Source organism: Arthrobacter sp. AFG20 (assembly GCF_002892795.1).
Taxonomy (GTDB): Bacteria; Actinomycetota; Actinomycetes; order Actinomycetales; family Micrococcaceae; genus Arthrobacter.
The window spans coordinates 225,536-283,206 of the sequence record NZ_PJMC01000003.1; the positions used below are offsets into that span (position 1 = coordinate 225,536).

Genomic DNA, 57,671 nt, shown 5'->3' on the forward strand with positions numbered 1-57,671 from the left:
AAAGCAGTGGACGGCCTAGCGCCGCGCATCTCGGCCCTGACGGAGGAGCTGCTGGACGGGATTGCTTCCCAGGGTTCAGCGGACCTCATCGCCGAACTGGCCTACCCGCTGCCAGTGATCGTGATCGCGGAGCTCATGGGCATCCCCGCCGAGGACCGCGACCGCTTCAAGCACTGGTCCGATGTGATCGTCAGCCAGACGCAGACCGGAGCGCAGACTGCCGACCACAGCTCCACCAACCGGGAAATGACCGAGTACTTCCTGGCCCTCATCGAACACCGCAGACGCCAGCCCGGAACTGATCTGATCAGCAACCTGCTCGTGGCCGAGATCGACGGGCAAAAGCTGAGCGTGGCCGAACTGCTGGGCTTCTGCAGCCTCCTGCTCGTGGCCGGCAACGAAACCACCACCAACCTGATCGGCAACGCGGTCCTCAGTTTCACCGAACAGCCCGGAACGATGGAACGGCTCCGCGCCGAGCCCTCCCTGCTTCCCCACGCCATAGAAGAAGTGCTGCGCTACCGCTCCCCCGTCCAGTCGATGTACCGGGTGACAGCCACGGACACCACCCTCGGCGACGTCCACGTCCCGGCCGGCGCCCCGCTGGTTGCCTGGATCGGTTCAGCCAATCGCGATGAGCGCCAATTCCGTGAACCCGAACAGTTCGACATCGACCGGACGCCAAACCGGCATCTCGCCTTCGGCCACGGCATCCACTTCTGCCTCGGTGCCCCGCTGGCCAGGCTCGAAGCCAGGATCGCGCTGCAGGGCATTCTGGACCGGCTCCCCGGACTGGCCCTCCCCCCGGGAGCCCGTCTCGTACGGATGGACAGCACCATCATTTACGGAGTCAAGGAGCTGCCCGTCAGCTGGACCACCTCTTGACCCGGCCGGGATTGGAACGGATGCTGGTTCCTTCGTTTACCGCCCCGAGGAAGGCCGATGATGTCCGCTACTCGATCAGTTCTGTCCAGGTTCCGATGGCTTCCGGCGCTGGCCGTCACTGTCATGCTGATGCTTCAGGCCGTCCCGGCCGAGGCAGCCGCCGCGGGAGTCGGCAATGACGTTTCGTGGCCCCAGTGCGGCAAGGCGCTGCCGAAGGGACCGGCTTTCGGGATCGTGGGGGTCAACAACGGCCTCGCGAACACCACGAACCCGTGCCTGGCCACCCAACTGACCTGGGCCGGGTCCTCGTCGGGCACCACGGGGCAGCCCAAAGTGCAGCTGTACGTCAACACCGCCAACCCCGGTCTGGCGGGCAGCTGGTGGCCCACCAGCAACACGTATGCCGGCACCAAGGTCTTCAACCCCTACGGCGACTGCAAAGCGAACGACGTCGGTCCGGCCTGCTCCTACATGTACGGCTGGGCCAAGGCCTACGACGATGCGTACATCCGCGGCATCAGTAACCCTTCCGCCTACACCTGGTGGCTGGATGTGGAAACCGGGAACTCCTGGTCCGGCGACAAGGTTGCCAACCGGGCAGACCTGGAGGGCATGGTCGCCTTCTTCAGCAGCATCAACGCGAAAACCGGGATCTACTCCACCGCCACGCAGTGGTCCCAGATTGCCGGCACCGTTCCCGCAGCCAGCCCGCTGTTCACGCTTCCCAGCTGGCTGGCCGGGGCAAGGACCCTGACCGCGGCCACCCGCAACTGCTCCAACGCCGCTCTGACCGCCGGCGGCAGTGTCTCACTCACCCAGTATGTCTCCGGCGGCTACGACTACGACTACTCCTGCATTTGACGTAGCTCCAGCCGGCAACCCAACACAACAACGCGGGGTCACTTTCCGCCCAATCCGGACCTCCGAATGGGCGCTGAGTGACCCCGCGTTGCAGTTTGGAGTTACAGTTCGACGGTGCCGCTTTCGCCGACACTCATTCGGCTGTGGGTGACCCTCGACTTGACCCACTGCAGGACCGTCGCCGCAGTCCCGCCGGGGCTGGTCCAGTACTCCGCGGAGTCGGAGTCCACGCGCAGCAGGACTACCTCGGGGGTGTCCGGCCCGTCCGGGAACCAGGCCTCGACGGACTGGTTCCACAGTTCGCGGATCTTGGTCCGGTCGCGTACCACTTCGGCAGTCCCGGCAACCGAGACCCACTCGGTCCGCTTGCCGAAGGACACGTTGACCCTGGCATCGGCAGTCACGTGCGCCACCTGAGAGGTTGCCTCCCCGGTGAAGAACCACATGTCGCCGTCGTCCTTCACGTCCTGGACGGCCAGCGGCCGGCTGACCAGGGCGCCTTCTTCATTGATGGTGGTGAACATTCCGATGTGGGAATCGTTGATGATGTCCGTGACCTTGCTGATGCTTTCCGTGCCCGTCATGCTGTCACCTCGTTCTGCTCGAGTACGTTCTCAGTACGTTCAGTTGGACCGGGTCAATGCCCCAGCAGCCACTCTATTAGTAAGTGTGCTTAGTTTCCAGTCAGAGCCCCCGTGCCAGCACCTTGCCCTTGAAGAACTCGGGCCGGATCCGGGCCAGCACCAGCATCGTGACCACGCCAAGCAGAATGACGCCCATGCCCAGGATGAACACCATGCCCACGCCTCCCACCGACGAACCGGAACCGTACTCCGGGTCCATGGAGTCGTACGCCGTCTTGACGAACATCACCAACAGGATCACCCCGCCCAGCAGCGGAGCCAGGAACTTGAAGAGGAAAGCCCGTGCGCTGCTGAACGCCACTGCCCGGAAGAACCAGACACACGCGAGCGCCGTGATCCCGTAGTAGAAGCAGATCATCATGCCCAGCGCGGTGATGGTGTCCCACAGCGCATTCTCGGACGTGGTCCGGGTGATGACATAGAACGCCGCCGCGGCAACAGCCGCCGCAACCGTGGCGTAGCTCGGTGACTTGAAGGTGGGGCTGACCCTGCCGAACTTCCCGGGCAGGGCTTTGTAGTGGCCCATAGCCAGCAGCGTCCGGGCCGGGGAGACGAACGTGGACTGCAGCGACGCCGCGGAACTGCTGAGGATGGCCAGCGACATCAGGATGGCGAACGGCCCCATGACCGGCCCGGACAGGACCGCGAAGATGCTGGACTGGTTGTCCGGATTGCCGGTGCCCAGGCCGGCCTCCCCCACACCCGCGAAGGACAGGGTGGCCAGCGCGGCCGTCATGTAGATGGCCACGATGACGACGACGGTCACCGTCGCCGCCCGCCCGGGGGTCTTCTCAGGGTTCCGCGTCTCCTCATTCATGGTCAGGGTCACGTCCCAGCCCCAGTAGATGAAGATCGACAGTGACACCCCGGCCGCAAAGGCGGAGAAGGAGTCCACGGCGAAGGGGTTGAACCAGTCCGGCGAGATGGCCGTGGCGTCGAAGGCGGTCCCGTTGGCCACGTGCACGAACGCGGAGACGGCGAACCACCCCAGCACCAGCAGCTGGAACCCTACCAGGACGTACTGGACGCCCTTGGTGGTTTCCATGCCGCGGTAGGAGATCCAGCACGCCGCCGCGATGAACACCAGGGTGGTGGCGATGTTCAGCGGCAGATTCTTTGACAGCTCAGCGATCCCGGGATCGCCGAGCAGCTGGGCGAGCATCAGGTAGAAAAAGTCGACGGCGACCGCCGCCAGGTTGGACAGCACGATGATGGTGGCGGCGATCAGCCCCCACCCTCCCATCCAGCCGATCCACGGGCCAAAAGCACGCGTTGCCCACGTGAAGGAGGTTCCGGCGTCGGGCATTGCGTTGTTCAGCTCCCGGTAGCCGAGCGCCACCAGCAGCATGGGGATGAATCCCACCAGGAAGACCGCCGGTAGGTGCACGCCGACCTCGGACACGGTGGGGCCCAGGGCCGCGGTGAGCGTGTACGCCGGCGCGATGCAGGACACCCCGATCACCACGGCCCCGATCAGCCCGACAGACCCGGCCTTGAGGCCCTTTTCACTCAGGGTTTTGTGCGCGTCCGGGGTGACGGCAGCTTTTGTACTCATGGAATTGCCTCTTGTCATTCATCCTTGAATGGGGGGATGCGCGGCTGCGCTATTAGCCGACGGCGGCCGTTGCGTTCGCCAGTTCAGGCTCACCCTGCGTTTCGGCGGACGCGGCAGCTGCGGCGATGCGGGCTGCGGTGGACTGGCCCATGCGGACCGCCCCGTCCACATGCTGGTAGCCTTCGGCAGCGAGATCGGAGGAGCACCAGTAGATGGGCCCGACGGCTGCGTGCTGGTCCTTGCCGTAGCGGTGCAGCCCGCCGAGGTCGTAGCTGGCGGCGTAGGCGCCGCGCGTCCACTCTTCCGAGCCCCAGTCGGACTCGTAGTACACCTCAGGCTCCAGGGCCTTGTCCCCCAGGAAGCCGGCGATCGATTCCAGGACGGCGCGCTTGCGGTCTTCGGCACCCAGCTCGAAGACGGCGTCGGCCTTTTCATCAGAGATGAAGCCCACGAGCGTTCCGCGGGTGTCGCCGTGGTTGGTGTTGTCGTAGACCTCCTGGACCAGCGAGCCAGCGCCGAACCCGGTGCCGGAGAGCCCGTCCTCGCGCCAGAAGGGCGTGCTGTAAACGGCGTGCACCTTGATGACCAGGCCGAGGGACTGGTGTTGGTGCATCTGGTGCTGGCGGCGCGGCAGCGGCGGGTTGAAGGAAACCCGAGAGTACAGGTTGGGCGGCACGGCCATGATCACGAAGCGCGCGTTCACCGCGGCCCGGTCAGAGACGGCGGTGACGCGGTGGCCGCTGCCGCCGTCGGCCTCCCAATGGATGGTGCGCACCGGGCTGTTAAGGACTACGTCGGTCCCAAGTTCCGCTGCCTGCAGCAGGGAAACCTGCTGCATCCCGCCGATAACCCGCTTGTCCAGGATGAAGTCCTCATCCGTGAGGTGGGAGAAGGAACCCGCGGAGGCGGCCATCAGGACGGCCTGCAGGGCGGAGAACGCGTGGGCCGGCTTGGTGAGCATGCCGCCGGCGATGAAGAGCCCGATGTTGTTGCAGGCTTCCTCGTCCGGGGAGTTCTGGCGCAGCCAGTGGTGGAAGGAGATGGTGTCCAGCTCCCGGGCCTTGGGGTGCGCCCACGGTTCGGCGGGGCCGACCTCGGCCGCCAGTTCATCCAGCAGTGCGATGAGCTTGTCCATCTCGGCAGCCGTGGTGGCGCTGACAGGGAACATGTCGCCGGTGTAGCGGACCGGCGAGCCATCCGCCCCGACGTAGACGGACTCGCCTTCGCGGTAGCGGGAGTACGTTTTCAGGCCGAGCTCGTCCAGCAGGGCCAGCAGGGCGGTCTGGTCCGGCGATACCCACTGGCCGCCGATCTCGAGCATGGCACCGTCCACGGTGTCGGTCCACGTCCGGCCGCCCACGCGGTCACGGGCTTCCAGCACGGCGACGGTCAGGCCGGCCTTTTTCAGTTGCCGGGCGGCGGTCAGGCCGGAGGGGCCGGCGCCGACGATCACTACGTCGCGGTCAAGATTCAGCATGATGTCCTTTCTCTGTGGCCGCTTAAGTAATGCGAACCACTAAATGAATGCCATTCATTTATAAGAACTATAGAGCCTTTGGCCAAGGAGCGGAAGAGGCTGATGGAATAATGCGAAGGACGTTCACCCGGAGAAAGGTCAGCCATGCCGGCATCACCCGCCGTAGCAACAGCCGGTTCAGCAACAGCTGGCTCAGCAACAGATGGCCAAGGCAGCCGGCGCCGCGCCGGACGCCCCGTGGGAGGCGTGCTGGACAAGGCCGGCATCACGGAAGCCGCCCTGCGGCTGATCGAGAAGAAGGGCTACGACGGCCTCACCATGGCCGCACTGGCCCGCTCACTGAACGTCGCGCCGTCGGCCCTTTACAACCACGTGAAATCCAAGCGGGACGTGCTCCTGCTGGTCGAGGACCATCTCGCCTCCCTCGTGGATGTCTCGGCGTTCGGTGCCGGCCCATGGGAGGATGCCGTCCGGACGTGGGCCTGGAGCTACCGCGACGTGTTCTCCCAGCACACCCCGCTGATTCCGGTCATTGCCGTACTGCCCGTCACCGACGCGCCGCAGACCCTGGCCATGTATGAAACGGTCAGCGCCGGCTTCCGCGACGCCGGTTTTCCCGAGGAGCGGATCGTCTCCTCCATCGTCGCGCTGGAATCCTTCATCTTCGGCTCGGCCTACGACGTCACGGCACCGGCGGACATCTTCGATCCCGGAACCATGGCGGAGGCGACACCCAGCTTCACGGGTGCCGTCCGGAGCCTGGCCGAGCAGGGGCATGAACGGCCGGCCGACGTCGCCTTCAGCCTCGGCCTTGAGGCGCTGATCAGCGGGCTGGGCGGCCTGCGCGGCTGATCCCATTTCCCACACCGCTCGAGGCGACTAAAATTCCTTAATACGCAACGTTGCGAGCTCAAGGACGGCGCCATGACCGTGTTCGACCCGGAATCGCTGTTCTTTGAGTACAAGCTCCGGTACCGCGGCACGCCGGGCCTGAATCATGACCCCTCGGACTATCCCCTGCGCTGGGAAGTCGCGGTGAGCTGCCCAAGTCCCACTCCCGGCGGCGACCAGGAGCGGCAACTGGGGAGCGCCGTCGTCCAGGTTGTTCCCAAAGCCGGCATGATCAACCTTTTCCTCACCACCGGCAAGGCCGACCGGGAGATGGCCAAGGCCGTTGAGATGCTCACCATGGACCGTCCGGACCTGATCAGGGAGTACCTGCAGGACGGCGGGGACCTGATGATCGTCTCCTCGCTCGAGATCTCCCCGGAGTACCGCGGCGGCAGGACGGGCTACTCGGTGCTCAACGCCATCGTCGAAACGGTTGGCCGGTCCGTGAACCTGGTGGTGGTCCACGCTGCGCCAACGGACGGCGAAGGGTCCCCGCCGGAGGACTCGCCGGCGTATGACGAGGCCAAATCGGCGCTGCGGGCGTACTGGAAGGACTTCGGGTTCGAGGACGCCGCGGGCGACTACCTCGTGTTCTTCCACAAGAAAATCCTGGCCTGACAAGCGCGCGGGCTACAGCGCAGACACGGTGAACCAGTGGTCCAGCTCGGCGGCAGGAACGGGGCGGAGGATATGGAATCCCTGCGCCTGGTCGCAGCCGTAGCTGGCCAGCTTGTCCAATGCACCTGCGTCCTCCACCCCTTCGGCAACCACCGTCAGGCCAAGGCTGTGCGCGAGGTTGATCGTGGAGGCCACCAGGGCGGCAGCCCGCGGGTCCTCTGTCATCGAAACGATGAAGGAGCGGTCAAGCTTCAGCTCATTGATGGGCAGATCCCGGAGGTAGGCCAGCGAACTGTAGCCCGTGCCGAAGTCGTCAATGGCCACCCGTATGCCGCGGGACTGCAGCCCGGACAGGATATCCCTGGCGCGGACACGGTCCGGCATCATGAAATCCTCGGTGATCTCGACCATGAGCGCCGACTCCTCGAGGCCCCGCTCCTTGATCATGGCGGCAATCCGGTCCGGCAGCTCTGCGTCGATGAGTGAGCTGGCCGAGAGGTTTGCAGCCACGGTCATTGGCCTGCCCTGCAAATGCCAGGCGGCTGCCTGATCCAGGGCCAGGGTAAGCACGCGGTCATTCAGGGCGTTCATGAGCCCGCCCTCCTCCGCCAGCAGAAGAAACGAACCGGGGGCCAGCAGTCCGTGCCGGGGATGGTTCCAGCGGACCAGCGCTTCCACGCCCTTCGCTTCCCCCGTGAGCGCGTCCACCTTGGGCTGGTAATGCAGCACGAGCTGATCCTCGATGAGCGCGGCGCGGAGCTCCTGGAGCATCCTCAGCCGCTCTTCCCCGGGACTGTGGTCCTCACTGGCGTACACGTGCCTCCCACTGCGCGAGGATTTAGCCCGGTACATGGCCGTGTCCGCCTTGCGCAGCAGTGTCTTCAGGTCCTCCCCCTGCTCCGGGGACAGGGCGATGCCGACGCTCACACCAACCTGAAGGGCAATGCCCCTCAGCGTGAGGGGCTCACTCAGGGCTGCCCGGAGCCGGTCGGCGAGCTGCAGGGCCTCGTGCTCGCCGGCATCAAGGAGGAGAATGGCAAATTCGTCCCCGCCCAGCCGGGCTATCAGGTCATCGGGGCCCAGGCATCGGCGAAGCCGTTCGCTGACCTGGATCAGCAACCGGTCCCCCACGTCGTGGCCCAGGCTGTCGTTGATTTCCTTGAATCTGTCTGCGTCCAGCAGGAGGAAGGCGCACGGTGCACCCTGCCGCGCCTCGAGCACGGCGGGACCGTCGGTGTACAGCGCCCGCCGGTTTGGCAGCCCCGTCAGTTCGTCCGTCCTGGACTGCCGGCGCACCTCGGCGAGGGTGACCAGCTGGCGGAAGGCCAACTGGGTCCGGATGCCCGCGGACACCAGGGTGGCCGCGGCGAGCCCGACGGCGAGTTCCGGCACCGGGATCCCGGTTCCCACGATCAGGACCCCGAGCCCGGCGGCGGTGGCAACCATCGGAACCGACGGCGTCCACGAGCCTTCACCGGCACCTTGGGCTTTTTCCTCCTGCCGGGCGAACCCGTCCGCCCAGGTTGCGATGAGGCACAAACCCGCCGTCCAGCCGGCATCCAGCGGCGTGCCGAGGACGTAGGCATCCGTGGCCAGCCTGGAGGCGTAGGCAACGTCAGCGGCGGCGAACACCGTGAGCCCCAGCATCAGAGTTGCCCCGCTACGGGCCGTGGCAAGGCCCGGTACGGCCGCCATTCCGGCGGTCACCGCCAGAACGATGAGATCCAGGAGAGGGTACGCCACAGCTACGGCTGTAGCCAGTGAGGAAAACCCGCCCGCGGCCGAGAGCAGCGGGCTGAGCAGAACCACCAGGACGGAGGCGGCACCGAGTGAGCCGACGACGGCGTCCAGCAGCACGGAACGCGCCAGCCGCTGGCGCAGCGGGAGCAAATAGACGAACAACCCGCCAAGTGCGAGCGGGTAAAACAGCAAGTAGCCAATATCCGCAGGCGACGGGAAGGGCAGCGAGCTTGCCCCCGCGAGGGCGGCCACGTAGTAGGTGCTCCCCGCCGCAAACGCAGACAACGCCATCGCCACCAGGGCGAGTGCCCAGTGGTCCTTGGCGCGATAGGCCGCCAGCCAGGCCACGGCCGCGGGCGCCCACGCCGCTGGCACGCCGATCCAGACGTTCACAAGCGGACTGAACCCATCGCGGTCCAGCAGCAAGCCAGCCAGGTACAGGCCCAGCAACACCCACATGAGCCACAACAGGCTGCGCCGCGGACCCTTCCCGCGGCCCAGTGGATGGCCGTTTGGAATCTCGCCTGTTTTCATCCGCCCCCCAGCATCAGATGCGCCCAGCAGCACCCGACGGGTACAAGGCAACCACATGTGACTCGTATCGTACGGCACGGGCAGGTTTCATCCGATAGCCGTCTCGTGATTGTGACCGCCTCTTGACTTCTGGTTACCGGCCGGTAGCTTTAGGGAAGCACTCCGGGACCCCAGACACCCGGAGGATTCGCCAAAGAAGCCCCGCATCGCCCCTTCACGGACGGTGCGGGGCTTCCGCTTCGCTAGCTTAGGAAAACCGGCCGTCAGGAAAACCGGGCCGGACGGAACGTGGACAGCATGGGGTGCCTGTCGCCGGTCAGGATCTCGCCGGCGAGGAGTTCGCCGACAACGAGCCCCAGCGTGGCACCGGAGTGGGTGAACGCCACGAAGCAGCCGGGCACCTGGCCAAGCTCGCCCAGCACCGGCTCGCCGTCACCCGGAATAGGCTTGTAGCCGATCTTCCAGCTCGCGGGCTTCAGTTCAGGGTTGCCGGCAATGAGCTTGGAGGCCTCGTCGGCTAGTTCCTGGACCACGTCGTCCGGGATGCTGAACGAACCGTCCGCATGCTCCGTGATGTGTTCCTCGTACCAGTCGTGGTCCAGGGCAAAGGTGCTTCCCGGGTTGGGGCGCACGGCGGCACGCGGCGTGTTCATCACGGCTTTGACGTCGTGCTCCACCGGCTTGGTCAGCACCAGCATCGACACCGGGGACCCGTTGGGGATTTCCACGCCCAGGGGGGCGACGACGGAGGGTGTCGCCGCACCGCACGCCACCAGTACCGCGTCGGCGTCGTACGTCCCTCCCGCCGCCGTCTCGACGCCCACCGCCCGCCCGCCGTCGACCACCACGGACGACTTGCCGGCATTCAGCACCAGCCGGCCGCCGCGCTCGTGGAACTCCTCCATCAGGAGGTCCACCAGGGCAGGCAGGCTGACCCAGCCCTCGCCGGGGTTGAAGATGGCGTTTTCCGGAACGGCCCCCGCGTCGATGCCGGGCGTGAACCCGGCAATCTGTTCCGGTTCCAGCAGCTTGGAGTCGTAGCCGATGGACTTCTCGTAGGCGTGGCGGGCCTCAGTGGCCTCCCGCTGCCCGGCGGCGTTCCACATCAGGCCGCCGCCGAACTGCAGCCACTCCCGGCCGGGGTCGGCTGCGAAGAGCGTGCGGTACCGGTCGACGCCGGCGAGGCGGAGCAGGTGGTAGGGCGTGGACCGTTCACCGGCGGAGTTAAGCCAGGAGAGCGAACGTCCGGTGGCTTCGCTGGCCAGGCCGCGTTCGGTCAGCAGCGTCACGGATGCGCCTTCGCGGAGCAGGTGGACAGCGGTGGAGACGCCCAGGATGCCGCCGCCGATGATGGCGACGTGCTTGGTGGCGGTGGAGGACATGAGTTCTCCCTTTCTCTGGATTTTGGACACGGTTGATAAGGACGCGAAGCCGCGTCCCTAATGGGTGGGACGGCGAGTCGCCGCAGGAGTGATGGCTGGCGCTAAGGCTCAGGCCAGCGCGTGGATGCCTTCGATGACCTTGAGGACTTCGAGCGGCCCGGCAGGGTCGACGGGCAGCGGCCCTTCCCCGCGCAGGGCAGCGGCGAGCTGGACGTAGAACTCGGGGTACGCGCCGCGCTCTGCGGGAACCGGATCGGCGGCGCCGTCCACGCCCAGAAGCCCCCAGGATTCCCGGGGATCGGCGCCGTAGGCCGGATCCGACGGCGTCATGCCGGCCGCGAGGGCGGGCTCCTGGCCGTCCAGGCCCCACTTCGTGTAGCCGGCTTCGGAGCCGAGGACGTGGAAGCGCGGGCCCACCTGGGCTGCCATGCCGTTCATCCACAGCCTGGTCCGGACGCCGGACCCGTGAAGCAGGGACACGAACGCCTCCGTGTCTGCGGCCTCGGGATCGGATCCGCGGTTGGCCGTCTCGCCGTAGCTCTTTTCCACCGGGCCGAACAGCTGGACGGCCTGGTCGATCAGGTGCGCGCCGAGGTCGTGAAGGATTCCGCCGCCCTGGGCAAGCGAGACGCTGTCCCGCCAGTTTCCAAAGCCTTCGGGCCGCCACCATTCGAACCGTGATTCGAAGGTGCGCACCTCGCCCAACGCGGACTCCCGCAGCAGCTTCTGCAGGGTCAGGAAGTCGGCGTCCCACCGGCGGTTCTGGAACACCGTGAGCTGCACCCCGCCGTCGGACGCCAGGGCGATCAGTTCCGCCCCCTGGGCGGAGGTGGGCACGAACGGCTTGTCCACCACCACGTTGAGGCCGTGCGCGATGGCCGCGGCCGCGAGGTCGAAGTGGGTGTGCGGCGGGGTACCCAGGATGACGAGGTCCAGGCCGTCAGCCTGCGCGAACATCTCCTCCGGCGTCGGAACGATGCGTGCCTGCGGGTAGAGCCGGGCCGCATCGGCGGCCCGTGCCGGGTCCGCCGTCACGATCACGTCCAGTGAGTACTGCGGATCCGCCGCGATCAGCGGCGTGTGGAAGACCTTGCCGGAGATCCCAAAGCCGACGACGGCGGTCCGGATGGGTGCCGCTGTAACGTTTCCCATCACAGCACCTCCGAGAGGAAGCGTTGCAGGCGTTCGCTGCGCGGGTTATCGAAGAGCTCGGCGGGGGTGCCGACCTCCACGACTTCGCCTTCGTCCATGAAGACCACCTGGTCCGCTACCTTGCGGGCGAAGCCCATCTCGTGGGTGACCACGAGCATGGTCATGCCGCGTTTCCCGAGCCCTGCCATGAGGTTCAGGACACCCTTGACCAGTTCCGGGTCCAGGGCGCTGGTGGCTTCGTCGAAAAGCATTACTTCCGGTTCCATGGCCAGCGCACGGGCGATGGCCACGCGCTGCTGCTGCCCGCCGGACAGGTCGCGGGGCCGGTGGTCTGCGCGTTCGGCCAGCCCTACTTCGGCGAGGCCGCGGCGGGCGCGTTCGCTGGCTTCTGCCTTGGACATTCCCTTGACGCTCCAGAGCGCCAGGGCGACGTTCTCGAGCGCGGTGTGGTCCGGGAAGAGGTTGAAGTGCTGGAACACCATGCCGATGCGGGCGCGCAGGATGTCCGGCTTGACCTGCAGGGCGCTTTCGCCGGCCAGCTGCACGTCCCCGCTCTTGGGTTCGTGCAGGCGGTTGACGCCGCGCAGCAGGGTGGACTTGCCCGAGCCCGAGGGGCCGATGATGCAGGTGGTGGTGCCGGGGGCCACGTTCAGGCTGACGTTCCGGAGGACCTCGATGTCCCCGTAGGCCATGGTCAGGTTTCGCAGCTCCAGGCTGGAGCCGTGGAAGGTGTGGACACTGGCGGGCGTGGTGTTGCTTGCGAGGCTCATGTGTTGCTCCCGGTGATCAGCGGCGAGGCCGCGTCGAGTTCGGTGACTTCCTTCAGTCCGGACGTGGGCGGGGTCGGCCGGCGGCGTCCGGTGCGGAAGCGGCTGTCGAAGTAGTTGACCAGGTGGGTCAGGGGCACCGTGATGACGAGGTAGAAGATGCCGGCCATGACCAGGGGCGAAAGGTTTCCGGAGAGGACGGCGGCGTCCTGGCCCACGCGGAAGAGTTCGCGTTCGCTGACCAGCAGGCCCAGGAAGTACACCAGGGAGGAGTCCTTGACGATGGCAATGAACTGGTTCACCAGGGCCGGCAGGACCCGGCGGACGCCCTGCGGCACCACCACCAGGGCCATGGACTTGGCGTAGCTCATGCCCAGTGCCCGGCAGGCCTCGCCCTGGCCCTTGTCGACGCTTTGGATGCCGGCGCGGAAGATTTCGCCGATGTAGGCGCTGGCGATCAGGCTCAGCGCGATGATTCCCAGCGGGTACGGCGAGGGCCCGAAAATCGACTGGCTGAAGCGGGCGAAGCCCTGGCCGATCAGCAGGATGGTGAGGATGGCCGGCAGGCCGCGGAAGAGGTCCGTGTAGATCCGGGCCGGGACCCGCAGCCATTTGGACGGTGAGATGCCCATGACCGCGACGACCATGCCGAGTGCGACGCCGATAATGGTGGCGGCGACGGAGATGATCAGTGTGTTCAGAAGGCCAACCCCGAGGAGTTGGGGCAGCACCTCGAGCATTGCTTCAAAGTCGAAGAAGGTGCGGCCGATGATGTTGAGCCAGTCCATTGAGTGCTCTCAGACGTTAGTTGTTTGGTTCGGGTGCCGGGCGGGCTGTGGAAGCAGCCCGCCCGGCGGAGGCCGGTGTTGAACCGGCCCGGCTGCCGCTTACTTGCTTGCGGTCGGCGCCGGAGTGGCGGTCTGCTCGGCCTTGGGCAGGTACTGCTCCGGCATCGGGGAGCCCGGGAACCACTTCTGGTAGAGCTTCTTCCAGGTGCCGTCTTCCATCGCTGCCGCGAGACCCTTGTTGAGGGCCTCTTTGAAGGCTGGCTTGTCCTTGGCGATGGCGAAACCTGCAGGGGCGTCGAAGGACGGAATGTCCGCCGCACTGACCAAGCCGTACTGCTCCTGGTAGGCCTTGGCGGCCTCGTAGTCCAGGAAGTGGGCGTCCACAGAGCCGCTGTTGACGGCGGAGATGGCGGTGTTGTTGTCCGGGAAGCGCACCAGGTTGGCGGACGTGAAGTTCTTCACGGCGTAGGCCTCCTGGAGGGTTCCCTGGACCACGCCCAGGCGCTTGCCGTTCAGGCCGTCGACGTCCTTGATGCCCGAGGTCTTGGTGGTAATGACCGTCAGGTAGCCGGCAAGGTAGCCCTCGGAGAAGTCAACGGTTTCCTTGCGCTTGTCCGTGATCCCGATCGCGGCCACGCCGACGTCGAACTGGCCGTTGGCCACGGCGGAGAGCAGCCCGGAGAAGTCCTGGCCGGTGAAGACCACTTTGTCCACGCCGGCGCGGTGGGCCACGTCCTTGAAGAGTTCCACGTCGAAGCCGGTGAAGTTACCCTGCGCGTCGGTGAAGGTGTACGGCTTCGAGTCGCCCAGGCTTGCCACGCGGATGGTGCCCGGCTCAATCAGGCCGTACGGGTTCTCGGCGGGGGCCGAACTGGCCGGCGAGGAGCCGCCGCAGCCGGAGAGGGCGAGGATTGCCGCCAGGGCCGCCGCAGCCACCGCTGCCGGGCGGAAGTTCAGTTTGATCACAGCGTTGTCCAATCGTGGGAGGGAAAGCGGTGCTGTCAGGGGCCGCTCAAGGATTTGGTCGATGGGGTCTTGCTGAGTCCGGTCTCAGTCCCTACGATTGAGACCGGACTCACATCGGTTGCTAGAAATGTAGCGGAACTCACAGTCCGCGTCAACAGCCCCTCTGAAAGGTGAACATGAGCAGTGACGGAGCAAGACGCCGGGACGTAACAGTCGCGGACGTCGCAAAAGCTGCCCAGGTGTCAAAGGCCCAGGCGGCACGCGCTTTGGGTAACTACGGGGCCGTCAGCGACGACGTCCGTGAGCGGGTACTCGCGGCCGCGGAGGAGCTGGCCTACCGGCCCAACGAGCTGGCACGCAGCATGAACACGGGCAAATCGCACACCATCGGCGTGGTGGTGGGCGACATCGAGAACCCGCATTTCGGCCTGGCCACCAGAGGGATCACGGACACCGCCAAGAAGAGCGGGTTCAACGTCATCCTGATCAACACGGACGAGAACACCGCGGCCGAAGTGGAAGCTGTCAGCGTGCTGCTCGACAAGAGGGTCGACGGCCTGATCGTCGCGCCGGCGTCGTCCGTGGAGACGCAGCACCTGCGGCGGGTCCACGAGTCAGGCCGGCCGCTGGTGCTGTTGGACCGCTCGGCTGACGGCCTCACAGTGGAGACTGTCGCCGTCGACATGGCCGCCATCTCGTATGAATCCACCCAGTACCTCCTCGACGCCGGGCACCGCCGGGTGGCCTTCATCTCGACACTGCGCACCGGCGCCGGGTATTCCGCGGGAACCCGGCTGGATTCATCGCAGATCTCGGACCGCCTGGAAGGGATGCGGCAGGCCTTTGCGGACGGGGGATGCCAGTTCCCGGAGGACCTCGTGCGGCTCAACGCCGGCGATGCGGGCTCTGTCCGGAACCTCACACGCGAGGTGCTGCTGGGCGCTGACCCGGCTACCGCCGTCGTGGCTTCCGACGGACTGATTGCCCTCAGCGTGGTGGAAGCCATCCAGGAGATGGGACTTCGAATCCCGGATGACGTGTCGTTCCTGATGTACGACGACTTCGCCTGGACCCGGCTGACCACGCCGCCCCTGACGGTGGTGGCGCAGCCTGTCTACGACATGGGGGCCGCGGCGGCGAGCGCCCTGATCAGGCAGATCGAGGGCCGCCCGCCTCTGGCCCCGGCGCCGGAGTTCAACGCCACGCTGGTCCGCCGGGGCTCGGTGGGTGCGGTGGCGGTGCCGGCACGTTAGGTGCCGGACCCGCTCACTCGGCGTCGGCGTCGTCGTCCTTCTCGTCTTCCTTGAGGACCAGCGCTGTGCCCTGATAGGCGCCCAGCTCCAGGAAGAAGCTGTGCAGGTCGTCGACCTGCCCAACGGCCTCGCCGCTGAAGAGGTCGTGGACGCTGCTGCCGGGAACCAGGTGGGTCGACTGGATGCTGCCCGCGATGTCCTGGCCGGAGAAGTTGAGCACCGTAGCCTGAAGGTTCCCGTCCCCCAGCCGGTTGACCATCACAAGCAGCCCACGGTGGGAAACTTCCGGCACGTCCAGCAGGGTGCTGGTGGCAATGCCGCTCTGTTCGCGGACGGCAAGGATTTTCTGCAGCCGCCGGGCGAAGGACGCCGGGTCCTTGAGCTGGTCGGGCAGCGGGCCGTAGAGGCTGCGGGCACGCGGCATGCCGGCGGAGGAGGCCGTCGCTTCAGGGCTGGTGCCCATGATGTCGTGTGCGCCGCGGTTGATCCAGCGGGTGTCTCCCTGCGCGGTGAGCTCCCCTACCTTCTGGCGGTCAAGGGTGACTATGCCGGTGAGGTCCCAGCCAGACAGGGCAAAGACGCCGGGCTGCAGGGCGTTGTACATGGACAGCAGGATGTGGACGTCCAGGATCTGGGCCCGCTGTTCGTCGGTGAGGTTCTCCGGGTCCTGGATGCCAAGGGCGGCCATGATGACGCTCGCCGTCGTGCAGGCGATGCCGTTGGTGGTGAACAACGCGTTGTACGGAGCATTCGGGCCCGTCAGCCGGTCCCGCAGGGTCTGCTGGACATGCTCGGCCAGTTCGGCGCCGGTGAGCTCCTGGCCGTTGAGTTCGAACACGTCGTCCCTGTGGCCGGCGGCGAAATGGACCAGTTCATAGGTCAGTTCATCGTGGTTCTGCAAGGCGTGGACCAGTGATGCCTGGTCCACGCCAATTTCCATGGCGAGCCGCAGGGTCAGGCGGAGGAATTCCGTATCGGCAGTCACCAGCGCGTAGTGGTAGGCCGGCCTGGTGACGAAGTCGTAGGAAAGGTCGGGACCCGCCTCCGAGGTGGCCTTGATGTCGTCGATGGTCAGGTTGAGTTCCTGGAAGGAGAACCCGCCGACCTTGCGGATCATGGACCCGATCAACTGGTTTGCCGCTTCGGACAGCGGGTGCCCCTCGGACCAGCCCGGCTGCTCCTCGGCGCTCTTCTCCACGCCCAGGAACCCGTTCGCGTCCAGCCGCAGCGCACCCGTGCCCAGGTCGAGCAGCGAGTGCAGCGCGTCACCGACCACCAGGCGCATGCCGGCAAAGGTGGGGTCCAGCCAGTTGATGGACGGCTGGCCGGCCTTGAAGTAGTGAAGGTAGACCCAGCGCCGGGTTTTCCCGGCCGTGTCCACGATTGCCCGGGTAGCGCTCCAGTTGGTCTCCTTCACGCCCGGCTCATAGAAGATCACGCGCTGCAGCCGGCCGATGATGTACCCGGCCTTTTGCAGTGCCTGTTCCGCGTCGGGGCTGATGTTGACCGAGTCTTCGCCTTCGGGAACGTCCGGCAGCAGGTGCCAGTCCTCTTCCGGGATGTCGATCATGTGGTAGATGCCGGGGTAGTCCCGGAAGTTCATCTCGGCCAGGCGGAAGTCGGCCCCCTTGCCCGTGTGGCCGGGAACGATGTCATCGATCACGGTGCCTTCATGGCTGGCGGCGACCTCGCACATCTGGCGGAATTCTTCCTCGGTGCCGAATACCGGATCGATTGCCATGCTGATGCGGTCGAAGTGCCCGTCCACGCTCGGCGTCTGGGACCATCCGCTGATGCCGCCGGCGAGCTTGACCGGGCCGGTGTGCAGGCCCCTGATGCCGATCTCGCGGAAGGCGTCCCACAGCTCAGGATCACCCAGGGCAGAGAGGAAGGACTGGCCCGGGCGCGTGATGAAGGACAGCGGGTAGGCCGTAAACCAGACGGGGGCGCGTTCCACGGCTGCCCGCGGGTTGGGATGGGCATACGAGTTCTGCCACATGCTGGCCTGGCCGGAGAGCTGCCGGGCCATGACGTTCGCGTCCCCCAGCATCGCCTGGTTCCGGAGCCACTCGACATAGGCCGCGTTGCGCCCGTCGAATTCCAACGATGGGCGGTCGGCAAAGAACTGGCGACGGCGGGCGATCGGCCTCAGCGCCTTGGGACGCGCCGGATAGAACTGCTCGTCATAGGTGATGTCAGCGGCTTCCGTTGCTTCCGGCGTTTCAGCCGCTTCCGGCGCTGAATCAGCCGAGGGCACTTCGGATGCGGAGGCTGGGCCGGTCGCTTCCGCGGCCGCCGGATCAGCCGAGGCCGCATCGAGCCCGTCAGGCTCGCCGGCCAAATCGTCGGCTACTGAAACGCTCTTGTTGAAGCTTGCTTCCCGCACAGATTGCTCCTTTATCGGTGGTTCCCGCGTGGCACCTCCCGGGGTGTTCTTCAGTCTTCCCGTACCCCGGCGCCTTGAGAGTATTCACATTTGTCGACTTAGCCCACCGTATGTCGACGGCCGCCTGAATATCGACTATTGCCATCAGCGGTTCTCATAGCCGGCCGAGGAACCTGTAAGGAAACCCCACACTCAGACTGCGGCAGGCCAGCGCCAACCCTCCAGCAATCCAAGGTCCCCTGCCACGGGGAGAGCAGGGCCGCCCTACTTACGTGCTGAGGTTCCAGTGCGCCTGGATCGCCTCTGCGATTGGGCCGGCGGTGACGTCCACCCGGAAAGCAACGGGGGCGGTCCCTGTCTCTTCGACTATCGAGTCACGGTACACGCGGCCGCATGAGGGACAGAGGGTGTAGAGATCCTCATCCGCAGGCCACTCCGCCAACTCCGCGGGAACGGAGGTGCTTCCTCCGACGTAAACGGGGACGCCTTGTGAGTTGGCCTGTATGAGTCCGGCCTGGCTGACGGTGTTGCCGCACACACAGGTGATGGTGGTGACGTCATGACCGATAACATCGGCGGTTTCAGTGTCCACGATGAACTCTCCGGTGCTGGAAGCGACCTTCTGGTATTAGCTTATGCCTGCCGAAACGTATGGTCGCCTGCAAGGAAAAAGCCCCGGACCCAAAAGGTCCGGGGCCGCAGGATTCTGTTACCGCTCGATGCTGACGGTGAGATCCAGGTGGATGTCCGTGTCGGCGGCCAGGCGGTCCTGGAGATAGCGGGCGAGACCCGCATCGGTGGCCGTGTGAACGCTCTGCATGATCGCTCCGCGGAGGAAAGCCTTGGTGTTGGTGGACTTGACCACGTCCAACGGCGCCCAAGCACGGTGGGTGGAAGTGAGGCGTTCCAGGTCGGTGCGGAAGGAGCGCCGGTGGTCGTCGCGGACCCTTGCGCACATGGTGAACGGGATGAAGGCGGTAGGCAAAAATGTCCTTTCACGAGGCAGCCGGTGGTCGGCGCCCGTGTAGAAGAAGGTCTCAGCGGTGCCTGTTATTCCTTTAAAGCAGGTTAAGAGTCCGACGTCACCGCAGGCTGATCCTCATGAGTTAGTCGCCCTGATCATTGATGGCTTCCAGCACACGGTGCAGTGCCGGGTTGCGCGAGTTGCGCATCCAGATCGCGTGGAGCTCGACAGGGTCCACCTCGAAGCCGCCCAGTTCGACGTATTCCACTCCTTCAACACCCAGAACGGTGGCCGACTGGGGCACAAGCGCAACACCACGGCCAGCCGCGACGAGGAAGATCATGGTCAGAATCTGGCTGACGGTATGCACGAACGTCCGGTGCGAGGAGACCAGGCTGATCACAAGGTCGTAAAAATACCTGGCCTGCGTGGGCGAGTGCATGATGAGAGACTCCCCGTGCAGGTCTTCTGCTGTCAGCTTCCGGTTCAGTAGCGTCAAGGGGTGCCCTGACGGAACTGCCACCATGATCGGTTCGCGGAAGAGCAGGCGGGAATCGAACAGCTCGTCATCGAACGGGGGACGAGCCAGGCCGAGGTCGATGTCGCCATTGATGAGTGCCGATGTCTGGTCCTTGGTGACCATCTCCCTAAGGTCAATGTCCACATCGGGCAGCGCTGCGGATATTTCGTTCAGCAGTGCTCCGAGGAGACCGAAAGTGGAAGCGGCGGTGAAGCCGATGCGGACGGCGCCTGCGGAGCCCGCGGATATCCGGCGCGCCAGGCTCGGAGCGGCATCGGCAAGCTCAAGCAGCTTGAGAGCGTCGGCCAGGAAGGCCGTCCCGGCAGCGGTCAGCGCAACTCCACGGTTGTCGCGGTCAAACAGCAGCACCCCAATGGCCTTTTCCAGTTTCTGGATCTGCCGGCTCAACGGCGGCTGGGTCATGTTCAGGCGGGCAGCCGCACGTCCGAAATGCAGTTCTTCCGCGACGGCCACAAAGCCGCGTAGCTGGTCCAAGGAATACATAATGCCCACAGGGTATCACCTCATGCACAAATGAACTTGGACAGGCATCACAAAGCCACTTTAGTCTTCTTGAGCAGCCTACGGAGTGATGGAGCTCACGGGCGCAGTACTTCCCCTCCCCCAGGGGCGAATATTCAAAGGAGAATTCATTGATCAAGACGACATTTACACGTCGGTCCATCCTGGCTACGGGGTCTGGCCTTGCCCTCGCGCTGGCATTGACCGCGTGCGGCGGCAATGTCGCGGGTACCAGCCCGGCGGCGGACGCCAGCAAGTTTCCTGCGGGCCCGGTTACCCTCACCATCGGTGCCGATCCCGGCGGAAGCACGGACCTGATCGGCCGTGCACTGGCGGAGAACGCCAGCGGCCCCCTCGGAGCCCCGATCCCCGTCGTCAACAAGCCGGGCGCAAACGGCGCCTTGGCCACCAAGGAAGTCGGCGCAGCAAAGGCTGATGGCCAGACACTCGTCATCCTGAACGCATCGCTGTTCGCCATCACCCCGCTGGCAGTCTCCGCCGGCGAGACGGTAAAGATCGAGGACTACGAGGTCATCACGGGAATTTCGCAGGACGACTACGTCCTGGTCTCCAATGCAAGCTCAGGCATGAAGACCATGGATGACCTGACCAAGGCAGGCAAGAAGTTCAACTTCGCCACAACCGGCGTCGGAACCGGAAGCCAGTTGGCACAGGCACTGTTGTTCAAGCAGGCCAAGATCGACGGCACCGACGTTCCTTTCGACGGCGGTTCCCCCGCCATGACGGCGCTGCTGGGAAACCAGGTTGACCTGGCCACGATCCAGCTCGCCGAAGCCATGCCGCAGATCAAGGCCGGCAAGCTCAACCCGATCGTGGTCTTCTCGAAGGAACGCAACCAGTACCTGCCCGACACCCCCACCGCGGTCGAGGCCGGCTACGACGTCCCGGTATCCCAGTTCCGCGCTGTGGCCGCACCCAAGGGCACCCCGGAAGCTGTTGTGACGAAGCTGCGTGAGTCCTTCAAGAAGGCGTTCGAATCCGAGCCCTACAAGGCCTTCAACAAGCAGAACCTCTTCACTCCGGCAGAGATCGACGGCGACCAGGTCGCCAAGGACTGGTCTGCCAACGCGGCCAAGTACAAGGAACTGACCACCAAGTACGGCGTCGATCTTGGCAGCGGCAAGTGACTTCAGCATCAAATGAAGCAGTCCCCGGCGGCAGCGTGAAGCACGCTGCCGCCGGGAACGGCGCCTCTCCCGCCATCGCCGAAGAGCTCGTGGAACCGCTGACACCTGAACAGCTGGCCGCGGAGTGGGACGAGGAGCGTCCCCCGCACGCCGGTCCGCTCGCCAACGTGGCGGCAGCCGTCGCTGCCGCAGCCTTGGGCATTGCCGGCCTGGCCATGTCGGTGGGAATGGGGCTCGGCAGCCCAGAAAAACCCGAACCGGGACTGTGGCCGTTCATTATCAGCCTCGTCATGATCGCAATGTCCGTGGCCCTCCTCGTTTTCGGGCGCAAGAAGCTGGACGCCGAGGCATTCTCATCCTCAAGCTGGCAGGTCGCAGCCGGCGTAGCGACCCTGGTGGGGTTCGTCCTGGTGGTCGGAGTGGCGGGCTTTGAAATCCCCACCCTGCTGCTGACGTTCGTCTGGTTGAGATTCCTGGGCAAGGAAACCTGGCGGATGTCCGTCGTGCTCAGCTTCGCCGTGACAGCGGCCTTCTACCTGATCTTCGTCGTGGCGCTCAGCGTGCCCATCCCACATCTGTTCTAGGGAATCTCATGGACTTTCTTGCACCGGTCATCAATGGTTTCGGCGTCGTGCTCGAACCGATGAACCTCCTCTACTGCCTCATCGGCGTCGTCATTGGAATGCTCATTGGCGTCCTGCCCGGCCTGGGCCCGGCAGCCACTATCGCCATACTTCTTCCGCTGACTTACGGCGTCGAGCCCGTGACGGCCATCATCATGCTCTCGGGCATCTTCTACGGGGCCCAGTACGGCGGGACCATCACATCGGTTCTGCTTCGGCTGCCCGGCGAAGCATCCTCCGTGGTGACGGTCTTTGACGGCTTCGCCCTTGCCCGCCAGGGGCGTGCCGGCACGGCCCTCGGCATCGCGGCCATCGGTTCGTTCTTCGGCGGCACGGTGGCGATTATTGGACTGACCCTTCTGGCACCTATCGTCGCCGGGTTCGCCCTCGACTTCGGTCCCCCGGAGTACACCGCCCTGGCCATGCTGGGCATCCTGCTCGTGGCCACAGTGAGCAACGGCAGCAAGCTGAAATCCATCATCGCGGCATCCCTCGGGCTGCTGCTGGCAACAGTCGGCCGCGACACGTTCACCGGTGAGGCACGCTTCACGTTCGACAACCTGTCCCTCGCCGACGGCCTCGACTTCGTGCCGATCGCCATGGGCATCTTCGGACTGGGTGAAATCCTGTACAACCTGGAGGAGCGCCACAACAAGGTCCAGGCGCCGGCCAAAGTGGCGAACGTCTGGCCGTCCCGCAAGGACCTGAAGGAATCGTCCGGGGCAATCGGCAGGGGCTCCCTGCTGGGCTTCTTCCTCGGGATCCTCCCCGGCGGCGGTGCCACCATCGCCTCACTCGCGGCCTACGCCATGGAAAAGAAGCGGGCCAAGAACCCCGAACGCTTCGGCCGCGGCGCCGTCGAAGGCGTCGCTGCACCGGAAAGCGCTAACAACGCCGCCGCGACGTCCTCCTTCATTCCGCTGCTGACCCTTGGCATTCCCGCCAATGCCACCATGGCCATCATCTTCGGCGCGCTGCTGATCCAGGGCGTCACCCCCGGACCACAGCTCGTCCAGAACGACCCGGAACTTTTCTGGGGCGTAGTCAACTCCATGTACATCGGCAACATCCTGTTGCTGATCATGAGCATCCCCCTGGTCGGCGTCTTCGTGAAGATCCTGCGGGTCCGGGCGGCCATCCTCGCCCCGATCACGGTGCTCATCACGCTGATCGGCGTCTACACCATCAACAACAGCATCTTTGATATCTGGCTGGTCATCGTCTTCGGCCTGCTCGGCTACCTGATGAAGAAGTTCGGCTTCGAGCCCGGCCCGCTGGTACTAGCCTTCGTCCTTGGCTCCCTCCTCGAGGAAAACCTGAGGCGCTCCCTCCTCGTCTTCGGAGGCGACGCCGCCGGATTCGTTACCCGGCCCATCTCCGGAATCCTGCTGCTCGTCTTCGTTGTGGTGATGCTCCTGCCGCTGCTCCAGAAGGCCTTCAGGAAGGTCCGGACCACCGCACCAGCCGTCGAAGCCCGGCACCATGAAAAGGAAAAAGTATGACCATTCTGATCGGCTACCTGCCCACGCCCGAAGGCGAGGCGGCCCTCGAGGCAGGCATCGCCGAAGGCCAGCTGCGAAGCGAAAGCATTGTCATCCTCAACTCTCCGCGCAAGGGAGCGCCCGTGGACGCTGCCCTCGCCTCGGTGGAACAAGTGGCTGAGCTGCTGCGGCGTGCCGAAGTGGCCGGAGTCGAAGCCACAGTCCGGCAGCCGGGCCACACCGACGACCTGACCGACGAGTTTATTGACATCGCCGACGAAATCGACGCCTCCCTGATTGTCATCGGCCTTCGCAGGAGGTCCCAGGTGGGGAAGTTCATCCTCGGGAGCCACTCCCAGCGGATTTTGCTGCAGGCCGACCGCCCCGTGCTGGCGGTCAAAGTCCGGGAAAAGTCCTAAGCCAACCCAATTCAACCCACGCCCGGCAGCGCACCTCACCCGCCGGACCATGAAGCCAGGAGTAACCCAAGCCGTGAACCACCCCCTCAGCCCAACCGGGCCCCACCGCATTAGGGACATCGCCATCACCCCGGTGGCATTCAAGGATCCGCCCCTGCTTAACGCGGTGGGCGTGCACGAGCCGTTTGCGCTGCGGGCCATCGTGGAGATCACCACCGACACCGGTTTCCTGGGCCTGGGCGAGACCTACGGGGACGCCCCGCACCTGAGCCGGCTGCAACTCGCCGCCGAGGCCCTGGCCGGAACCGATGTCTTCAACATCAACGAGATGCGCCAGCGGGTCATCAAGGCCCTCAACGCCGACACCACCGTCGGCGGGCATGGGATGTCCGGGATGGTGACCGGCTCCAGCACCCCTGACCGGGTGCTGTCTCCCTTCGACGTTGCTTCGCTGGACATCCAGGGAAAGGTCCTGGGACGCCCTGTCAGCGACCTGCTCGGAGGCGCGGTCCGGGACGAGATTCCCTTCAGCGGATACCTCTTCTACAAGTGGGCGGGCCACCCGGGCCACGAGGAGGACTCCTGGGGAGCGGCGCTGGATCCGGAAGGAATCGTCCGGCAGGCCCGGCGCATGGTGGATGAGTACGGCTTCACCGCGCTGAAACTTAAGGCGGGCGTGTTCCCTCCCGAACAGGAAGTGGAGGCCATCAGGGCGCTCCGGGCCGAATTCCCGGATCTGCCGCTGCGCATCGATCCCAACGCGGCATGGACGGTGGACACCTCCATCCGGGTGGGCAAGGATCTCGACGGCGTCCTGGAGTATCTTGAGGATCCGACGCCGGGCCTTGCCGGCATGGCCGAAGTGCGCCGCAACGTGTCCATGCCCCTCGCGACCAACATGTGCGTGGTCAGCTTCGGCGACGTGCCTCCGTCCGTTGAGGCCGGTTCCGTGGACGTCATCCTCTCGGACCACCATTTCTGGGGCGGCCTGCGCCGGTCGCAGGCCCTGGCCGGCATATCGGAGACCTTCGGCCTTGGGCTGTCCATGCACTCCAACTCGCACCTGGGCATCAGCCTGGCCGCGATGGTTCATCTGGCTGCTGCCACGCCGAACCTGGACTACGCCTGCGATACGCACTGGCCGTGGAAGGACGCCGGGGAAGATGTCATCGTTCCCGGCCCCCTGGTTTTCCGCAACGGCGCCGTCGGTGTTCCCACCGCGCCCGGACTCGGCGTGGAACTGGACCGCGATGCCCTCGCCCGTCTGCACGAGCAGTACCTGAAGTCCGGCATGCTCAACCGCGACGACACCGGCTACATGCAGAGCCTTCACCCCGACTACGAACTGGAATCCCCGCGGTGGTGAATCACCGGCGGCTCAATACTCTACGGGCATCACTCAATACATAAATAGGCTTAGACAGACATCAATCGGCTGCCTAGTCTGAATAAGAACCACACAACTCCCGCCGCTCCCGGCACCGACTCCAAGGACATCCCGTGGCAAAGTACTCACCCCAGGAACTCGCAAACATCCTCAAGGAAGGGCTGCTCTCCTTCCCCGTGACCTCCTTCGATGCAGAGCTGCAGTTCGACGAGGAGAACTACCGCAAGCACCTGGCATGGCAGGCCAGCTACCCCGTCGCCGGGCTCTTCGCCGCCGGCGGCACGGGTGAGGGCTTCTCCCTCACCCCGGCCGAGTCCGCCCGCGTGGTCCGCGCCGCCGTCGAGGAAGTCGGCAGCACCGTCCCCGTTCTGGCCTCCGCCGGCGGTTCCACCGCCCAGGCCATCGAAAACGCGAGGGCCGCCGAAGCCGCCGGCGCCGAGGGCATCCTGCTCCTGCCGCCGTACCTGACCGAAGCCGACCAGGGCGGCCTGATCGACCACGTCAGCGCCATCTGCAGCGCCACGTCGCTGGGTGTCATCATCTACAACCGCGCCAACGCCATCTACAAGGACACCACCGTGGCCACCCTGGCCGACCGGCACGAGAACCTGATCGGCTTCAAGGACGGCGTGGGCGACCTCGAGCACGACGCCCGCGTCTACGCCAAGCTAGGCGACCGCCTGTTCTACTTGGGCGGCCTCCCCACGGCCGAGACCTTCGCGCTGCCGCTCCTGCAGCTGGGCATGAGCACCTACTCCAGCGCCATGTACAACTTCGTGCCGCAGTTCGCGCTCGACTTCTACCAGGACGTCCGCAACAACGACCGCGTGGCCGTCAACCAGAAGCTCAACGACTTCGTCATCCCCTACCTGGACATCCGCGACCGCGTGAAGGGCTACTCCGTCTCCATCGTCAAGGGCGGCCTCGACGCGATCGGCCGCTCCGCCGGCGGCGTCCGTCCCCCGCTGCAGAACCTGGCACCGCAGGACCTTGCCGACCTCAAGGCGCTCATCGCCAAGGTCTCCTAGCCGCCGGCCGCTTAGCCAAACCCACTTTTACCCAGGAGGAACCACCGTGACCCTCATCGGACACTCCCTGATCGCCGGACAGACCGTCGCCGGCGAAGGCAAAACCGCCTTCGCCTTCAACCCGGCCACCAACGAACAGCTCGAACCTGCCTACACCCTGCTCACCGAGGAGCAGCTCAAGGCCGCCACGTCCGCGGCCGCCGAGGCCTTCGAGTCATTCAGCGCCCTTGACCCCGAAACCCACGCTGCGTTCCTGGACTCGATCGCGGACAACATCGAAGCCATCGGCGACGAACTGATCGTCCGCGCCGGCCAAGAGACCGGACTGCCGGCCGCACGGCTGCAGGGCGAGCGCGCCCGCACCACCGGACAGCTGCGGCTCTTCGCCAACGTCGTGCGCCAGGGCGACTTCCGCGGCGTGCGCATCGACCCGGCCCTGCCGGACCGCACCCCCCTCCCCCGCGCCGACATCCGCCAGCGCCAGATCCCGCTGGGTCCCGTCGCCGTCTTCGGCGCCAGCAACTTCCCGCTGGCCTTCTCGACGGCGGGCGGCGACACCGCCTCGGCCCTCGCCGCCGGCTGCCCCGTGGTCTTCAAGGCGCACAACGCCCACCCCGGCACCAGCGAACTCGTGGGCCAGGCCATCGCCAAGGCCGTTGCTGACCTCGGCCTCCACCCGGGCGTTTTCTCCCTGATCTACGGCCCGGGCAGCAGCATCGGCCAGGCCCTGGTCGCGGACCCGGCCATCAAGGCCGTGGGCTTCACGGGTTCCCAGAGCGCCGGCATCGCCCTGATGCGCACCGCCGCCGCACGCCCCGAGCCCATCCCGGTGTACGCCGAGATGTCTTCGCTCAACCCCGTGTTCGTCTTCCCGGGCGCGCTGAAGGGCTCCGCCGAACAAATCGACGCCCTGGCGCAGCAGTACGTCACCGCCGTCACCGGCAGCTCCGGCCAGCTCTGCACCTCCCCAGGCCTGCTGTTCGCCCCGGCCGGCGAGGCAGGCGACAAACTGGCTGCCGCCGTCGGACGCGCTGTTTCCGCCTGCGCCGGACAGACCATGCTGACCGCCGGCATCGCCGGCTCCTGGAACACCGGCACCGAGGCGCTCGGCGCCGCCGAGAACGTGACCGTCGTCGGGACCGGAACCCCCGGCCCCACCGAGAACGCCCCGGCACCTGCCATCTTCGGCACGGACATCCGCGACTTCATCAGCAACGAGGTGCTGCACGCGGAAATCTTCGGCGCAGCGTCCCTGGTGATCCGCTACTCCTCCGCCGAGGAGCTGGTGGAGGCCACCAACCGGATCGAGGGGCAGCTCACCGCTTCCCTGCAGCTCACCGAGGAGGACTACCCGACGGCGGCACGCCTGATCCCCGCACTGGAACAGAAGGTGGGGCGCATCATCGTCAACGGCTGGCCCACCGGCGTCGAGGTCGGGCACGCCATGGTCCACGGCGGACCCTTCCCCGCCACCTCTGACACACGCACCACCTCCGTGGGTACGCTGGCCATCAACAGGTTCCTCCGGCCGGTCGCCTACCAGAACCTGCCCCAGGAACTGCTGCCCGCACCGCTCCACGACACCAACCCGTGGCAGCTGAACCGCCGGATCGACGGCGACGTTGTTTCCGCCGACGCCGCTCAGGCAGAGAAAGAGGAGGTCAGCGCATGACCGCCCAGCCGACAGTCGCCCGCGTGGAGGTAGTCCCGGTTGCGGGCTACGACAGCATGCTGATGAACCTCAGCGGCGCCCACGGGCCGTTCTTCACCCGGAACGTGGTCATCGTGACCGACTCCGACGGCCGGACCGGCCTCGGCGAGGTCCCGGGCGGCGAGAAGATCCGCACCACCATCGAAGAAGCCGGCGCACTGATCACCGGCAGGCCGGTGGCCCGCTACCGTTCGCTGCTGCGCGAGATCGCCGCGGAGTTCGCGGACCGCGACGCCGGCGGCCGGGGCCTGCAGACCTTCGACCTGCGCACCACCGTCCACGCCGTCACCGCCGTCGAGTCCGCGCTGCTGGACCTCCACGGCCAGTTCCTTGGCGTCCCGGTGGCCGAACTGCTGGGCGACGGCCAGCAGCGCACGTCCGTGCCCATGCTCGGATACCTGTTCTTCGTCGGTGACCACAAGCGGACGGATCTGCCGTACCTCGTGGAGGACGCGCCGTCGGACCGCTGGGAGGAACTGCGCCGCCAGGAGGCCATGACGCCGGAGGCCGTTGTGGCGCTGGCCGAAGCCGCGCAGGAGCGCTACGGCTTCAGCGATTTCAAGCTCAAGGGCGGCGTGCTGTCCGGCGACGACGAGGTGGACGTGGTCACTGCCCTGGCCAAACGCTTCCCGGACGCCCGCGTCACGCTGGACCCGAACGGCGGCTGGCTGCTCGAGGAGGCCATCCGGCTGGGCAAGCGGATGCAGGGCGTCGTGGCCTACGCCGAGGACCCCTGCGGCGCGGAAGGCCGCTTCTCCGGACGCGAGGTCATGGCCGAGTTCCGCCGGGCCACCGGGCTGAAGACGGCCACCAACATGATCGCCACGGACTGGCGCGAAATGGCCCACGCCATCCGCAGCAACGCCGTCGACATCCCGCTGGCCGACCCGCACTTCTGGACCATGCACGGTTCGGTCCGGGTGGCGCAGCTGTGCAACGAGTTCGGCCTCACGTGGGGCTCGCACTCGAACAACCACTTCGACATCTCGCTGGCCATGTTCACCCACACCGGCGCGGCAGCACCCGGCGAGATCACCGCACTGGACACGCACTGGATCTGGCAGGACGGGCAGGGCCTTACAAAGAACCCGCTGCAGATCAAGGGCGGCGCCATCGAGGTTCCGGCCGCGCCGGGACTCGGCATCGAACTGGACCGCGAGGCGCTGGACAAGGCGCACCAGCTTTACCTGAAGCACGGCCTGGATGCCCGCGACGACAGCATCGGCATGCAGTACTACGTCGACGGCTGGTCCTTCGATCCGAAGCGGCCCTGCCTGGTGAGGTAGGTTTTTTGACCGTCTGCACATACACGTAAATAGAAGGGTCAAGAGTGGGCGGCGTTGTCTCCGGAATACTCATCGTTTCGGCAGTCATCGCCGTCGGTTACCTCGCAGCAAGGTTACGCATTCTGGGTCCCGAGGTCCAGGGTGCGCTGACCCGCACTGCCTTCTACATCACCAACCCTGCCCTGCTTTACACCGTGGTGGCCGGCTCCGATATCCGGGCCGCACTCGGAACGGACGCCCCGCTGGCGCTGCTATCGGCAGCGGCGGTGGGGCTTCTTTACTGGCTGTTGAGCTTCCTGTTCTTCCGCCGCCCGGCCGCGGAGACCGCCGTCGGCGCGATGGCCAGCAGCTACGCCAACGCCAACAACATCGGCATTCCGGTCTCGCTGTACGCCGTCGGCACCGCCCAGCATGTGGCGCCGGTGCTGCTGGTGCAGCTTCTGGTTTTGGCCCCGTTCTACCTCACGCTGCTGGGAGTCTTCTCCGGTGCCCGGATTTCGTGGAAGAAAATGCTGCTCCAGCCGCTGTCCAACCCGATGATCATCGCCTCGGCGCTCGGCGTGGTGGTGGCACTGACAGGCTGGCAGGAGCCCGACCTGCTGCAGAAGCCCATCGACATGCTGGCCGGCGGTGCCGTCCCCATGGTGCTTCTCGCCTTTGGCCTGTCGCTCGCCGGACGGGCGCCGCTGCAGAAGGACGACGGCCGGACCGAGACCCTCGTGGCAACGTTCCTGAAGATCGCCGGCATGCCCGCGATCGTGTGGCTACTGGGACGCTTTGTGTTTGGCCTGGAGGGGCAGCATCTGCTGGCCAGCGTGATCATGGCGGCGCTGCCCACGGCGCAGAACGTCTTCCTCTTCGCCTCCCCCTACGGCCGGGGCATGACCGTGGCCCGCGACGTGATCCTCTGCACCACCATCCTGTGTGTGGGGGCGCTGCTGGTTGTTGCCTGGGCCGCCGGGTAGATGCTGGCGGGTTCTTATTTGCCCCCATCTGACGTCACACAACGCGACGGCATCCGAATCCGGACAAGCAACGCCCTACCCTTGACTGGTGACTTTGACTAAGATCCGCACCGCCGCCGCGAGCTCCCTCGCCGCCGCAGGTCTCCTCTTTACTCTCGCCGCCTGCTCCACGCCGGCCGCCACCCAGCCCTCCACCTCGGCACCGGCCGCCCCGGCAACCGCTTCATCCAGCGCCGCCGCCGGGCCCTGCACCGGTGTGAAGGTCATCGTCGATTCGGGCTCCCTGAAGCAGGCCGCCGCTGATTCGTCCGTTTGCGTCCCCGTGGATGCGCCCACTCTCGCTTCCAAGGTGCTCGACGAGGCAAAGGTGAAAACCGAGGGCACTGACGCCTATCCCAAGGAACTGGTGTGCCGTGTGAACGGCGTCCCCGCCGCAGACTTCGACATCGTGCACAAGGGCGGCACGTACCGGGAAGAATGCAAGAAGATGCCCGCGGCCTTTGCCTACTGGTCGCTCTGGGTTAAGCCGGCCTCCGGCGCCTGGGCATACGCGCAGGAAGGCCTCGCCACCCTGAAGGTGAGCCCGGGACAGAGCCTGGAACTGCTCTACACGGTCGACGGCGCACCGGCCGCACCCGCGGCGTGACCTTTCGACCCGCGCCGTTACGCGCAGCGGCGGCTCTCGCCGTCGTCTTCATCGCGGCGCGGGTCATCTACCGCATCCTTTTCAACGGGGCGGGCACCGATGGCGCGGTTCTGCTCAGCATACCGCCGGTGCCGCTGCCTGCCCCGTACGCCCATGTGGTCCTCCTCGGTCCGGTAACAGCACCTGGCCTCTGGGAGGCGGTCCTGTCCGCCCTGCCGATTGCCGGAATGATCCTCGGTTTCGGCATGCTCAACGCCTGGGTGGATGTGGCCCGTGGCTTCGTGCACCTTGCCCGCGGCGGCCCCATGCAGGGCATCGCCCGGATGCTTGTGGTGGCTTGGGCGGCGCTCCCGGCGCTCTCCGACGCCGTGAAATCCGTGCGCCTGGCATTTCGATTGCGGGGAGAACGCTTCGGGCCCCGCGCTCTTGTTCCCGTGCTCGAGCGAACCCTCGAGCACGCCGGCCGGGTTGCCGCGGCCCTGGAGCTGCGGGGCTTCGGGAGCCGGGCAGCGCACCAGCCCGGCCGCGGTATCAAAGCACCGGTTCTCGTCCGGGACGCACAATTCCGCATTGGTGACACGCAGGTGGACGTCGCCGGGTTCGCGCCGCCGAGCGGGTCAATAACAGTCATTACCGGGCCGACAGGCTCCGGCAAGTCCACGGTCCTGCGAGGAATCGCGGGGCTCCTCTCCCACGTTGACGGCGGAAAAATCTCCGGCACGCTGCTCGTCGCCGGAACGGACCGGGCCACCACGCCGCCCCGCGATACCGCCCGGCTCATCGGCGTCGTACTGCAGAATCCCCGCGCCGCATTCGCCACTACCGGGGTCCGGGACGAAATCGCCCTCGCACTTGAGCTGCGCGGCGTGGCATCCGGTACCGCCAAGGCCTGGGTGTTGGAGGTCGCGGAGCGTATCGGGGTTTCCGCGCTCCTGGACCGGAATCTCAGCACCCTCTCCGCGGGTGAAGCCACGCTCGTAGCCATCGCCGCTGCAGTGGTGGAGTATCCGCCCCTGCTCCTGGTGGACGAGCCCCTGGCCGACCTCGACACCGCAGCACGCGGACGCGTCGTCGCCGTGCTCAACGCCCTCGCCCTCGAAGCGGGTGTCTGCGTCATCGTGGCGGAGCACCGGGCGGAACCGCTCGCCCCCGTTGCCGACTCGTGGTGGACCATCGACGACGGCGCCCTCGTGCCGGGGGTAGCGCCCGCCCCTTCGCACACGGTCGTGGCCGAACCGACACCGCCACTGACGCCGGAACAGCGGGCGGAGCCCGCGCCCGTGCTGAGCGCGACGAAGCTCGCGGTGCACGGCGACGCCAAGCCGCTCGTGCGCAGCGCATCCCTGACCCTGCACCGCGGTGAAGTGGTCGCCCTGGTGGGGCCGAACGGTGCCGGGAAGTCCTCCCTCCTTGTGGCACTCGCCCTCGGTGAAGGCACACTCAGTGAAAGTACGGTCGACGGCGGCCGCGTCGCCCTTGTGCCGGACGCCTCGGACGACCTCTTCACCAGGGATACCGTCGCAGCAGAGCTCCGTGCGGCAGAGCGACGCCAGGCGCGCGCTTGGCGTCACGCAGAACAGAAAGACGCAGGGCGGCATCTCCCGGGCAGCGACCAGCTTCCCCCAAAGCCTGCGGAGTCACACCTTGCCCGGCTGCGGGGAGACGTTCGGATCCCCATCGGACACGAGCATCCCCGGGACCTCTCAGCAGGCGAACGCAGGATCCTTGCCATAGCGCTGCAGACCATGGACAGCCCACAGGTACTCCTGATCGATGAGCCCACCCGGGGACTCGATCCTGCGGCGCGCACAGCAGTCTCGGCGGCGCTGCGGGCGGCAGCGGACGCTGGTGCGGCGGTCCTGATCGCCACACACGACCTCGATTTTGCGCACGGCCTCGGCGCCCGGATCCTCCCGATGCGTGACGGCGTCGCCCCCTCATTCCAGAAAGAAGCAACGTCTGCAGAAGCCGCCCCGGCCGGTGCCACCCCGGCCACACCACAGCGCATCGCAGCACCAGGCACCGCAGCACCACGGTTCACCGACCGACCAACAGATACTCCAGCAGCCGAGAGAACCCGCCGCGTCCGGATGCCACGAGCTGCGGAGGTCATCGTCCTCGCGGCGGCAAACCTTCTGGCTCTCGGTGCATTCTGCTGGCCGCTGCTCGCTGCGGCCCTCCCGGAGGATGCCGCCGCGGCCGTCCCCTACGCGGCGCTGGCTATTGCACCCCTTGCCGTCGTTGCCATCGTGGTGTCCCTCGACGGCTCGGTCCGCTCCGCACACACGGTGGCGTTGCTCGGCGTCCTGGCAGCCGTCGGCTCGGCCGTGCGGGTGGCCAGCACCGGCGTCGGGGGTGTGGAGGCCGTCTTTATCCTGCTGATCCTGGCCGGCCGGGCCTTTGGTGCGCGTTTCGGCATGCTCCTCGGCGCCGCCACCATCGCCGTCTCAAGCGCCTTGTGGAGTGGCATTGGCCCGTGGTCACCGTTCCAAATTTTCGCCTGTGCGTGGGTGGGCGCCGGGGCAGGCCTGCTCCCCAAACGCGTGCGGGGAAAGGCCGAGCTCTGGATGCTTTGCGGTTATGGCGTCCTGGCGTCCTACGTGTTCGGCCTGCTGACCAATCTGTGGTTCTGGCCCTTCGCAGTGGGCGCCGGCACCGGCATCTCCTATGTGCCCGGCGCGCCGCTGGCCACCAACCTGAGCAGCTTCCTGCTCTACTCGCTTTTGACCTCGACGGCGGGCTGGGACACCCTTCGTGCCGTCACCACGATCATCGGAATCGCCGTGGTGGGGCGGGCTATCCTCGCCGCACTGCGGCGGGTGAAGCCGGTCTCCAGCCCGGGCGGAAGCGCCGGCGGCCAAGCCGCGCGGGCACAATCCTCCCGGGCCAGGGACCGGCGTCAACTCACACCTTGAAGTACTTCGCCTCCGGGTGGTGGAACACGAACGCGTCGGTGGACTGTTCGGGGTGCAGCATCAGCTCATCACTCAGGATCACGCCCATCCGCTCGGGATGCAGCAGCTCCACCACCTTGCGGCGGTCCTCCATGTCAGGGCACGCGGGGTATCCGAGCGAGAAGCGCGCACCGCGGTAGTCGAGCTTGAACAGCCCGGCCTTGTCCTTCGGCTCCTCGGCCGCGAAGCCCAACTCCGAGCGGATGCGCGCATGCCAGAACTCGGCAAACGCCTCGGTGAGCTGCATGACCAAACCATTGAGCTCGTAGTAATCACGGTAGTGATTGCCCTTGAACAGCTCCCCGGTCACCTCATCGACATTCCCGCCGGCGGTGACCAGCTGCACCGGCAGGACGTCCACCTGCCCCGATTCGCGCGAACGCACAAAGTCGGCAAGGCACAGGTGCCGGTCGCGGCGCTGGCGCGGGAAGTCGAAACGCAGCCGCTCGGTGCCGACCGGGCCGCCTGAACCGCCGTCGGGCGCGAGAAGTCCCGCGGTGCCGAGTACGCCGTCGGGATCCGTACCGTGATGCAACACCACCACCTGCTCGCCCTCGGATACCACCGGGAAATAGCCGTAGGCGACCGATGCATCGAGCATTCCCTCGGCGAGGATACGGTCCAGCCAGTACCGCAGGCGCGGCCGGCCCTCACGTTCCACCAGTTCCTCATACGAGGCGCCGTCCTCGCCGCGGCCGGGCTTGAGCCCCCACTGCCCCATGAACGTGGCGCGCTCATCGAGGAATGCTGCAAAGTCGTGGAGGGCGACACCGCGCACGATGCGCGTGCCCCAGAACGGCGGCGAGGGCACAGGGTTATCGGCGGCCACGTCGGACCGGCCAGGCATTGCCTCCGGCTCGGTCACCGTGAACTTCGGGCCGCCTTTATGGATCCGCTTCTTCAGCGGAGGAAGGCCGACGGCGTCCGGGTCGGCGCCGCGGGCCACCTGCACCAGCGGTTCCATGAGGGCGAGGCCTTCAAAGGCGTCCTTGGCGTACCTGACGGTTCCTTCGAACTGCTCCGCCAGGTCCTGCTCCACGTAGGCACGGGTCAGGGCGGCGCCGCCGAGGATGATGGGCCACTTCTTCGCGAGGCCCCGGGACTGGAGTTCGGCGAGGTTTTCCTTCATCACCACGGTGGATTTCACGAGCAGCCCGGACATGCCGATCACGTCGGCGTCGTGTTCCTCGGCGGCGGCGATGATGTCCGCGATCGGCTGCTTGATGCCGATGTTGATCACTTTGTAGCCGTTGTTGGTGAGGATGATGTCCACCAGGTTCTTGCCGATGTCGTGCACATCGCCGCGGACGGTGGCGATCACCATGGTGCCCTTGCCGGACGCGTCCGACTTCTCCATGTGCGGCTCGAGCAGCGCGACCGCATTCTTCATGACCTCGGCGGACTGCAGCACGAAGGGCAGCTGCATCTCGCCGGCGCCGAAGCGCTCACCCACAACCTTCATGCCTTCGAGCAGCTGGTCGTTGATGATGGCCAGCGGGGTCATGCCTTCGCTGCGTGCGAGGTCGAGGTCCTCTTCGAGGCCCTTGCCTTCGCCGTCGATGATGCGCCGCTGTAGGCGTTCGCCGGTGGGCAGCGCGGCGAGTTCCGCGGCGCGCTGGTCCTTGAGCGCTGCGGTGTCGACGCCGGCGAACATGTCCAGCATGCTGTTCAGGGGGTCGTACGTGATGTTGCCGTCGGCGTCGTATTCGCGGCGGTCCCAGACGAGGTCCAGCGCCACCTTGCGCTGCTCCTCCGGCAGGGACGCGAGCGGCACGATCTTGGCGGCGTCGATGATGCCGCTGGAGAGGCCCGCCTGCACGGCTTCGTGCAGGAACACCGAGTTCAGGACGATGCGCGCTGCAGGGTTCAGGCCGAAGGAGACGTTCGAGACGCCGAGGGTCGTGTGGATGCCGGGGTACTTCGTGGTGATCTGGCGGATGGCCTCGATCGTTTCGATGCCGTCCCGGCGGGTCTCCTCCTGGCCGGTGGCGATGGGGAAGGTCAGGGCGTCGACGATGATGTCCTCCACCCGCATGCCCCATTCGCCCACCAGGGAGTCAATGAGGCGGGAGGCGATGGCCACCTTGCCGTCGGTGGTGCGTGCCTGGCCGTGCTCGTCGATGGTCAGGGCGATCACGGCGGTGCCGTGTTCCTTCACGAGGGGCATGATGCGCGCGAAGCGGCTCTCCGGGCCGTCGCCGTCCTCGTAGTTGACGGAGTTAATTACCGGGCGGCCGCCGATGTGTTCGAGGCCGGCCTGCAGCACGGGCGGTTCGGTGGAGTCGATGACGAGCGGAAGGGTGGAGGCCGACGCGAAACGCGAGACGATTTCCTTGATGTCGGCCACGCCGTCACGCCCCACATAGTCAATGCAGACATCGAGCAGGTGCGCGCCAACACGGACCTGCTCGCGGGCGATATCGACGCAGTCGTCCCAGCGCTCTTCGAGCATCGCCTGGCGGAACGCCTTCGAACCGTTGGCGTTGGTGCGCTCACCGATGGCCAGGTACGAGGACTCCTGGTCGAACGGCACATGATGATAGAGGGAAGCGATGCCTGCTTCACGCTCGGTGGGAAGGCGGCCGCCGTCGGCGCCCCTCCCGCCGCTGGTGACGGCGGCTGTGTTGCGGAAGGGCTCAAGACGCTCGACGACGGCGGCCATGTGCGCCGGCGTCGTACCGCAACATCCGCCCACCAGGCCCAGGCCGAATTCCCGCACGAACTGTTCATGCGCGGTGGCGAGTTCGCTGGGTGACAGCGGGTAGTGCGCGCCGTTGGGGCCAAGCACCGGGAGGCCGGCGTTGGGCATGCAGGCGATGGCCACGGAGGACTGCTTGGAGAGGTGGCGGAGGTGCTCGCTCATCTCGTCCGGGCCGGTGGCGCAGTTCAGGCCGATGGCGTCAACGCCGAGCGGCTCGAGTGCGGTGAGCGCCGCGCCGATCTCGGATCCCATCAGCATGGTTCCGGTGGTTTCGACGGTCACCTCGACGAAGATCGGGAGGCGGATGCCGCGGGCCACGATGGCCTGCTTGCAGCCGTTGACCGCGGCCTTGGTCTGCAGGAGGTCCTGGCTCGTTTCGATGAGGAAGGCATCGGCTCCGCCGTCGATGAGACCCTCGGCCTGCAGGGCGAAGGTCTGCTTGAGGTAGTCGTAGCTGGTGTGCCCGAGGCTGGGGAGCTTCGTGCCCGGGCCCATCGAGCCCAGGACCCAGCGCATGCGTCCGTCTGTTTTTTCTGCCGCTTCGGCGCGTTCCCGGGCGATCTTTGCCCCCTTGCGGGCGAGCTCTTCGATCCGATCGTCGATGCCGTAGTCGGAGAGGTTTGACCAGTTCGCACCGAAGGTGTTGGTTTCGACCGCGTCGATACCCACTGCGAAGTACGCGTCGTGGATGTCCGCGAGGACATCAGGGCGTGTGTCATTGAGGATTTCGTTGCAGCCTTCCAGCCCCAGGAAATCGGCCTCGAGCGAGAGTTCCCGGCCCTGCAGCATGGTGCCCATCGCCCCGTCGGCAATGACGACCCTCTGGTTCACGGCGTCCAGAAGTTCCTGCGAACGGACGGGGCGGGGGACGGAGTCGATATCAAGCGCAAAACGAGGCATCTAAACAGATTACGGGCGGGCCGGAAAGATTGCGCCGTATGTCCGTGTACTACGACGGCGGATGGTGGGCGGTCAGCTCGCGCCCTGCAGTCCGCGAGGTGCTGGAAGCAGCAGGATACTCGCCCGGCAAGAGTGCCGGCACCCAGCAAGAAAATCGAGACATGGACTCAAAGCAAGCAGGCGGTTGAGTGTCATTCAGGACAATCACCGGTACCTTGTGGTTCATTAGCTTGAATATTGCTGCACGCCGTCGTGCAGCAAACACGGTCTTTGTAGGGGGACAAATGGAGTTCGCAGAAAAGCTCTCGGCTTTGGCAGCAAAGGTGCGCCAGCAGCGAGGTGTAATCCAAACAGAAGAAGCCACGAAGAACGCGTTCGTGATGCCCTTCATTTCAACGATTCTTGGCTACGACGTTTTCAATCCCATGGAAGTCGTTCCTGAATTTGTCGCAGACGTCGGCCTTAAGAAGGGCGAGAAGATCGACTACGCGATCGTCAAGGACGGCGAAGTCCAAATCCTGATCGAGTGCAAGAAATCCGCGGAGCCAGTGAAAATTGAGCATGCATCACAGCTGTTCAGATATTTTGCGGTAACGAACGCGAGGATCGCCATCCTCACCAATGGCGAGGTGTACCAGTTCTTTACTGACCTCGACGCACCAAACCGCATGGATGCCAAGCCGTTTCTGGTGCTGGATCTAAACGACATCGACCAAATGCTCATCCCCGAACTGCAGAAGCTGTCAAAGGACGTTTTTGATCTCGATTCGATCATCAGTGCCGCTGGCGAGCTAAAGTACATCGGCGAGCTGAAGCGGACTCTGGCTGCGCAGTTTAGGGAGCCTGAAGATGAATGGGTCAAGTTCCTGACCGGGCGTGTGTATCCGGGCCCCTACACCCAGAAGGTGAGGGAACAGTTCACCGCTTTGGTGTCCAAGGCGTCGAAGCAATTCCTGAACGACCAAGTCAACGAACGTCTTAAGAAGGCCCTGGGCAACCCTGGCTTCCCGCAGAGTGAAGAGACCGCCGTGGCGGCAAGCGTCACCAGCGCTCCTGTAGCCGAAGCCGATTTGGCAGAAGCCGACGGGCTGGAGACAACACTGGAGGAGATTGAGGGCTACCAAATAGTGCGGGCAATCGTATGCAGCGAGGTAAAGCCAGCCCGCGTGGTGCAGCGTGACGCCAAGTCCTACTTTGCAGTTCTGTTGGACGACAACAACCGCAAGCCCATTGCACGCCTGCACTTCAATCGGACGCAGAAGTACATCGGGATCTTTGACGTCAACAAGGAAGAAACCCGGGTTCCCATCAGCTCGCTGGAGGAGATCTATGAACACACAGAAGCGCTGCGCGCGAGCGTCAAGAGCTACCTGTGAGTGCGCCGGTTTCCGAATCTCGAGCGGTTACTCATCGCCATTGAAGAAATGCCGACACCGTGGAAAGAGTGGCCGGGCGGATACCGCGAAGCATCTCGCGACCCAGGACCCGGTCGCACTCGAGAGGGTTTTGAACCGCCAAAAGGTGCATTCAAGGAAAACGAAGGCGTTAGCAATTGTGGAAGCAGCTCAACGTTTCTTCGATATCGGCGTCACTGAACCTGCACTTTTGATGCCAGACAAACCCGGACACCGGGAGCGGTACACCGGGGTTTCAGGGCTCGGGCCGGTCACTTGGGAGTACTTTACGATGCTCCTAAACCATGACGGGGTAAAGGCAGACACCTGGATCACAGAATTCGTCGGGCGAGCCATCGGCGAGCGAGTCCCGTCCCAACGTGCCAGCGGACTGGTCAAGGAGGCCGCCCAGAAACTGGACGTGGACGAAAAGAAACTCGACCATGCGATCTGGAGTTATGCCAGCACCACGAGGCTAAAGGGTATGCCTGCCTTGACATGATTCTGCCCAGAGGTTGGAGGACGACGGCGGGACTTCCCGCCGTCGTCCTCTTGCGTTTGGTGCCGCTCCCCTACAGCGCCGACCAGCCGCCGTACGACGAGGGGCTTGAATTTGCGGCCAATTCGTCCGACGGGGACCACTGGATTATCAGCGGTCAGGCCGCGCCCTGGCCCTCGCGGGCCGTCTCCTCCAGTATCCTGGCTGTGGGCGCTGCCGTCATCAGCTGCCCTATCACCTCCGGGTTGTCCCACACCTCGCTGCGGAGCCGTTCCAGAAAGGCGTTCGCAGCATCCTTGGTGTCGAAGTCCAGGAGCACGGCCACGCTGTTCTGGTCCTCTGTATCCCGGAACAGGCGGACAGCCCTGGCGCCCGAGGCGACGCGGCCTGCAGGATCGCTGTCGAATACTTTCTTGAAAGCCTCGTAGTCGCGGACCGGATAGCTGATCTGCAAGGTGAACATCGTCGTTCCTTTCCCTCGGGCTGTGTCAGGTCAAAGATAGGCCTTCCAGCGTCATCCCGGTAGGGCCGGAGGGCGGCAGTGCTGCGGGGTCCTGCCGACGTCTGGTACGGCACCCCTACCGCCGACCAGCGCCGTCGGAAGCGAGGATGGTGCCGTTGACGTTGGTGGCGTCGTCGCTGAACAGGAAGGCGGTGGAGGCGGCGAGGTGGGCCGCAGTGGCGGGCGTGGGACAGTGGCCTGCATCAGCGGGCCGAGGCGTTCGGTCGCGATCCGGGATCCCCAGCTGGCCACGATGTTGGTGATAGTGGGGCATGCGGGGACGGACCCGAATCCGGTTCCGTAACTAGGGGCGGCGGCGAAGGTTCTGCGGGAGGCTTCACAAGAGACGACGAATCAGGGCAACCGCGTCGATTCGGGCAAGTGGAGGACTCCCGAGAGTCGCTGATAACCGTGATTCCGTCAAGGTGGCCGGGCGCTCGTTGACACCCATTTCGCTCTAGTTGGTGGTTCACCGAGAGGCTTTGGTTTCTGGCATCCATGGCTTGTGCTCGTGCGTGAGCCAAACAATTGCAGGGTTTAGAGAACGCACGAGTAGTTGGCCCTCCGTGCGGGGGTTATCGAGTTCGTCGAACCAGACTGCCGTGTCTCCAGCGATGATCGTCGGGCCTTCATCTCCGTCGATGACAACGACTTGTGAGCCCCGGGTGTGACCTGGCGCTGAAAGGAGTCGTAGCCCGGGAAGCAGTTCCAACTCGCCGTCGACTGGAACGTAGTGCATCCCGGGTGGGTCCACCCATTCAGGGATGGTGTAGTCGTTCTGGTTGCGGGCGTCGTCGAGTTCCTGACGCTGGACGTAGATGGGCTTGCCCGAGAAGAGGTGATTGCCTCCGCAGTGGTCGAAGTGCAGGTGGGTATTGACGACGATGTCGACACTTTGGATGTCGAAGTCCTGTTCCTTCAACGGGTAAAGCCGGGGATCCATGTCGGCGACCGCGGGATGAAGCTGCGTCATGCCCGTGTCCACCAGCACACGCGCATCCGGGTGGTCAATGATGTGCACATAGACCGGCATCGGCTCGCCTTCGGGACGCAGCTCGGCCACACGAACGGCGGTAACAGGGATTGCAGCGGTGGAATTCACTTCTTTACCTCAGTTCCGAATGATGGCCTTGACGTGTCCGGAGCAACAGGCCGACGAGCCGAGGGTGCCCGTCTGCTGCTCGGCTCTAGAATCCCATCCCGTGACGCCTCCGTCGAGCAGGTGCACCAGGACTCCTGATCCGACGCGCGAAGGGCAGCTGATCTTGACATAGTTGGCGTGACCGCTTGGCGATCAGCTGCGCAGGAACCAGCGCTCCAAGCACCAGGCCGTAGCCCAGCGCAATCCTCAATTGCGGCCGCTCCGCCAGCCATTTTCGAACGCCGATAATGAAAATTCCGTCAAGTAGTGCTCTGCGTATCGCAGTGGCTTGGCTTCTATTTCGGTGCTGCACGCGTACCTGCGTCCGTGCCCGGCCCCGTCGTCGGAACGAACTTCCAGGTGAAAGACCCGTTGTCCCGGAGTGTCATTCGAAGGAACCCGTGGGTGTTGCTGAACCTCTTCACGATGTACGACGGACTGCTGGTGAAGGCGCGGAGACCAATGCCTCCCGTGGATACCTGGAACGCTGTCATCCCGTCACTGACGCACTGGTCCTTGTTGTTCACTGGACATGAGCGTTCGTAGTTGTGTTGTGACCCTGAAAGGGTCAGACGGACCCGGTGCTTATACATCACGTCGATCCACGGCTTGTGGTCGGCGGCCCGCTTATGTTCCTTCGTGTTCGACGTGAAGTACGGTTCATGGTGCACCACCGCCAGATGTTTACCCGCCGCCTGAGCAGCAGCGAGGTCCTTGTCCAGCCACGCCGTCAATGCCCGAGCCTGCGTAGGGTTGTACCGCCAGTGCGCGGAGGACAGGAACGCGAAGTGCCAGTTCCCGAAGTCCTTCGAGTACGGTTTCCCGTTCTCGATGAACCCACGCTGCTGGTTGATCGCAGCCTTCGCCTTAGATCCCGGGCATTGACCGTTCATGAAGTTGTCGAGGTCTTCGTTCCGTCCAGGCTTCCAGTCATGGTTGGGTGCGGACACCCAGTACAACTTGGGCTTCGTGCCACCCCACAGCCGCGTCCAGTACTTCACATAGTCAGCGCAGTACGCGGTGGCGTACTGGAAGTCCCCGAGCCCCAGGAACGCGTCAATCTCGTTGTTCCGCACAAGCCTGGTGATCGCCGCACCGTTCCGCCCGGACCGGCTATTCGGCGCGTACGTCCTCGGGCCGTTCATGTCACCGACAGCAGCGATCCTCACCTCACGCCCAGGTGAAGCGGCCTTCGGTGACGGTGGGGGTGGCGCAGCGAGAGTCGTAGTTGGTGGGGGCACCCCATTGGCGGTGTTCCCACCGCCGCTGCTGAGGGCCAAAAGCCCAGTGACGGCCAAGAGGAAAGCGGACGTTTCAGCGATAACACGATTGCGGCGCATGGGGCCGTGCCTCCCTTCGTGGGGGCGATGCTACTTCGGGCAAGATAGGGGTCCGCCCGGTATGTCGAGTTTAGAACAACCGGAACGATCAGGGCATCACAGTTCTCGTCACCGGGCAGGTTCCCGTTACCTTGGACCCCGGACAATTTATGGCTTGAACGACGAGCGCCAGCCCGAGGACATGATGCCGTGCTCCAGGAAGACACTGCGATTGATGTCGCTCAGGGTAGGGGAGAGCATGCCAACGAGCTGGACGGCTCAGTGTCCCACGGAAACTCAAGGCGTCGACATCAATTTGCTTGAGGCTGGGTCAGGAACATCGCGGCCGGCGCGACATCCCGCTAGGATCCGCGCTGATGATCAACCAGGACAAGCAGTTCCGTAGACCTCACAGCAGCCTCTACGACCCGAGCAGTTTCAACGTCCGCCAGTACGAAGAGCAGTACGCAGCGCCGTGAACCGGCCGCCGGTGGGCAGTTCTGACTTCCAGACGCCGGCGAGAAAACACCGGACCGGAGGATTGACTGCCTCCGCCAGTTTCACCGCCCTCCGCTGGAAGCGGCCTTAGCCTTCGCACTCAATGCAGTATGAGTGGCCGTTGTTCTCGCGCACGAGTTGGGACCGGTGTCGGACCAGGAAGCAGGAATAGCAGGTGAATTCATCCGCGGCCTCTGGGATGACCTGCACTATGAGCTCCTCGGAGAGGATCTCTCCACCGGGGGTCAGTCCTTCATCGAGTGCATCGGCTTCGTCCAGTTCCTTGACGACGCTGCGGGCATCCGGAGCGTTCGCAGACTGCAATGCCTCCAGCGAACGGTCCTGGGATTCCTTGACGTCGGAACGGACTTCGTCGTAATCGGCTGCCACTTAGGTGATTCTCATTTCTGATGTTTTCGTTGATGTTCTTTTCTGACGAGACTGCAATGCCTATCAATGCGTCGTTGTTCCCGTATCCAGGACGGTGAGGCAGTGCCGCCCCACACGGGCAGCGCCGATGGAACCTCTGGATCATATCGGAAGCAGGACACCGTGCCGGCCGCAGATAAGTCATCCGGTCAGGTTTAAGCCCCGCATCGGATCATGACTCGCCGAATAGGTTCGAATCGGATTATGCGTGTCAGCGGCGAGCATGGCGTCGACCTGGGCCGCCTGGTGCGCCCGAAAGGCCTTGTCGGCGTTAGCGTTCGTGCTGGCGAGGGACGGTATGTCGAGGCCGGCATTGCATCCTCTGCAGCGAATCTCATCGGTGCCCACCCAGCTGTATGCCGGGTGCAGTTTCCGTACCTGTTGCATTGCTGCGGTGACAGCTTCGGTCTGGGCTGCAAAGTGAGCTTCGTCCTCATGACTGAGGATGAGCCCGATGTCGATGGTCATGGTGCCTCTTACTTCGTTCCCGATGGTCCATTGACAGTAATGCGTGCTGCTTCATCGAGGAACGCCCCGAGGGTCACGGTTGCCTAACCCTTTTGGGCTCCTCGGGGGCGCGGCGTCCGCAGGAACGGATTGACGGCCTCTGGCTCTCAGACGTAGCGGCAAAGGAACTTTATTGGCAGAGCATCACTCCTCTACCACTAGATGAGTCCAAGACTGCTACTTCCGATCCCTAGCCCCGCGGGACATCCGCCTCGGGTACTGGTAAGCGTGCATATTCGATTTCGAACTCTTCGCACCGCGTGAAGAAGCTATGCGTCGGGTTGGGGCACACCCCAACCTGACATAGAAGAATCAAATACGCCCCAAAGCCCATCGACAGTTTGGCCGCAACTCTTTCATCGTCAGCGTCTCCTTAGCGGGGTTGCTTTCGTAACTATGGAAGCGATCCGGACCGGCGAAGGCGGCCCATCTTCCAAGGTCGTGGTCCACGGCGACAGCCGCACACCGAAACCACCGGGGCACGCTGCAAGGCGGCCCTCGACGTGACCCGGCAGGGAATACTTTCCTGCTGACTCAGCTCACGCTTAGGCGGGTGCGGCCGCCAACGTACAACTGCAGGTCCCGCCGGGATTGGCGGGACCTGCAGTGCGTAATCGCGAATAGTGCGCTGGCATTGGATGGACGAGTCGAAGGGCAGGTGAGGCCGTGCCGTCGACAGCGCTTTGCCTCGCACGGGAATTCGTGGGAGCTTCGCCCGCCTGAAATGGTTAGTAGGAGCAGACTCCTGCAGCCTAAGAGCCGACCATGGGGGTGGCCCTGAAGGCATTGACAGCCCTGTCGGCGATAACTTGGTCGTCAGTTCCGGAATCAAGGATGGTGTTCCGGGCTGATTCAGGGTCCACTATTACGGTCGTCACGGCGAGTCCGGTGGCAGCGTCGGTTGCCAGCAAGGCGTCCACCTGCGCCTCGAAGCAGGAGTCGCTTGACTTGGAATCAACGTCCATCGCCACAACGTGGTTGTTGGAGACGAAGTTCCCGGTCCCTGCCTTCAGTCGGATGATGACGGGCTTGGCGCCCTCCGGCCGGACGCTATGAGAGTCGATGACCTCGGAGAAGTGGTTCCCGATGACAGAGTTGCTGCTGCCGCTGATGCTGAGAAGCCCGGTAAGGTCATCGAGTCCGTTGTCGACTTCCAGGAAGGGCGTCCACGGCTCATGGTCACGCAGGAAGTGGTTCGTGGCCACGAGGTTTTCCGAACTGTTCTCCTCCAGCATCACCATCCCGGGGTAGAACGAGTGCAGACGGTTGTTGGTGACGCTGGAACGCGTGACGCCGTTAAAATGGACAGTGCTCGCGCCGCGGGGAAAGACATTGTTAGCGGTGACCAGGAGGCCTCCGTGGTTTTCGGCGTAGATTGAGTGACCTTTAGGTCCTGCTCCCACCAGGTTGTCGGTGATTTTTGATGCCTGCCCCCAACCCCGCAGTTCGATGCAGCTGCCGCATTCGGCCAGGAAGTTGTGGTGGATGGACAGCGCGTCCGCGTTGTGGATGGTGAGGGCGTTCTCCAGGTAAACAAACCCCATGTCGGTGACGCGGAACGAGTCATTGGCGCTAGCCACGTAGATGCCGGTCTTGCCGTTGACGTAGGTGTTTTCCGGGTGCATGTCGGAGCCGTCGGCAGTGAAGTGCAGCCCGTCGATGCAGAAGTTGGAGAATTCCACTGAGCTGATCCGGGGGCTGCCGCTGCGCTCAACGTAAAAGGCGGCTCCGTTGGATTTGTCGCCGCCTTCTCCCGCGGAGGGAAGGTCGACGATGATGCGGCTTCCGCCGGGCCACAGCTCGTGCAGTTCCGGCCATTGGTCTTTGGGAACGTTGAACCGGATGCTCGACGACGTAAAGCCGTGTCCCGAGCCTTCGATCCGAAGGAAGCTGACGTCGATCACCACTTGGGTGCGGAGGTGGTAGTCCCCGGGCGGAATGTAGATCACCGCGCCAGGCCTTCCGCCGTTGTCCACGTCGGTAACGGACTGCCGGTTCTTGATGTCGGTGATGATGCTGTTGATGACTTCACCGACGTCCTTGGCCGGATTGCCGACCGGCCACGTGGTTACGTCGTAGTAATTGTTGTTTGACATAGGTTCTTGCCTTTGCAATGTGGTTTTTTAGCCCTGCACCAGGGCGCATGCATGGGATGTTACGGAGGCTACGGCTTGATGCTCCGGGGGCTCCGCCCGCAGCTCCTCCGACGTTGGCGGCTGGGCACCTGGGCGGCGTACTGTGATGGCCGCTGCTTTGGACGCCATGCGGCCCAGCGATTCCAGCACGGACGGTGCCAGCCCATCTGCTCCGCGCATGAGTAGTCCGTAGATCAGGGCAGACATATACGAGTCGCCAGCCCCAATGGTGTCCACTACGGCTGACTTGACCGAGGGAACGACTACCTGCGCCCCTCGGGTGGTGAGCAGGGATCCCTCCGCGCCCATGGTGACGACAGCGAGTCCGGCCCCAAGTGCGAGAACACGTTTTGAGATGTCTTCCAGTGATAGCCGCGGATAGAGCCACAGTGCGTCCTCGTCGCTGAGTTTAACTACCTCCGTGATCGGGACGAGTTCCTCGAAGATGATCTTTGCCTCGGATTGGCTGCCGAGGAGTGCTGGGCGGATGTTGGGATCGTAGGTGACGACACAGCGCTTATGTGATTGCTCGAGAAGCTCTCTTACTACTGTCGCTCCCGGCGCCAAGAAGGTAGCTATCGAGCCGGTGTGCAGGACTTTGGGAAGGGTCGCCGGAGCGATCCGCGGGAGGTCCCAGCGGATGTCGAAGTCATACTGTGCTGAACCGTTGGAAGCCAGGACAGCAGTTGCCGTGGCTGTCGTGCCAGGGACCTGGGAACCGGGCAGAAGATGAACACCGGCGGTCTGCAGGTGCTTCTCGATTTCCGAGGCATAGTGGTCGTCACCGATAGAGGTCAATAACCCGGTGGCCACACCCAGGCGTCCGAGTCCGTAGGCAACGTTTGCGGGTGATCCCCCGGGATGCTCCACAGTGCCCCGGGGAGAGACAACTATGTCCACGAGGGCTTCACCGACAACAACCACATCGAAGCTCGATTTGGCTTCATCGTCGGGATGATGAACTGCTGGCATTTTCGGACCTTTCATGGAGTCACATACGTTTGGAAACGACGGAGATTAATTGAGTGTTGAGACCGAGAGCTTCAGTATTGTTGCTGGGCCTCCCTCCGCCGACAGCCAGTTCTCCCGGTTTTCGGTTTCGGGGAAGATGAGATCAGTCAGGACCACCTTGCCGCCCTGCGCAAAGATCTCCACCGAGCAATGGTCGACGACGATCCTCAGCGTGAGCACGCCGTCCTCAAGGACCAGAGGGGCGGACTCCACGGAGGGAAACTTTCCGTGAAAGCCCGTGTTTCCTGATTGTCTGCGGTCAAGGACGAGTTGGGCGCTGGTTGTGTTGTAGCTCAGAATGGTTCCCTTGCTCCCGTCACTGCTTCCGAAGAGTCGGAAATCAAAACGTTCGGCGCTTCCGGGCAGGATCTCCGCCTCGATGATTTGGGCGCTACCGGGCACCGCATCCGGCAATCGGAGGGCTGAATTTCGCAGTTCGAAGGTGTCTGTGGTCATTTGGTCCTTCGCAGCAGGCAGCTCTTCCCCTGCGCAGGGGTCAGCGAGGACCGGTTCCTGGATCAGCCGGGCGGAGCCGTTGACCGCGGTGAGGCGCACTTCGCGGGCGAGGGTCATCGACGACCGCCAGGGGGCGGTGGGCAGGTGGTTGGCGTAATCCCAGTTGTTCATCCAGCCCATGATGATGCGCCGGCCATCAGGGACGTTGCTGAAAGACACCGAGGCGTAGCAGTCGCGTCCCCAGTCCAGCCACAGGCACTGCCGCAGCGCCGCAGCGGCCGCCGCGGAATCACCCAGGGCGCTGACCCCGCCCGGCACCGCGACCGAGCAGGCATCCGCAACGAACCGGACTCCGTCGAAATGCCCGACGAAGTACTGGCCGCCGGACCCGCCCGCCACGGCGCCGGGATTGACGTTGACGATCAGCACCCACTTAATGTTGTGCGGGTCCCCATCCACCGGCAGCGGAAAAAGATCGGGGCACTCCCACTCGCCGGCATCTGCATTGGCCGGGCCGAACTCGCTCAGAAAGTCCCAGGATTTAAGGTCTTCTGAACGATACAGGACCACCTTTTGGTGCTGTGCTTCGACGGCGACCATGACCCAGCAGGCACCCCGGTCTCCCTGGTAGCGGAAGACTTTGGGATCGCGGAAGTGCGCGGAGTTTCTCGTGAGGACAGGGTTTCCTTCGTATTTTCGCCACGTCAGGCCTGCGTCTGTGCTGTAGGCCAGAGACTGGGCCTGCGTGCCGCTGTGCTCGGAGGCGGCCTTGTAGGCACTGGTGTAAATGGCCACCAGGGCGGGTGCATCCACCGTACCGAAACCGGACGTGTTGCCTTCGTCAACCACCACGCTCCCGGAAAAAATGTCCTCTGCCGCGTCGCAGGCAATGGCAATAGGGTGTTCCGTCCAGTGCAGCAAATCGCGGGAGGTGGCGTGGCCCCAGGACATGTTGCCCCAGACGTTGCCGTACGGGTTGTTCTGGAAAAAGAGGTGGTACAGGCCGTTGTGGAAAACCAGGCCATTGGGATCATTCAGCCAGGTGTTCTTTGCCGTGAAGTGGATGGCAGGCCGGAACCTGAAAGTTTCTGCCGGGGCTGTTTCCGGGCGTGCGGCATCAAGGCAACTGGACATAGCTGGCGTTTCCTCTTAGAGGTTGAATGGGTCTGCGTGCTATTGCCGCGGAGCCGCGATGGAATCGCGGCGCACGAGGGGGCAACCCAGAATGGTCGGGTGAAGGGACATCAGGGAAAGGTCGGTCTTCCCCTCAACGGCGTCAATCAGGTGCTCGGTAGCCCAGGCACCCATCTCGTAGTGAGGCAGGGCCACGGTGGTGAGGCCCGGGTGAAGGTTGGCAGCGATCAGTTCCTGGTCATCGAAGCCCACCACGGAAAGGTCAGCGGGGATGGCCAGTCCCAACTCCGCAGCGGCGCGGTAGGCTCCCATCGCCATCCGGTCGTTGTAGCAGAACAGGCCGGTGGGACGATCCTCGCGCGCCAGGATCCGCCGGGCCGCCTCATAGCCGCCCTGCACCTCCGAGACCTCGGACTCGACAGGTGCCGCGTCGCCGTGGAGCCCCGCTTCGGTCAGCGTGGCCCGGAAGGCCTGGAGGCGCTGTCGGGTGGCGGGGACATCATGGGTGTTGTTGATGAACCCCACCCGGGTGTGGCCTGCTTCGAGGAGCGCGCCCACGGCGGCGCGTGCACCACCTTCTTCGTCCGGGATCACGGCTGTGATATTTCCGCCTGTCGCCACCGAGTCGACCAGGACGGAGGGCACGCTGCCGAGATTGGCCGGCAGCTCCACATCGCGGTGGTACATGGTGGCGTAGAGAATCCCGTCCACCCGCCGGTCCAGGAGTGCCTGAACATCGGCCTGACGGGACTCTAGGCTGGCTGAGCCGGAGGTGTTAATGATCATGAGGTTGTACCCCCGGGCTTTGGCGGCCTCGTCAGCGCCGAGGATGATCCGGCCGGCGTGGGGCGTGGTGGCGATCTCCTCGCTGACCAGACCCAGCATGCCCGTCCTTTGGGTGCGAAGGGCCTGGGCAAGACGGTTGGGCCCGTACCCCAGTTGCTCGGCAACGGCCCTGACCTTGTCCCTGGTTTCGGGCCTGACCCGGGCGTAGGAAACCTCGTTGAGTACGTGGGAAACAGTCGTCACGGACACCCCCGCGGCGACAGCCACGTCCTTGATGCCGATGTTCTTGTTGCTCATCTGTCTCCCACGTCCTAATGGTTGGTGATGCCCCTCGGGGGCTATCAGTAGGCTACTGGTTGGCTGTTCCAGCCCTTGGCGGTGCTAGCCCTTGACGGCGCCGAGCGTCATGCCGGCGACGATCTTGCGCTGCAAGAGAAGGGTCAGAAGGATGACCGGGATGGAGTAGACGGCGGCCAGCGCCGTCATGGATCCCCAGTCCAGGCCGAATTGGGTCTGGAAGTTCGCGATCACCACGGGCGTTGTCTGGGAGCGGATCGCCGTCATCAGGAGTGCGAAGAGGAACTCGTTCCAGGAGGCCAGGAAGGCGAAGATCGCGGTGACGGCGATGCCGCCGGAGACCACCGGGATCACCACCCGCCACAGGGCCCCGAGCCTGCTGCACCCATCCACAGTGGCAGCTTCCTCCAGGTCTTTCGGCACCGCTTCGAAGAAGCTGGACATCAGCCAGATCGAGAGCGGCAACGAGATGGTGGTGTGGGCGATGGACAGAGCGATGGGAGTGTCCGAAAGGCCAACCGCTGCCATCATCGAAGCCAGCGGAATACCGATCGCCACTGGCGGCACCATGCGGGTAACCAGGGCGGCCATGATGAAGATCCTGCCGCTGAGGGTTTGATACCGGGTGATGCCGTAGGCCGCCGGTACCGCCAGCACGAGCGAAAGCACGGTGCTGATGATGGCCGTCTGGATGCTGTTGATGAAGGAGGCGAGGACTCCGTTGCGGCCCAGCGCGTTGGCATAGTTCTCCAGCGTCCATTCCCGGGGCAGGATGGTCGGCGGTACCGCGATAGTGTCAATCGGGGTCTTGAAGGATGTGAACAGCAGGTACAGGAACGGGAAACCGTAGAGCACCATCGCTGCCGCGAGGAGAATCCACAGCAGGGTTCGGGTGCTCCGGCGGCCTGCTTCCAGCCCTTCCCGGTTAACGCCCCGGCGCCGGCGGCTGCTCCCCCGTGCGGTGGTTTGCAGGACAGGCTGGGCAGCCGTGGCAACTGCGTTCCCGTGGTCGGGCTTGGTTCGTTCGGCGACGCGCATCAGTTGTCCTTTCCTGGCCGCCAGATGGTTGACACCGCGACGAACGCGACGGCGAGCATGGCCAGCAGATAGAGGGTGCCCATGGCGCTTGCCAGTCCGGGGTCACCAAAGCGAATCATCGTCCGGTAGATCAGCAGGCTCATGGTTTCCGATGCGGATTGTGGGCCGCCGTTGGTTTGGATGAGGATTGTGTCGAAGGCCCGGGCCGCGTCGATTCCGCGGACCACCAGCGCGACGGCGATGACCGGCCGCAGGAGGGGCAGAATGATGCGGAACAGCATCGCTGGGGCGCGTGCGCCGTCCAGGCGTGCTGCCTCGATCAGGTCCCCGGGGATGTTCTGCAGCCCGGCGAAGAGCACCAGGCACATGAATGAAGTAGTTAGCCAGATGTCCGGAATGGCGACCGAGTAGAGAACGATGTTCGGATCTGAGAGCCAGCCGATCTGGTTGGGGTTGGACAGGATGCCGGCCTGGTGCAGGAGGGTTCCGATGAGTCCGAAGTTGTCGATCATCAGGAACTTCCAGAGGAGGCCTGCCACGATCGGGGCGATCATCAGTGGGTACATGAACACGGTCCGCCAGATTTGGGAGCTGCGCCCAAGGGTGGTGAACAGCAACGCCATGCCCAGGCCGAGGGCGAATTCGAGGGTGACCACCACCAGGGTGTAGGCCAGGGTCCGCCAGCCGGCACCCGTGAAGGCTTCGGAGGCGAAGGCCCGGAAGTAGTTATCGAGACCCACGAAGTCGCGGGGACCGCCCGCAATCGGTGAAATCTTGAAGAAGCTGTCCGCCACGAGGCGGAACAGCGGAAAGGCGACAAACACTGCCAGGAACAGGGCCGCTGGTGTCATCAGGAACAATGCGAAGCGGCGATCGGAGATACGCACGGTTTTCTCTTCCGCTGGTTGGGGACCGTGGCCGGCACCGGTCACTCAGGTGCCGGCCACGGGGGTCTTACTTGAGGAGGTCCTCGATCTGCTTCTTGGCGTCAGCGAGGAGGGTGGCGGAGTCACCGCCGGCTACGGCCTTCTGCAGCATGGGAACCAGTACCGTGTCCACGATCTGCTGCCACTTCTCGGTACCCGGGCGGGTGGCGGTGGCCGTGCCGTTGAGGGTTTCGATCAGCGGCTTGAAGCTCTCATAGCCGGGCTTGTCCTGGTACTTCTCGAAGGCGGAGATGCGGGAAGCCAGGCCCAGGCTGGATTCGATGCCCTTGTCGTTGTAGTCATAGGCGCACTTGACGAACTTCTTGGCGGCATCCGTGTTCTTGGTGGCCTTGGGCACGGTGAGGTACCAGGGCCCAGGAACGGCACCGACGCCGGCGGATCCAGCGATCATGGGAGCTGCTCCAACCTTGCCGGCGACTGGTGAATCCTTGGGGATCTGCCGGTAAGCGTGGGCCCAGAAACGGGTCATCGCGGTCTTGCCCTGGTTGAAGAGGTTTTGGGCTGCGGCCCAGTCCACCTGCGCGGCACCGGACGGAGCGGACTTGGCAAGGCCGACGTAGAAGTCCAGGGCCTCCTTGTGGGCGGCATTGTCGATGACAACCTTGTCCCCGTCCAGGACCATCGGTGAGCCGGCCTGCAGGACGTGGGCCAGCCATTCTGTTTCCACCCCGCCCTTGACGTCCGTTCCGTACATGCCGTCCTTGGTGAAGAACTCGGAGATGTCCTGGTACTGCTTCCACGTGGTGGGGGCAGCGAGGTCGTAGCCATACTTGGTCTTGAAGTCCGCCTTGTTCTTGGCGTCCTCAAACAGGTCCTTGCGATACAGGATGATCTCGGCGTTGGTCCAGGCGGGCAGGCCGATAAAGTGCCCGTCCACGTTCGCTTCCTTGACGAGCGCAGGGAAGATGTCCTTCTTCGCCTCGTCGGTGAAGAGCTCGTCAATGGGCTGAACCGCGTCCTTGAAGCTGGGCAGCCAGACGGAGTCAAGGGCGGCCACGTCGAAGGAGACGTTGCCGGAGGAGAACTCGCTGGAGAGCCGGTTGAACATGCCGTCGTAAGGCAGCTCGACGAAGTTGGCGCTAATGCCTGTTTCTTTCTTGCACTGTTCGGCGACCCCCGTCAGTTCGGCATGGCCACCGGCCTCGACGAGGACGTTGACTGTGCTGGTGCCGGCGCTACCCGATGTTGCCGCGGGGCCCCCCGCCCCGCAGGCTGTTGCTGCCAGAAGCACCGCGGTGGACAGCCCGCCAATGGCAGTGATCCGGGAAATCGTGGTTCGAGAGGACATCGCTGTCGACTCCCTTTCTTTTGAACGGAATCTACGGGTTTGTGGGGATTAGAAATCTTTCAAGCCGGTGAAAAATCGTTTTGCCAAATCGACTTGGCAACACAATAGATGCGTCGGCGGAAATGTGTCAAGCGTCACTTGAGAGTTTTCCAAACCCCTTGACCACACCATGACAGTCGCCTTACAGTAAGAAAGCGCGGGGTGACAAATCGTTTTGGCGACCGCTACGGCGTCGTCTTTGCGCGTCCGGGAGTCCATCTCGGCGTTCGGCACCCTTTCCCGACCTTCCCGGGCCCCGGCGGGGGAACCTCGCTCCCTCTCGTCACCAATCAAAAAGGAAACCAGATGAACTCATCCCGGATATCAGCAGCCGGAGCGTGCCTCGGGCCTTCGCGCGGTGCCCCAGCTCCGGCGTCGAGCTCTGATCCGTGAGCCGGTTGACGTTCCTTGAGGGCTATGTGGGCTTCGGTAAACCTCAACTCTGCAGCGGAGCCTCGCCGTCCATTTCCATGGGACGGGCCAGGCCGAATCGATCAATAAGCCGAGGCAGGGATTCGAAGTCCATTTGCAGCCCGTACTTTACGTTGGCTCTCGCCATGCCTTCCAGGTCAGGTGGGGCGTTGTCCGGAAAGAAGGGTGCGATCTCTTGGAAGTATTGCTCGAAACCCGCAGGTGAGATGAGCTCCAGAACCTGCGCCGGTTCCTCGTCGGCATTCCAGAAGGTATGCCACTGGTCCCTGGGTTTTCGGACCAGTTCACCTGGGCCAGCATGAAAGACATTCTCGCCCAGAAGGAAACCAACACGTCCCTTGGTAACGACCGTGAACTCGTCTTCGCGGCTGTGCATATGCAGCGGTGCTGCCAGTTCCTTCGGCGCCAGCAGGTGTTCGACGACGGAGAATCCTCCTTCCGTTGCTCCTGCTTCGAGTATTGTCCGGGCAGTCATGGCGTCACCGAAACGGACCGTGGGACCAATGTCGGCGCCGACGGGTCCGAATTTATCTGGGCTCATGGAGCAATGGTCCGCCTGGCCGGGCACTTCAACCAACGGTAAAGATAGATGCACGGCCAACAGTGGCAGGGAGTCGTCGAACGTCGTCGCCCGCGGGCAACTGTGGATGTACGCGGAGCCCGGCGAAAGCAAACTGATCGACACGGAAGTTTAGATCAGCAGGTCCGAATGGGCATCCGTCGGAACCACATCATCGGAGCCTCAGGGGCAACCTGGCGGCCTCGACATACCGTCCCTCGCCAGCACGAACGCTAACGCCGACAAGGCCTTTCGGGCGCACCAGGCGGCCCAGGTCGACGCCATGCTCGCCGCTGACACGCATAATCCGATTCGAACCTATTCGGCGAGTCATGATCCGATGCGGGGCTTAAACGTGACCGGATGACTTATCTGCGGCCGGCACGGTGTCCTGCTTCAGATACGATCCAGAGGTTCCATCGGCGCTGCCCGTGTCCTGGGCGCGGCACCGCCTCACGGTCCGGATACGGGAACAACTGCGCACTGGTAGGCGTTGCAGCCTCGTCAGAAAAGCACATCAACGAAAACATCAGAAATGAGAATCACCTAAGTGGCAGCCGATTACGACGAAGTCCGTTCCGACGTCAAAGAATCCCAGGGCTCATGGGGCTTCAGGCCGTCAGCCAGGCAGGGACTGGGCCGCTGCGTGGCCCACTACTCCCCCTAGGTTGACGAAGCGCCGGCTATCGGCGAAGAGGCGTGTCCCGGGACTTTCGGACGCCCCCCGATCGTGAGGCCCCGGCGCCGGATCTGGAGGGGAACGAGTGTCCGCAGCTACCGGTGTTGGGATCAGCGGAGCATCAGGTTGATGCCGAGGACGAGCATCAGCATGCCTGTGGTTAGGTCTACTGCGGGCCACGTGCGCGTGCTGCTGAGCGGGCCCGAGAGTGCACGCGCCCCGTACGCCAGGGCGGGGAACCAGATGGCGCTGCCCATCACGGCCCCTGCCGCGAAGATCCACCGGCCATCGGATCCGTGCTGGTTGGCGAGGCCGCCCAGCAGTACCAGGGTGTCGAGGTAGACATGGGGATTCAGGTAGGTCACGGCCAGGGTCGTGCACACCACTGATCCCCGGGACCGCGGGGCCTCGGCGCTCAAGAATGAAGGTTTCAGCGCAGCCGCGAAAGACCGCGCTGCCCACCACATCAAATAAGCGGTCCCGCCCCACTTCAGCACGGTCAATGCTGCCGGGAACCCGGACACCAATGCCCCTATCCCGAAGGTGCCACCCAGGATGAGGATTGCGTCGCTGGCAACGCAGAGTGTCACCACCACGCCCATATGCTCGCGGCGGATACCTTGACGCAGCACGAACGCGTTTTGTGCTCCGACAGCGACGATCATAGCCAGTCCGGTCGTCAGCCCTGCACTCCAGATGCTCCACATGGTCGGGACTCCTTGCACCACGGGATTAGCTCGGCACTGATGTTGGCGGCATTCCCCGGCCAGGACTTCCGGCTACTTCCCGCCGATATTTATCGGCTCCGTTGCCAGCGTCCTCTTTTTCACCCCAGCTTGATCGGATGGGGTTCTTTTAGAGTAGGGAAGCTACAACGCAAGGGGCATACGTACTTTTACGTACGGGGACCGGGTCAAAATTCTTCCGTGGACAGCTTCAGCCACCGTTTCTACACTTGCCAGATGAGCCGGACAGAACAGCTCTACAGAACGTGGTTGGAACTTGCCGGGAGCATCCTCGACCAACGCTGCGACAAAATGAAGCTTCCGTGGTCCGATATTGCAGATCTCCTGATTCAGTCATTCGATGCAGGATGCTGCAGTTGGAGCTGCGTCGACCTCCGCTGGGTAGACCACATGAAGGGATGCTGGCCCAAAGATTACCTGCCGAGCGAGCCACCGGGTGACCGCCCACCCGACGCAAGCTGGCAACCCCTACTGCGGTGGTACGCCCTGACAGGAGAAACCGCACCACAGACTATAGGACGCATTCCTCCTGAAGTCATTGATGCCGGGGCTTCGGCTGTTTGGAATGAGTTCGCCGACCCCATGGGCATCCGCTCACAAATCTCGATCCCACTTAATATGGGCGGCACTGGCCATCATGCGTTTGTCATCTCGAGACCAGATCAGGACTTTGGGGATGACGGCATCGCATTTGCACGGCTGCTGCAGCCACTCCTGGACGCATTCTTTGCCCAATACACGACTGCACTGCATGACAATCGCACGTCCAATGCCGCCACGTCCGCCGAACTTACGGTTCGTGAGATGGCAGTGCTCAATCTCTTGGGAAGGGGCATGACCGCGAGTTCAATCGGGCACCGCTTGGCGATTTCGCCAAGAACTGTGCAGAAACACCTCGAGCACGTCTACCGAAAACTGGATGTTGCCGACCGCCTTATGGCCGTGCAGACTGTGTTCGGCGGAGCCACCGCGCAATGCTCATGCCGCGAACTCAATGATGGATGTTGTGAATCGACTGGCTAAAAGACTCGGACGTGGGAAGCGTTGAGGGTCACACGGGAATAGGAGTAGCTGCGACAACTCCCGGCTGGTGCCCGTTTTGGCCGCTTCCATCGAATCGACGCAGACTCACTACACTGACGCGTGGGTGGTGAGGTCATTTTTGATCGGGACACGGCCAGCGCCGCGATTTCCAGGGCGGCTTTGAGGTAGTGGTTGCCGGGTCGGGTTTGGGTGGACTTGATTCGTCCAGCGGACTCGTTCTGGCTCGGACACACTCCCGCCCACGATGCCAGGTGACCCGCGGTGTCAAAGACGTTCATGTCCACGCCGGCTTCGGCGATGATGACGTTAGCGACATTCTTCGATATCCCGGGGACGGTCATCAGCAGCTCCCGGGCTAAAGAAAAAGGTTCCATCACCTTGTCGATGCGGGTGTCGAGGGCCGCGAGGGTCGCCTCGATCTGATCGATGCGGTTCAGATGCAGCTGCACCATGAAGGCGTGGTGGTCGGTGAAGCGGCCGGTGAGGGCTTCGACCAGCACCGCGGATTTGCGGCCCATCGAGGCGTGCGCCAGCGAAGCCAAGGCCCGCGGGTCACGCTCTCCGGATACGAGAGCATCGAGGATGCTGCGGGCGGATTGCGTGCCCAGCGTGCTTACCACCGAGGACAATTTGATGCCAGAGTCCTCCAGCCCTTTTTCCAGTCGTGAGTATTCTCGGGTGCGCTCATGGGTCAGGTTCGACCGCGTGCGGGTCAAATCCCGCAACTGGCGAATCGGCTCGGGCGGCACGAAACTGGCCGCCCGCAACAGATTGTGGGCGGCGAGCTCCGCCAGCCACGTCGCGTCTGAAACATCCGACTTCCTCCCTGGGATATTCCGCGCAGCCTTCGCATTAACCAGTTGCACATTCAGCGACTCCGCCAGCAGGAAGTAAAACGGTTTCCAGTAATCACCAGTAGCCTCCATCACCACCACCGTCACAGCAGCTGCTTCCAGATCACGGCGCAGCCGCACAATCTCGTTCATCGTCGCGCCATATGTGGTCACTGTCCTACTGGACGTTCCTGCCCGCGCTCCTGGTATCCGGATGCAAACCTTCGCATCGCGTTTGGAGATATCCATTCCTGCAGCGCGCTCGTGCACGATATCCATCATCTGCTCCTTGCATCCGGGTCCAACAACACCACCGGCAGGCGGTGCCAGATGCCGCGGGAAGGGCGGGGAAAAACATTCAGGAATCTACTAAACGGGCTCATCAGACCAACACTGCTGGGCTTGCGGCACCAATCCACGGTTCCCGTGGAAGCCCTCCACACCACGCTCATAAACAGGCTCTAAGCGCTAAGACACCTCGGCGTCGACCGCGGCACTGCCATCATCCGCCGCTACCCAAGCCAGCCACAAGGCCGTTTTCTCAAACCCCCAACGCCGCGAAGCGGCTCCACAGCTCGTAACTAACGATGGATACACCGATTTCACTGAAGGTTGCGAGACATAGTAACGAGAACGCCCCAGCTGGACGGCAGCCGGGCAGGCTCGCAAAAAATGGATTGCGCAGGCCAGCTACCAAATTGCTCAGTGAGACGCCTTGCATCCCAAGGGTTGTGTGACAAATGGAGACGCCGCCGGAGAGCCCTGGCAAGGGCCCAGGGCCGATGGTGTTTCCGGCGTGCCCTG

At 64.4% G+C, this 57,671-nt stretch carries 48 protein-coding genes and 1 pseudogene (1 of these 49 cut by a window edge); 19 read left to right on the plus strand and 30 right to left on the minus strand.

Going from position 1 to position 57,671, the window contains the following annotated elements; genetic code table 11:
• Positions 1 to 885, plus strand: partial view of a cytochrome P450 gene (locus tag CXZ05_RS04705; RefSeq protein ID WP_102971449.1) — the 3' portion only. 282 nt of this gene lie to the left of the window's left edge; 885 of the gene's 1,167 nt are visible here — the last part of the coding sequence; its start codon lies beyond the left edge, outside the window; its stop codon occupies positions 883 to 885.
• A gap of 57 nt (positions 886 to 942) precedes the next feature.
• Positions 943 to 1,746, plus strand: a complete 804-nt coding sequence (locus tag CXZ05_RS04710; RefSeq protein ID WP_102971450.1) for a hypothetical protein — start codon at positions 943 to 945, stop codon at positions 1,744 to 1,746.
• A gap of 101 nt (positions 1,747 to 1,847) precedes the next feature.
• Here the strand turns inward: CXZ05_RS04710 and CXZ05_RS04715 are convergent, their stop codons facing one another.
• From CXZ05_RS04715 to CXZ05_RS04725, 3 genes are all read right to left on the minus strand, one after another.
• Complete coding sequence (locus CXZ05_RS04715; protein WP_102971451.1) at positions 1,848 to 2,330, minus strand: pyridoxamine 5'-phosphate oxidase family protein; 483 nt, start codon at positions 2,328 to 2,330, stop codon at positions 1,848 to 1,850.
• Between the two features lie 100 nt (positions 2,331 to 2,430).
• The gene (locus tag CXZ05_RS04720) at positions 2,431 to 3,945 is read right to left on the minus strand and encodes an APC family permease (RefSeq protein ID WP_102971452.1); all 1,515 of its coding nucleotides are present in this window, start codon (positions 3,943 to 3,945) and stop codon (positions 2,431 to 2,433) included.
• A gap of 52 nt (positions 3,946 to 3,997) precedes the next feature.
• Positions 3,998 to 5,422 (minus strand): NAD(P)/FAD-dependent oxidoreductase, encoded by a 1,425-nt coding sequence (locus CXZ05_RS04725; RefSeq protein WP_102971453.1) that lies wholly within the window; start codon positions 5,420 to 5,422, stop codon positions 3,998 to 4,000.
• A 144-nt stretch (positions 5,423 to 5,566) separates the two neighbouring features.
• Here CXZ05_RS04725 and CXZ05_RS04730 point away from each other — a divergent pair, with 144 nt between their 5' ends.
• Both CXZ05_RS04730 and CXZ05_RS04735 read left to right on the plus strand, forming a co-directional pair.
• A complete protein-coding gene (locus CXZ05_RS04730) occupies positions 5,567 to 6,274 on the plus strand; it encodes a TetR/AcrR family transcriptional regulator (RefSeq protein ID WP_102971454.1) in 708 nt (235 codons plus the stop codon).
• 72 nt (positions 6,275 to 6,346) lie between these two features.
• Complete coding sequence (locus CXZ05_RS04735) at positions 6,347 to 6,931, plus strand: hypothetical protein (RefSeq protein WP_102971455.1); 585 nt, start codon at positions 6,347 to 6,349, stop codon at positions 6,929 to 6,931.
• A gap of 12 nt (positions 6,932 to 6,943) precedes the next feature.
• Here CXZ05_RS04735 and CXZ05_RS04740 read toward each other — a convergent pair whose 3' ends face one another.
• The 6 genes and pseudogenes from CXZ05_RS04740 to CXZ05_RS04765 all read right to left on the minus strand — a co-directional run bounded on the left by CXZ05_RS04740 (position 6,944) and on the right by CXZ05_RS04765 (position 14,260).
• Positions 6,944 to 9,130: a bifunctional diguanylate cyclase/phosphodiesterase gene (locus CXZ05_RS04740; RefSeq protein ID WP_102971456.1), complete on the minus strand. Its 2,187-nt coding sequence runs from the start codon at positions 9,128 to 9,130 to the stop codon at positions 6,944 to 6,946.
• A 338-nt stretch (positions 9,131 to 9,468) separates the two neighbouring features.
• Entirely contained in the window at positions 9,469 to 10,587 is a 1,119-nt protein-coding gene (locus CXZ05_RS04745) for an FAD-binding oxidoreductase (protein WP_102971457.1), read from the minus strand.
• A gap of 108 nt (positions 10,588 to 10,695) precedes the next feature.
• Positions 10,696 to 11,739 (minus strand): Gfo/Idh/MocA family oxidoreductase, encoded by a 1,044-nt coding sequence (locus tag CXZ05_RS04750; protein WP_102971458.1) that lies wholly within the window; start codon positions 11,737 to 11,739, stop codon positions 10,696 to 10,698.
• The gene (locus CXZ05_RS04755) at positions 11,739 to 12,509 is read right to left on the minus strand and encodes an amino acid ABC transporter ATP-binding protein (protein ID WP_102971459.1); all 771 of its coding nucleotides are present in this window, start codon (positions 12,507 to 12,509) and stop codon (positions 11,739 to 11,741) included. Before CXZ05_RS04755 ends, CXZ05_RS04750 begins: the two co-directional genes overlap by 1 nt.
• Before the next feature lie 104 nt (positions 12,510 to 12,613).
• A pseudogene (locus tag CXZ05_RS04760) lies at positions 12,614 to 13,294 on the minus strand (amino acid ABC transporter permease); the annotation flags it as partial.
• Positions 13,295 to 13,393: 99 nt separating this feature from the next.
• A complete protein-coding gene (locus tag CXZ05_RS04765; RefSeq protein ID WP_102971586.1) occupies positions 13,394 to 14,260 on the minus strand; it encodes an ABC transporter substrate-binding protein in 867 nt (288 codons plus the stop codon).
• A 176-nt stretch (positions 14,261 to 14,436) separates the two neighbouring features.
• On the opposite strand from CXZ05_RS04765, the gene CXZ05_RS04770 reads away from it, so the two are divergent.
• Positions 14,437 to 15,513, plus strand: a complete 1,077-nt coding sequence (locus CXZ05_RS04770; protein WP_102971461.1) for a LacI family DNA-binding transcriptional regulator — start codon at positions 14,437 to 14,439, stop codon at positions 15,511 to 15,513.
• 13 nt (positions 15,514 to 15,526) lie between these two features.
• Here CXZ05_RS04770 and treS read toward each other — a convergent pair whose 3' ends face one another.
• The 4 genes from treS to CXZ05_RS04790 form a co-directional block, all read right to left on the minus strand.
• On the minus strand, positions 15,527 to 17,770 hold the full coding sequence (gene treS, locus CXZ05_RS04775) for a maltose alpha-D-glucosyltransferase (protein WP_258006457.1): 2,244 nt from the start codon (positions 17,768 to 17,770) through the stop codon (positions 15,527 to 15,529).
• 397 nt (positions 17,771 to 18,167) lie between these two features.
• Positions 18,168 to 18,491, minus strand: coding sequence for a hypothetical protein (locus CXZ05_RS04780; protein WP_102971463.1), 324 nt, complete (start codon positions 18,489 to 18,491; stop codon positions 18,168 to 18,170).
• A gap of 117 nt (positions 18,492 to 18,608) precedes the next feature.
• Positions 18,609 to 18,884, minus strand: coding sequence for a hypothetical protein (locus tag CXZ05_RS04785; protein ID WP_102971464.1), 276 nt, complete (start codon positions 18,882 to 18,884; stop codon positions 18,609 to 18,611).
• Positions 18,885 to 19,005: 121 nt separating this feature from the next.
• Positions 19,006 to 19,887 carry a LysR family transcriptional regulator gene (locus CXZ05_RS04790; protein ID WP_102971465.1) on the minus strand — a complete coding sequence of 294 codons (882 nt, stop codon included), beginning with the start codon at positions 19,885 to 19,887 and terminating at the stop codon, positions 19,006 to 19,008.
• Between the two features lie 149 nt (positions 19,888 to 20,036).
• On the opposite strand from CXZ05_RS04790, the gene CXZ05_RS04795 reads away from it, so the two are divergent.
• The 11 genes from CXZ05_RS04795 to CXZ05_RS04845 all read left to right on the plus strand — a co-directional run bounded on the left by CXZ05_RS04795 (position 20,037) and on the right by CXZ05_RS04845 (position 33,514).
• A complete protein-coding gene (locus tag CXZ05_RS04795; protein ID WP_308410984.1) occupies positions 20,037 to 21,053 on the plus strand; it encodes a tripartite tricarboxylate transporter substrate binding protein in 1,017 nt (338 codons plus the stop codon).
• On the plus strand, positions 21,050 to 21,637 hold the full coding sequence (locus CXZ05_RS04800) for a tripartite tricarboxylate transporter TctB family protein (RefSeq protein WP_258006444.1): 588 nt from the start codon (positions 21,050 to 21,052) through the stop codon (positions 21,635 to 21,637). The genes CXZ05_RS04795 and CXZ05_RS04800 overlap by 4 nt, the downstream gene beginning before the upstream one ends.
• 8 nt (positions 21,638 to 21,645) lie before the next feature.
• Positions 21,646 to 23,178 carry a tripartite tricarboxylate transporter permease gene (locus CXZ05_RS04805; RefSeq protein ID WP_102971466.1) on the plus strand — a complete coding sequence of 511 codons (1,533 nt, stop codon included), beginning with the start codon at positions 21,646 to 21,648 and terminating at the stop codon, positions 23,176 to 23,178.
• The gene (locus tag CXZ05_RS04810) at positions 23,175 to 23,576 is read left to right on the plus strand and encodes a universal stress protein (protein ID WP_102971467.1); all 402 of its coding nucleotides are present in this window, start codon (positions 23,175 to 23,177) and stop codon (positions 23,574 to 23,576) included. Before CXZ05_RS04805 ends, CXZ05_RS04810 begins: the two co-directional genes overlap by 4 nt.
• Positions 23,577 to 23,649: 73 nt before the next feature.
• Positions 23,650 to 24,942 carry a glucarate dehydratase family protein gene (locus CXZ05_RS04815; protein ID WP_258006445.1) on the plus strand — a complete coding sequence of 431 codons (1,293 nt, stop codon included), beginning with the start codon at positions 23,650 to 23,652 and terminating at the stop codon, positions 24,940 to 24,942.
• A 134-nt stretch (positions 24,943 to 25,076) separates the two neighbouring features.
• Positions 25,077 to 25,991, plus strand: a complete 915-nt coding sequence (gene kdgD, locus CXZ05_RS04820; RefSeq protein WP_102971469.1) for a 5-dehydro-4-deoxyglucarate dehydratase — start codon at positions 25,077 to 25,079, stop codon at positions 25,989 to 25,991.
• Between the two features lie 46 nt (positions 25,992 to 26,037).
• The gene (locus CXZ05_RS04825) at positions 26,038 to 27,663 is read left to right on the plus strand and encodes an aldehyde dehydrogenase (NADP(+)) (protein ID WP_102971470.1); all 1,626 of its coding nucleotides are present in this window, start codon (positions 26,038 to 26,040) and stop codon (positions 27,661 to 27,663) included.
• On the plus strand, positions 27,660 to 28,988 hold the full coding sequence (locus tag CXZ05_RS04830) for an enolase C-terminal domain-like protein (protein ID WP_102971471.1): 1,329 nt from the start codon (positions 27,660 to 27,662) through the stop codon (positions 28,986 to 28,988). The genes CXZ05_RS04825 and CXZ05_RS04830 overlap by 4 nt, the downstream gene beginning before the upstream one ends.
• 44 nt (positions 28,989 to 29,032) lie before the next feature.
• On the plus strand, positions 29,033 to 29,953 hold the full coding sequence (locus CXZ05_RS04835) for an AEC family transporter (RefSeq protein ID WP_102971472.1): 921 nt from the start codon (positions 29,033 to 29,035) through the stop codon (positions 29,951 to 29,953).
• Positions 29,954 to 30,041: 88 nt separating this feature from the next.
• Positions 30,042 to 30,599 carry a hypothetical protein gene (locus CXZ05_RS04840; protein ID WP_102971473.1) on the plus strand — a complete coding sequence of 186 codons (558 nt, stop codon included), beginning with the start codon at positions 30,042 to 30,044 and terminating at the stop codon, positions 30,597 to 30,599.
• The gene (locus CXZ05_RS04845; RefSeq protein WP_102971474.1) at positions 30,596 to 33,514 is read left to right on the plus strand and encodes an ATP-binding cassette domain-containing protein; all 2,919 of its coding nucleotides are present in this window, start codon (positions 30,596 to 30,598) and stop codon (positions 33,512 to 33,514) included. Before CXZ05_RS04840 ends, CXZ05_RS04845 begins: the two co-directional genes overlap by 4 nt.
• Here CXZ05_RS04845 and metH read toward each other — a convergent pair.
• Positions 33,504 to 37,154, minus strand: coding sequence for a methionine synthase (metH, locus tag CXZ05_RS04850; RefSeq protein ID WP_102971475.1), 3,651 nt, complete (start codon positions 37,152 to 37,154; stop codon positions 33,504 to 33,506). The two genes, CXZ05_RS04845 and metH, sit on opposite strands and share 11 nt — an antisense overlap.
• Positions 37,155 to 37,438: 284 nt before the next feature.
• On the opposite strand from metH, the gene CXZ05_RS04855 reads away from it, so the two are divergent.
• Together CXZ05_RS04855 and CXZ05_RS04860 are read left to right on the plus strand one after the other, a co-directional pair.
• Positions 37,439 to 38,530, plus strand: a complete 1,092-nt coding sequence (locus CXZ05_RS04855) for a type I restriction endonuclease (RefSeq protein ID WP_102971476.1) — start codon at positions 37,439 to 37,441, stop codon at positions 38,528 to 38,530.
• 178 nt (positions 38,531 to 38,708) lie between these two features.
• On the plus strand, positions 38,709 to 39,050 hold the full coding sequence (locus CXZ05_RS04860; protein ID WP_102971477.1) for a hypothetical protein: 342 nt from the start codon (positions 38,709 to 38,711) through the stop codon (positions 39,048 to 39,050).
• A gap of 154 nt (positions 39,051 to 39,204) precedes the next feature.
• On the opposite strand, the gene CXZ05_RS04865 is transcribed toward CXZ05_RS04860, so the two are convergent.
• From CXZ05_RS04865 to CXZ05_RS04935, 15 genes are all read right to left on the minus strand, one after another.
• On the minus strand, positions 39,205 to 39,510 hold the full coding sequence (locus CXZ05_RS04865) for a hypothetical protein (RefSeq protein WP_102971478.1): 306 nt from the start codon (positions 39,508 to 39,510) through the stop codon (positions 39,205 to 39,207).
• Between the two features lie 115 nt (positions 39,511 to 39,625).
• Positions 39,626 to 39,823 (minus strand): hypothetical protein, encoded by a 198-nt coding sequence (locus tag CXZ05_RS04870; protein WP_258006446.1) that lies wholly within the window; start codon positions 39,821 to 39,823, stop codon positions 39,626 to 39,628.
• Between the two features lie 195 nt (positions 39,824 to 40,018).
• Positions 40,019 to 40,651 carry an MBL fold metallo-hydrolase gene (locus CXZ05_RS04875; RefSeq protein WP_258006447.1) on the minus strand — a complete coding sequence of 211 codons (633 nt, stop codon included), beginning with the start codon at positions 40,649 to 40,651 and terminating at the stop codon, positions 40,019 to 40,021.
• A 335-nt stretch (positions 40,652 to 40,986) separates the two neighbouring features.
• On the minus strand, positions 40,987 to 41,859 hold the full coding sequence (locus tag CXZ05_RS04880) for a metallophosphoesterase (RefSeq protein WP_258006448.1): 873 nt from the start codon (positions 41,857 to 41,859) through the stop codon (positions 40,987 to 40,989).
• Between the two features lie 735 nt (positions 41,860 to 42,594).
• Positions 42,595 to 42,897, minus strand: coding sequence for a DUF4193 domain-containing protein (locus CXZ05_RS04885; protein WP_102971481.1), 303 nt, complete (start codon positions 42,895 to 42,897; stop codon positions 42,595 to 42,597).
• 180 nt (positions 42,898 to 43,077) lie between these two features.
• Entirely contained in the window at positions 43,078 to 43,404 is a 327-nt protein-coding gene (locus CXZ05_RS04890; RefSeq protein WP_102971482.1) for a hypothetical protein, read from the minus strand.
• Positions 43,405 to 44,195: 791 nt separating this feature from the next.
• The gene (locus tag CXZ05_RS04895; RefSeq protein ID WP_102971483.1) at positions 44,196 to 45,539 is read right to left on the minus strand and encodes a NosD domain-containing protein; all 1,344 of its coding nucleotides are present in this window, start codon (positions 45,537 to 45,539) and stop codon (positions 44,196 to 44,198) included.
• 27 nt (positions 45,540 to 45,566) lie between these two features.
• Positions 45,567 to 46,550: a carbohydrate kinase gene (locus CXZ05_RS04900; protein WP_102971484.1), complete on the minus strand. Its 984-nt coding sequence runs from the start codon at positions 46,548 to 46,550 to the stop codon at positions 45,567 to 45,569.
• Between the two features lie 45 nt (positions 46,551 to 46,595).
• Positions 46,596 to 48,179 carry a glycoside hydrolase family 32 protein gene (locus CXZ05_RS04905; protein WP_102971485.1) on the minus strand — a complete coding sequence of 528 codons (1,584 nt, stop codon included), beginning with the start codon at positions 48,177 to 48,179 and terminating at the stop codon, positions 46,596 to 46,598.
• Positions 48,180 to 48,218: 39 nt separating this feature from the next.
• Positions 48,219 to 49,262 (minus strand): LacI family DNA-binding transcriptional regulator, encoded by a 1,044-nt coding sequence (locus CXZ05_RS04910; protein ID WP_102971486.1) that lies wholly within the window; start codon positions 49,260 to 49,262, stop codon positions 48,219 to 48,221.
• An 84-nt stretch (positions 49,263 to 49,346) separates the two neighbouring features.
• Complete coding sequence (locus CXZ05_RS04915; RefSeq protein WP_102971487.1) at positions 49,347 to 50,300, minus strand: carbohydrate ABC transporter permease; 954 nt, start codon at positions 50,298 to 50,300, stop codon at positions 49,347 to 49,349.
• Positions 50,300 to 51,187 (minus strand): carbohydrate ABC transporter permease, encoded by an 888-nt coding sequence (locus tag CXZ05_RS04920; protein ID WP_102971488.1) that lies wholly within the window; start codon positions 51,185 to 51,187, stop codon positions 50,300 to 50,302. The genes CXZ05_RS04915 and CXZ05_RS04920 overlap by 1 nt, the downstream gene beginning before the upstream one ends.
• Positions 51,188 to 51,254: 67 nt before the next feature.
• Positions 51,255 to 52,535, minus strand: a complete 1,281-nt coding sequence (locus tag CXZ05_RS04925) for an ABC transporter substrate-binding protein (protein WP_102971489.1) — start codon at positions 52,533 to 52,535, stop codon at positions 51,255 to 51,257.
• Positions 52,536 to 53,010: 475 nt separating this feature from the next.
• Positions 53,011 to 53,691: a cupin domain-containing protein gene (locus tag CXZ05_RS04930; protein WP_219726531.1), complete on the minus strand. Its 681-nt coding sequence runs from the start codon at positions 53,689 to 53,691 to the stop codon at positions 53,011 to 53,013.
• Between the two features lie 663 nt (positions 53,692 to 54,354).
• Positions 54,355 to 54,951: a LysE/ArgO family amino acid transporter gene (locus CXZ05_RS04935; RefSeq protein ID WP_180987270.1), complete on the minus strand. Its 597-nt coding sequence runs from the start codon at positions 54,949 to 54,951 to the stop codon at positions 54,355 to 54,357.
• A gap of 219 nt (positions 54,952 to 55,170) precedes the next feature.
• Here CXZ05_RS04935 and CXZ05_RS04940 point away from each other — a divergent pair, with 219 nt between their 5' ends.
• Positions 55,171 to 56,013 carry a response regulator transcription factor gene (locus CXZ05_RS04940; protein ID WP_219726532.1) on the plus strand — a complete coding sequence of 281 codons (843 nt, stop codon included), beginning with the start codon at positions 55,171 to 55,173 and terminating at the stop codon, positions 56,011 to 56,013.
• Here the strand turns inward: CXZ05_RS04940 and CXZ05_RS04945 are convergent.
• On the minus strand, positions 56,010 to 57,146 hold the full coding sequence (locus CXZ05_RS04945; RefSeq protein ID WP_219726533.1) for an IS110 family transposase: 1,137 nt from the start codon (positions 57,144 to 57,146) through the stop codon (positions 56,010 to 56,012). The genes CXZ05_RS04940 and CXZ05_RS04945 overlap by 4 nt on opposite strands.
• Between the last annotated feature and the right edge of the window lie 525 nt (positions 57,147 to 57,671).

What these genes read in the sequence shown, in the direction of transcription:
- CXZ05_RS04905 (WP_102971485.1), bottom strand. Translation starts at nt 48,179, where the DNA reads ATGTCCAGTTGCCTTGATGCCGCACGCCCGGAAACAGCCCCGGCAGAA.
- CXZ05_RS04715 (WP_102971451.1), bottom strand. Translation starts at nt 2,330, where the DNA reads ATGACGGGCACGGAAAGCATCAGCAAGGTCACGGACATCATCAACGAT.
- CXZ05_RS04830 (WP_102971471.1), top strand. Translation starts at nt 27,660, where the DNA reads ATGACCGCCCAGCCGACAGTCGCCCGCGTGGAGGTAGTCCCGGTTGCG.
- CXZ05_RS04755 (WP_102971459.1), bottom strand. Translation starts at nt 12,509, where the DNA reads ATGAGCCTCGCAAGCAACACCACGCCCGCCAGTGTCCACACCTTCCAC.
- CXZ05_RS04790 (WP_102971465.1), bottom strand. Translation starts at nt 19,887, where the DNA reads ATGTATTCCTTGGACCAGCTACGCGGCTTTGTGGCCGTCGCGGAAGAA.
- CXZ05_RS04770 (WP_102971461.1), top strand. Translation starts at nt 14,437, where the DNA reads ATGAGCAGTGACGGAGCAAGACGCCGGGACGTAACAGTCGCGGACGTC.
- CXZ05_RS04805 (WP_102971466.1), top strand. Translation starts at nt 21,646, where the DNA reads ATGGACTTTCTTGCACCGGTCATCAATGGTTTCGGCGTCGTGCTCGAA.
- CXZ05_RS04915 (WP_102971487.1), bottom strand. Translation starts at nt 50,300, where the DNA reads ATGCGCGTCGCCGAACGAACCAAGCCCGACCACGGGAACGCAGTTGCC.
- CXZ05_RS04935 (WP_180987270.1), bottom strand. Translation starts at nt 54,951, where the DNA reads ATGTGGAGCATCTGGAGTGCAGGGCTGACGACCGGACTGGCTATGATC.
- CXZ05_RS04890 (WP_102971482.1), bottom strand. Translation starts at nt 43,404, where the DNA reads ATGACCATCGACATCGGGCTCATCCTCAGTCATGAGGACGAAGCTCAC.
- CXZ05_RS04740 (WP_102971456.1), bottom strand. Translation starts at nt 9,130, where the DNA reads ATGTGGGTGTTGCTGGGCCTGTACCTGGCTGGCTTGCTGCTGGACCGC.
- CXZ05_RS04900 (WP_102971484.1), bottom strand. Translation starts at nt 46,550, where the DNA reads ATGCCAGCAGTTCATCATCCCGACGATGAAGCCAAATCGAGCTTCGAT.
- CXZ05_RS04710 (WP_102971450.1), top strand. Translation starts at nt 943, where the DNA reads ATGATGTCCGCTACTCGATCAGTTCTGTCCAGGTTCCGATGGCTTCCG.
- CXZ05_RS04735 (WP_102971455.1), top strand. Translation starts at nt 6,347, where the DNA reads ATGACCGTGTTCGACCCGGAATCGCTGTTCTTTGAGTACAAGCTCCGG.
- CXZ05_RS04730 (WP_102971454.1), top strand. Translation starts at nt 5,567, where the DNA reads ATGCCGGCATCACCCGCCGTAGCAACAGCCGGTTCAGCAACAGCTGGC.
- CXZ05_RS04895 (WP_102971483.1), bottom strand. Translation starts at nt 45,539, where the DNA reads ATGTCAAACAACAATTACTACGACGTAACCACGTGGCCGGTCGGCAAT.
- CXZ05_RS04725 (WP_102971453.1), bottom strand. Translation starts at nt 5,422, where the DNA reads ATGCTGAATCTTGACCGCGACGTAGTGATCGTCGGCGCCGGCCCCTCC.
- CXZ05_RS04865 (WP_102971478.1), bottom strand. Translation starts at nt 39,510, where the DNA reads ATGTTCACCTTGCAGATCAGCTATCCGGTCCGCGACTACGAGGCTTTC.
- CXZ05_RS04720 (WP_102971452.1), bottom strand. Translation starts at nt 3,945, where the DNA reads ATGAGTACAAAAGCTGCCGTCACCCCGGACGCGCACAAAACCCTGAGT.
- CXZ05_RS04810 (WP_102971467.1), top strand. Translation starts at nt 23,175, where the DNA reads ATGACCATTCTGATCGGCTACCTGCCCACGCCCGAAGGCGAGGCGGCC.
- CXZ05_RS04910 (WP_102971486.1), bottom strand. Translation starts at nt 49,262, where the DNA reads ATGAGCAACAAGAACATCGGCATCAAGGACGTGGCTGTCGCCGCGGGG.
- CXZ05_RS04925 (WP_102971489.1), bottom strand. Translation starts at nt 52,535, where the DNA reads ATGTCCTCTCGAACCACGATTTCCCGGATCACTGCCATTGGCGGGCTG.
- CXZ05_RS04945 (WP_219726533.1), bottom strand. Translation starts at nt 57,146, where the DNA reads ATGGATATCGTGCACGAGCGCGCTGCAGGAATGGATATCTCCAAACGC.
- CXZ05_RS04745 (WP_102971457.1), bottom strand. Translation starts at nt 10,587, where the DNA reads ATGTCCTCCACCGCCACCAAGCACGTCGCCATCATCGGCGGCGGCATC.
- CXZ05_RS04855 (WP_102971476.1), top strand. Translation starts at nt 37,439, where the DNA reads ATGGAGTTCGCAGAAAAGCTCTCGGCTTTGGCAGCAAAGGTGCGCCAG.
- CXZ05_RS04750 (WP_102971458.1), bottom strand. Translation starts at nt 11,739, where the DNA reads ATGGGAAACGTTACAGCGGCACCCATCCGGACCGCCGTCGTCGGCTTT.
- metH (WP_102971475.1), bottom strand. Translation starts at nt 37,154, where the DNA reads ATGCCTCGTTTTGCGCTTGATATCGACTCCGTCCCCCGCCCCGTCCGT.
- CXZ05_RS04870 (WP_258006446.1), bottom strand. Translation starts at nt 39,823, where the DNA reads ATGCCCCACTATCACCAACATCGTGGCCAGCTGGGGATCCCGGATCGC.